The 57671-nt window shown below is 38.1% G+C and carries 49 protein-coding genes, 1 other RNA gene and 3 pseudogenes; 15 read left to right on the top strand and 38 right to left on the bottom strand.

Annotated features, from left to right (window positions below):
- The first annotated feature begins 259 nt into the window (after window positions 1–259).
- From ACFX4I_RS19860 to ACFX4I_RS19845, 4 genes are all read left to right on the top strand, one after another.
- Entirely contained in the window at window positions 260–391 is a 132-nt protein-coding gene (locus tag ACFX4I_RS19860; RefSeq protein WP_377422544.1) for a hypothetical protein, read from the top strand.
- A gap of 1364 nt (window positions 392–1755) precedes the next feature.
- Window positions 1756–1992, top strand: coding sequence for a hypothetical protein (locus ACFX4I_RS19855; protein WP_230301113.1), 237 nt, complete (start codon window positions 1756–1758; stop codon window positions 1990–1992).
- A gap of 53 nt (window positions 1993–2045) precedes the next feature.
- Window positions 2046–2252, top strand: a complete 207-nt coding sequence (locus ACFX4I_RS19850; RefSeq protein ID WP_377422542.1) for a hypothetical protein — start codon at window positions 2046–2048, stop codon at window positions 2250–2252.
- Window positions 2253–2268: 16 nt separating this feature from the next.
- Window positions 2269–2970 (top strand): exosporium leader peptide, encoded by a 702-nt coding sequence (locus ACFX4I_RS19845; RefSeq protein WP_377422540.1) that lies wholly within the window; start codon window positions 2269–2271, stop codon window positions 2968–2970.
- A 452-nt stretch (window positions 2971–3422) separates the two neighbouring features.
- Here ACFX4I_RS19845 and ACFX4I_RS19840 read toward each other — a convergent pair whose 3' ends face one another.
- Window positions 3423–4064: a glycosyltransferase gene (locus ACFX4I_RS19840; RefSeq protein ID WP_377422538.1), complete on the bottom strand. Its 642-nt coding sequence runs from the start codon at window positions 4062–4064 to the stop codon at window positions 3423–3425.
- Window positions 4065–4814: 750 nt separating this feature from the next.
- Between ACFX4I_RS19840 and ACFX4I_RS19835 the strand changes: the two genes are divergently transcribed.
- Complete coding sequence (locus ACFX4I_RS19835; RefSeq protein WP_230301109.1) at window positions 4815–5846, top strand: acyltransferase; 1032 nt, start codon at window positions 4815–4817, stop codon at window positions 5844–5846.
- Between the two features lie 94 nt (window positions 5847–5940).
- On the opposite strand, the gene ACFX4I_RS19830 is transcribed toward ACFX4I_RS19835, so the two are convergent.
- Window positions 5941–6915 (bottom strand): bile acid:sodium symporter family protein, encoded by a 975-nt coding sequence (locus tag ACFX4I_RS19830; protein WP_253514406.1) that lies wholly within the window; start codon window positions 6913–6915, stop codon window positions 5941–5943.
- Window positions 6916–6919: 4 nt separating this feature from the next.
- The gene (locus ACFX4I_RS19825; protein ID WP_377422536.1) at window positions 6920–8308 is read right to left on the bottom strand and encodes an FAD-binding oxidoreductase; all 1389 of its coding nucleotides are present in this window, start codon (window positions 8306–8308) and stop codon (window positions 6920–6922) included.
- 525 nt (window positions 8309–8833) lie between these two features.
- On the opposite strand from ACFX4I_RS19825, the gene ACFX4I_RS19820 reads away from it, so the two are divergent.
- The gene (locus ACFX4I_RS19820; protein WP_377422534.1) at window positions 8834–9610 is read left to right on the top strand and encodes a FadR/GntR family transcriptional regulator; all 777 of its coding nucleotides are present in this window, start codon (window positions 8834–8836) and stop codon (window positions 9608–9610) included.
- Between the two features lie 195 nt (window positions 9611–9805).
- Here ACFX4I_RS19820 and ACFX4I_RS19815 read toward each other — a convergent pair whose 3' ends face one another.
- The gene (locus ACFX4I_RS19815; RefSeq protein ID WP_230301107.1) at window positions 9806–9985 is read right to left on the bottom strand and encodes a hypothetical protein; all 180 of its coding nucleotides are present in this window, start codon (window positions 9983–9985) and stop codon (window positions 9806–9808) included.
- A 396-nt stretch (window positions 9986–10381) separates the two neighbouring features.
- Between ACFX4I_RS19815 and ACFX4I_RS19810 the strand changes: the two genes are divergently transcribed.
- Window positions 10382–10753 (top strand): cyclic-phosphate processing receiver domain-containing protein, encoded by a 372-nt coding sequence (locus tag ACFX4I_RS19810; protein WP_377422532.1) that lies wholly within the window; start codon window positions 10382–10384, stop codon window positions 10751–10753.
- A gap of 384 nt (window positions 10754–11137) precedes the next feature.
- On the opposite strand, the gene ACFX4I_RS19805 is transcribed toward ACFX4I_RS19810, so the two are convergent.
- From ACFX4I_RS19805 to ACFX4I_RS19785, 5 genes are all read right to left on the bottom strand, one after another.
- Window positions 11138–12055 (bottom strand): DMT family transporter, encoded by a 918-nt coding sequence (locus tag ACFX4I_RS19805; protein ID WP_377422530.1) that lies wholly within the window; start codon window positions 12053–12055, stop codon window positions 11138–11140.
- Entirely contained in the window at window positions 12048–12743 is a 696-nt protein-coding gene (locus ACFX4I_RS19800) for a GntR family transcriptional regulator (protein WP_377422528.1), read from the bottom strand. Before ACFX4I_RS19800 ends, ACFX4I_RS19805 begins: the two co-directional genes overlap by 8 nt.
- Window positions 12744–13933: 1190 nt before the next feature.
- A complete protein-coding gene (locus ACFX4I_RS19795; protein WP_377422526.1) occupies window positions 13934–14746 on the bottom strand; it encodes a class I SAM-dependent methyltransferase in 813 nt (270 codons plus the stop codon).
- A gap of 206 nt (window positions 14747–14952) precedes the next feature.
- Complete coding sequence (locus ACFX4I_RS19790; protein ID WP_309518949.1) at window positions 14953–15408, bottom strand: HEAT repeat domain-containing protein; 456 nt, start codon at window positions 15406–15408, stop codon at window positions 14953–14955.
- A 326-nt stretch (window positions 15409–15734) separates the two neighbouring features.
- A complete protein-coding gene (locus ACFX4I_RS19785; protein WP_230301101.1) occupies window positions 15735–16562 on the bottom strand; it encodes a TrmB family transcriptional regulator in 828 nt (275 codons plus the stop codon).
- Between the two features lie 138 nt (window positions 16563–16700).
- Here ACFX4I_RS19785 and ACFX4I_RS19780 point away from each other — a divergent pair, with 138 nt between their 5' ends.
- On the top strand, window positions 16701–17330 hold the full coding sequence (locus ACFX4I_RS19780; RefSeq protein WP_377422524.1) for a homoserine/threonine efflux transporter: 630 nt from the start codon (window positions 16701–16703) through the stop codon (window positions 17328–17330).
- Window positions 17331–17552: 222 nt separating this feature from the next.
- Here the strand turns inward: ACFX4I_RS19780 and ACFX4I_RS19775 are convergent, their stop codons facing one another.
- Together ACFX4I_RS19775 and ACFX4I_RS19770 are read right to left on the bottom strand one after the other, a co-directional pair.
- Window positions 17553–18848: a (Fe-S)-binding protein gene (locus ACFX4I_RS19775; RefSeq protein ID WP_377422522.1), complete on the bottom strand. Its 1296-nt coding sequence runs from the start codon at window positions 18846–18848 to the stop codon at window positions 17553–17555.
- Window positions 18849–18880: 32 nt separating this feature from the next.
- On the bottom strand, window positions 18881–20287 hold the full coding sequence (locus ACFX4I_RS19770; RefSeq protein WP_377422520.1) for an FAD-binding oxidoreductase: 1407 nt from the start codon (window positions 20285–20287) through the stop codon (window positions 18881–18883).
- A gap of 112 nt (window positions 20288–20399) precedes the next feature.
- Here ACFX4I_RS19770 and ACFX4I_RS19765 point away from each other — a divergent pair, with 112 nt between their 5' ends.
- Window positions 20400–21041: a hypothetical protein gene (locus tag ACFX4I_RS19765; protein WP_377422518.1), complete on the top strand. Its 642-nt coding sequence runs from the start codon at window positions 20400–20402 to the stop codon at window positions 21039–21041.
- Between the two features lie 62 nt (window positions 21042–21103).
- On the opposite strand, the gene ACFX4I_RS19760 is transcribed toward ACFX4I_RS19765, so the two are convergent.
- From ACFX4I_RS19760 to ACFX4I_RS19715, 10 genes and pseudogenes are all read right to left on the bottom strand, one after another.
- Window positions 21104–21910: an ABC transporter permease gene (locus ACFX4I_RS19760; RefSeq protein ID WP_094246734.1), complete on the bottom strand. Its 807-nt coding sequence runs from the start codon at window positions 21908–21910 to the stop codon at window positions 21104–21106.
- Window positions 21910–22854, bottom strand: a complete 945-nt coding sequence (locus tag ACFX4I_RS19755; protein WP_230301096.1) for an ABC transporter permease — start codon at window positions 22852–22854, stop codon at window positions 21910–21912. The genes ACFX4I_RS19760 and ACFX4I_RS19755 overlap by 1 nt, the downstream gene beginning before the upstream one ends.
- Entirely contained in the window at window positions 22818–23951 is a 1134-nt protein-coding gene (locus ACFX4I_RS19750) for an ABC transporter ATP-binding protein (RefSeq protein WP_377422563.1), read from the bottom strand. Before ACFX4I_RS19750 ends, ACFX4I_RS19755 begins: the two co-directional genes overlap by 37 nt.
- A 46-nt stretch (window positions 23952–23997) precedes the next feature.
- Complete coding sequence (locus ACFX4I_RS19745) at window positions 23998–25098, bottom strand: ABC transporter substrate-binding protein (protein ID WP_377422516.1); 1101 nt, start codon at window positions 25096–25098, stop codon at window positions 23998–24000.
- 19 nt (window positions 25099–25117) lie between these two features.
- Window positions 25118–26125: a TAXI family TRAP transporter solute-binding subunit gene (locus ACFX4I_RS19740; RefSeq protein ID WP_230301094.1), complete on the bottom strand. Its 1008-nt coding sequence runs from the start codon at window positions 26123–26125 to the stop codon at window positions 25118–25120.
- Window positions 26126–26287: 162 nt separating this feature from the next.
- Window positions 26288–27664, bottom strand: a complete 1377-nt coding sequence (locus tag ACFX4I_RS19735) for a sigma-54-dependent transcriptional regulator (RefSeq protein WP_230301093.1) — start codon at window positions 27662–27664, stop codon at window positions 26288–26290.
- A gap of 24 nt (window positions 27665–27688) precedes the next feature.
- Window positions 27689–29569 carry a transporter substrate-binding domain-containing protein gene (locus tag ACFX4I_RS19730; RefSeq protein ID WP_377422561.1) on the bottom strand — a complete coding sequence of 627 codons (1881 nt, stop codon included), beginning with the start codon at window positions 29567–29569 and terminating at the stop codon, window positions 27689–27691.
- Between the two features lie 865 nt (window positions 29570–30434).
- The gene (locus ACFX4I_RS19725; RefSeq protein WP_230301092.1) at window positions 30435–31028 is read right to left on the bottom strand and encodes a YdeI/OmpD-associated family protein; all 594 of its coding nucleotides are present in this window, start codon (window positions 31026–31028) and stop codon (window positions 30435–30437) included.
- 82 nt (window positions 31029–31110) lie between these two features.
- On the bottom strand, window positions 31111–31503 hold the full coding sequence (locus tag ACFX4I_RS19720; RefSeq protein ID WP_377422559.1) for an SRPBCC family protein: 393 nt from the start codon (window positions 31501–31503) through the stop codon (window positions 31111–31113).
- Between the two features lie 93 nt (window positions 31504–31596).
- Window positions 31597–31830 (bottom strand): annotated as a pseudogene (locus tag ACFX4I_RS19715) (ArsR/SmtB family transcription factor); the annotation flags it as partial.
- A gap of 182 nt (window positions 31831–32012) precedes the next feature.
- Here ACFX4I_RS19715 and ACFX4I_RS19710 point away from each other — a divergent pair.
- Together ACFX4I_RS19710 and ACFX4I_RS19705 are read left to right on the top strand one after the other, a co-directional pair.
- Window positions 32013–32279: pseudogene (locus ACFX4I_RS19710) on the top strand (IS1595 family transposase); the annotation flags it as partial.
- A 556-nt stretch (window positions 32280–32835) separates the two neighbouring features.
- Window positions 32836–33235: pseudogene (locus ACFX4I_RS19705) on the top strand (recombinase family protein); the annotation flags it as partial.
- Window positions 33236–33598: 363 nt separating this feature from the next.
- Here ACFX4I_RS19705 and ACFX4I_RS19700 read toward each other — a convergent pair.
- The 3 genes from ACFX4I_RS19700 to ACFX4I_RS19690 all read right to left on the bottom strand — a co-directional run bounded on the left by ACFX4I_RS19700 (window position 33599) and on the right by ACFX4I_RS19690 (window position 35395).
- Complete coding sequence (locus tag ACFX4I_RS19700) at window positions 33599–34066, bottom strand: hypothetical protein (protein ID WP_377422513.1); 468 nt, start codon at window positions 34064–34066, stop codon at window positions 33599–33601.
- A gap of 237 nt (window positions 34067–34303) precedes the next feature.
- Entirely contained in the window at window positions 34304–34624 is a 321-nt protein-coding gene (locus ACFX4I_RS19695) for a hypothetical protein (RefSeq protein WP_283933011.1), read from the bottom strand.
- Window positions 34625–34969: 345 nt separating this feature from the next.
- Window positions 34970–35395: an OsmC family protein gene (locus ACFX4I_RS19690; protein WP_230301089.1), complete on the bottom strand. Its 426-nt coding sequence runs from the start codon at window positions 35393–35395 to the stop codon at window positions 34970–34972.
- A gap of 420 nt (window positions 35396–35815) precedes the next feature.
- Here ACFX4I_RS19690 and ACFX4I_RS19685 point away from each other — a divergent pair, with 420 nt between their 5' ends.
- On the top strand, window positions 35816–35968 hold the full coding sequence (locus ACFX4I_RS19685; RefSeq protein WP_377422511.1) for a hypothetical protein: 153 nt from the start codon (window positions 35816–35818) through the stop codon (window positions 35966–35968).
- A gap of 25 nt (window positions 35969–35993) precedes the next feature.
- On the opposite strand, the gene ACFX4I_RS19680 is transcribed toward ACFX4I_RS19685, so the two are convergent.
- The 3 genes from ACFX4I_RS19680 to nirB (ACFX4I_RS19670) all read right to left on the bottom strand — a co-directional run bounded on the left by ACFX4I_RS19680 (window position 35994) and on the right by nirB (ACFX4I_RS19670) (window position 40584).
- Window positions 35994–37613, bottom strand: coding sequence for a family 14 glycosylhydrolase (locus tag ACFX4I_RS19680; RefSeq protein ID WP_377422509.1), 1620 nt, complete (start codon window positions 37611–37613; stop codon window positions 35994–35996).
- Window positions 37614–37834: 221 nt separating this feature from the next.
- Complete coding sequence (gene nirD / locus ACFX4I_RS19675; RefSeq protein WP_230301087.1) at window positions 37835–38152, bottom strand: nitrite reductase small subunit NirD; 318 nt, start codon at window positions 38150–38152, stop codon at window positions 37835–37837.
- A gap of 17 nt (window positions 38153–38169) precedes the next feature.
- Window positions 38170–40584, bottom strand: coding sequence for a nitrite reductase large subunit NirB (nirB, locus tag ACFX4I_RS19670; RefSeq protein WP_377422507.1), 2415 nt, complete (start codon window positions 40582–40584; stop codon window positions 38170–38172).
- Window positions 40585–40779: 195 nt separating this feature from the next.
- Between nirB (ACFX4I_RS19670) and ACFX4I_RS19665 the strand changes: the two genes are divergently transcribed.
- On the top strand, window positions 40780–41115 hold the full coding sequence (locus tag ACFX4I_RS19665; protein ID WP_290369663.1) for a MerR family transcriptional regulator: 336 nt from the start codon (window positions 40780–40782) through the stop codon (window positions 41113–41115).
- 206 nt (window positions 41116–41321) lie between these two features.
- On the opposite strand, the gene cobA is transcribed toward ACFX4I_RS19665, so the two are convergent.
- The 4 genes from cobA to ACFX4I_RS19645 all read right to left on the bottom strand — a co-directional run bounded on the left by cobA (window position 41322) and on the right by ACFX4I_RS19645 (window position 48039).
- Window positions 41322–42092: a uroporphyrinogen-III C-methyltransferase gene (gene cobA, locus ACFX4I_RS19660; RefSeq protein WP_377422505.1), complete on the bottom strand. Its 771-nt coding sequence runs from the start codon at window positions 42090–42092 to the stop codon at window positions 41322–41324.
- Window positions 42093–42209: 117 nt separating this feature from the next.
- Window positions 42210–44360, bottom strand: a complete 2151-nt coding sequence (gene nasC / locus ACFX4I_RS19655; protein WP_377422503.1) for an assimilatory nitrate reductase catalytic subunit NasC — start codon at window positions 44358–44360, stop codon at window positions 42210–42212.
- Between the two features lie 98 nt (window positions 44361–44458).
- The gene (nirB, locus tag ACFX4I_RS19650) at window positions 44459–46780 is read right to left on the bottom strand and encodes a nitrite reductase large subunit NirB (RefSeq protein WP_377422501.1); all 2322 of its coding nucleotides are present in this window, start codon (window positions 46778–46780) and stop codon (window positions 44459–44461) included.
- Window positions 46781–46833: 53 nt separating this feature from the next.
- Window positions 46834–48039 carry a nitrate/nitrite transporter gene (locus ACFX4I_RS19645; RefSeq protein ID WP_377422499.1) on the bottom strand — a complete coding sequence of 402 codons (1206 nt, stop codon included), beginning with the start codon at window positions 48037–48039 and terminating at the stop codon, window positions 46834–46836.
- A gap of 733 nt (window positions 48040–48772) precedes the next feature.
- On the opposite strand from ACFX4I_RS19645, the gene ACFX4I_RS19640 reads away from it, so the two are divergent.
- Complete coding sequence (locus ACFX4I_RS19640; RefSeq protein ID WP_230301081.1) at window positions 48773–49315, top strand: ribonuclease H-like YkuK family protein; 543 nt, start codon at window positions 48773–48775, stop codon at window positions 49313–49315.
- 90 nt (window positions 49316–49405) lie between these two features.
- On the opposite strand, the gene ssrS is transcribed toward ACFX4I_RS19640, so the two are convergent.
- The 5 genes from ssrS to ACFX4I_RS19615 all read right to left on the bottom strand — a co-directional run bounded on the left by ssrS (window position 49406) and on the right by ACFX4I_RS19615 (window position 54622).
- Window positions 49406–49592, bottom strand: a non-coding RNA gene (gene ssrS / locus ACFX4I_RS19635) — 6S RNA.
- Between the two features lie 123 nt (window positions 49593–49715).
- Window positions 49716–51197 (bottom strand): UDP-N-acetylmuramoyl-L-alanyl-D-glutamate--2,6-diaminopimelate ligase, encoded by a 1482-nt coding sequence (locus tag ACFX4I_RS19630; protein ID WP_377422497.1) that lies wholly within the window; start codon window positions 51195–51197, stop codon window positions 49716–49718.
- 228 nt (window positions 51198–51425) lie between these two features.
- Window positions 51426–52679, bottom strand: a complete 1254-nt coding sequence (locus ACFX4I_RS19625; protein WP_377422495.1) for an MFS transporter — start codon at window positions 52677–52679, stop codon at window positions 51426–51428.
- A 647-nt stretch (window positions 52680–53326) separates the two neighbouring features.
- Window positions 53327–54208, bottom strand: coding sequence for a mechanosensitive ion channel family protein (locus ACFX4I_RS19620; RefSeq protein WP_377422493.1), 882 nt, complete (start codon window positions 54206–54208; stop codon window positions 53327–53329).
- 21 nt (window positions 54209–54229) lie between these two features.
- A complete protein-coding gene (locus ACFX4I_RS19615; protein WP_230303364.1) occupies window positions 54230–54622 on the bottom strand; it encodes a sporulation protein in 393 nt (130 codons plus the stop codon).
- A 647-nt stretch (window positions 54623–55269) separates the two neighbouring features.
- Between ACFX4I_RS19615 and ACFX4I_RS19610 the strand changes: the two genes are divergently transcribed.
- On the top strand, window positions 55270–55803 hold the full coding sequence (locus ACFX4I_RS19610; RefSeq protein WP_230303363.1) for an IseA DL-endopeptidase inhibitor family protein: 534 nt from the start codon (window positions 55270–55272) through the stop codon (window positions 55801–55803).
- Window positions 55804–55979: 176 nt separating this feature from the next.
- Here the strand turns inward: ACFX4I_RS19610 and ACFX4I_RS19605 are convergent, their stop codons facing one another.
- Both ACFX4I_RS19605 and ACFX4I_RS19600 read right to left on the bottom strand, forming a co-directional pair.
- Window positions 55980–56969, bottom strand: coding sequence for an HAAS signaling domain-containing protein (locus tag ACFX4I_RS19605; RefSeq protein WP_377422491.1), 990 nt, complete (start codon window positions 56967–56969; stop codon window positions 55980–55982).
- Complete coding sequence (locus ACFX4I_RS19600; protein WP_230303361.1) at window positions 56956–57303, bottom strand: PadR family transcriptional regulator; 348 nt, start codon at window positions 57301–57303, stop codon at window positions 56956–56958. The genes ACFX4I_RS19605 and ACFX4I_RS19600 overlap by 14 nt, the downstream gene beginning before the upstream one ends.
- Between the last annotated feature and the right edge of the window lie 368 nt (window positions 57304–57671).

Below are 57671 nucleotides of genomic sequence, written 5' to 3'. Positions count from 1 at the left end.
AAAACCCTTAGAGTTGTTATAAGGGGAAATATATTAATATAACTTTTTAGAAGTGTTAACCCGTGATTTTTTTCATATTGCCATATATTTTATATATCAGAATAATAAAATTGGTAAATAAGGTTAGTTAGCATAATGTTTTGATAACTATAGAATGTGATAGGGGGGAATCGTTTATTACTTCATAACAACAACAGAAGTTTTATCCGAATTCTTTGTATCGAGAAATGCTGAATTGGTTCAGGTAGGAGTAGTTATGATGTCAATGACTTCTTATGGCAACGGAATGCCAAATAGACATGTATTATTCTGTAATGCGAATGGACGGAAAAAGGAAGAAAGTGAAGGTGCCACCGGTTTTTACAAGAAGGGAAAACATAATATAGATTAGAATTGATATGAGCTAAGTATAGTAAATAATAAGTGCACTAAAGTGATTAATCGTAAACATAACAAAATAGCCAAAAACAAAAATATTAGCAATTAAATTAACAGATAAATTACGATTGAGAATAAAAATCAGAAATTTAATTAACATTTAAGAATTAAATATTATGGGACTTAGCAAAATATACAGCCAATAATTAATCCCAATATAAAATTGAAGATCAATCATTTTTATTTACTTAAAGTATTAGTTAACAATGAGTAATTGGATAAAAAGATAACAATATATAATTGTAGTGGATAAATTTAAAAATTTACCTTTCATCTCACTAAGTTAAGTATTCTTAAGATATGAGATAAAATTAACAATAAAAATACGACTTCCTATAATATATATTATGTAAACTAGAATTGAAATAATGATAGTGCCAATCTGTTGTCTTTCAATATGACTAATATCATAAATGTGTTGTCTATCTCATCTCTAGGGTTATTGCTCTTACTTTTCCGGCAATCAACACAACGATACCCTTTTTATACATACTGGACATATCCACAATTAATTTAATTTTTTTATTAACAGCTTCATTACTTATTTCATATAGATTATTTAGATTATTGTGATTGATTCTAAATTCTCTGTTAAGACATTCTTCCTAAAATTCTTTATCTAATTGATAAATATCCTTGTTAGTATATATTCGCTTATTATTTGCTTTTCGTTATTCCCGAATTACAACATATGCTGAATCTAAACTTTTTTCAAATATACTCCAGGGTGATTCATATTCAGAAATCACTTGTTGTTCCAAACGCATTGGGACTCGACAATATTTCTTTTTATGAAAATCATATTACTCAGAAGTAACAATCCATTGTTCGAAATTCACTTCGAAGACTTGAAAGTTTAGGCTACACGGTTACATTGGCACAACCGGAAGCTTCTTAATTCAGTTTTATAACCAATCCGATTCCATAAATAAGACGCTCTCCCCTTTTACAAATGAGCTGCGTCTTATTCAGTATTGCCTTTTTCCCATAACTGCAGAAGTTAATTTTCATGGTAGTTCAACAAGCACATTCCCCTCAGGTGTATATAGGTTTTTTTATGTTCGGTATATACATAACGTTGATAATATTCTAGCTCCTTCTTTAAAACGCCGCCTTGCCCAACGATATTCAGCTATCTTTCATAATAGTACGTCCTCTATATAACTTTAAATAAAGCCTGATTTAAAAATCAAACTTAAAAATCCAACCCTTTTTTTTATATCGGCATATATAGTGTAGAAAGGAGTGATTAACTTGTCCGATCACGTATCGATATTATAAAAAAAAGTACAATTGTTGCAAAAAATGTCTTGAAGAATGCAAAGAATCACACTGCGGAAAACGAGGACCTCAAGGACCAGGGGGTGCTTTGGCTTATGGATCATTGTACAATCCGTCTGGGAATTTTGTCATATAGATTTTGATTTATTAAATACAATCCCGAATCCGGAAACAAATGAAATCACTGTCTCTCTTAGTGGTGTCTATGAAAAAAGTGCCGACCTTGTTGTTATTACTAATGAACTTGAAACTGCCTTATTCACGATTAACTGAAGTGTCATAGGGCCCATTCCAGGTTCCTCTTTCGAAATCGTAACAGGATTGACATGCCAAAGTTAAATGCAGGAGAAAACTTGTTTGTGTTTATTCAAAATGTGAGTGGAAGTGTTTCTTATAGATCTCCGTCACTTACTGTAAAACGTATAGGACCCCTTGTATCCTCTGGTAAAGAGGAAATAGAAACTATTAAAGCAGAAAGAGAAGCGGAAAAAGTAGAAAAAAAAAGCTTCATTGCTCGACTTTTCGGAAAGTGAACAATGAAGGAAAAGGGTGAGTAAAATAGAAAAGCCAATTCAAGGTCGTAGATTTGTTGACACGACCTATAAGTGTAATAACGATGATATCCTTAATAAAAACGATCATTTCCATAATAAAAACGATCATAAAAAATGTAAGGATTGTGAACAAGGTCCTCGAGGACCTCAAGGACCTCAAGGATTTCAAGGACTTCCAGGACCTCCAGGACCTCAAGGACCAGGGGGTGCTTTGGCTTATGGATCATTGTACGATCCGTCTGGGAATTTTGTCACAGTGTCTACGGTAAATCCCCCTACTCTGGGGCAGAAGGTTGTTTTCACAACTCCTGGGCCGTTATTAGAAACAGCTCCTTTTCCTCCTGGTCTTGGACCTTATACTGATATTGAGGTTCTGACTGATGGGGTATATGAGATTAGCATGGATTTAACAGCTAGACTAATAAATGCTTCTAACTTAACGTTTAATACCGAAGTGCAGTTCAGGTTATTCATCAATGACACAACCCCAGTTCTTGAAAGTACTTTTGAATCCTTTAATCGAATTACAGGCGGTCCAGGCGGGCAACCATCGCAAGTTGAAACTAGAAACACGATAGGAAGAACAATCCAACTTCAATTATCCGCTAATGATAGGCTAAGTATTAGAGTTATTACTGCATCTGCCAATGTAACATATAGGTATCCCTCATTAGTAGTCACAAAAATCGCCAACTAGCTGCCAAATTCAGTGAATAGGAGCAAGAAGAGCCCCAACCTAAATGTTGTGGGCTTTTTCCGTTTTATAACTTTTAGATGCTTAATGACGGTGGTGGTTTCGGTTACACAGGTAAATTAAGCGAAGTCTCATTCCTTCAACTAAAATGCCCCGTTTGTTCAATAAGCAACTTCTTCATATGATGTATAAATATTGCCTTGAACTGTTACTTCTGCGACCATTGAAAGTAAATAATATCGTCTCTCGTTTCTTCCGGCAACACTCGCGGAGGCGTTGTCCCCTATCCTCTACTCATTAAATTTGTAAAACACAAAGACAACGGTCTTGTGTCAAAAAATTAAAAAGTCAGCAGATTTGTGTCATTAATCTGCTGACTTCTGACTAAAATTGTATATTTGATAAGCGAATGAAAGAATCTCCAACAGAATGCTGGAGGATTCTTAAGATTATTTTTAAAACTTATCCGGAAACTGCTTTACAACTCCCGCAGAGATAGTATCCGCCATTAAGATTATATGTGCGACCCCTTCGTCAATTGAAACGATTCTTCCGTTCCAACTTTTTGCTAAGCTTGCAGATAAATCATTTGTCACTAATTTCAGATGCATATAAAGCAAATTTTTTAGATCTTCAATTTTCAAATTGGGGTTGGCGCCGCTAAGGAAGGCTGCTATTTCATCAGCATTTCTATACCATTCTTTGTTTAGCTGTTTCACCAAGACTTCATTTCCGCTTTTAGCCGCATCTACAATCTTACCCGCAATAACAATATGCTCCTTAAGCAAATCCGTAAGTTTGTTCCCGGCTTTCTCTCCGTATACTGGCTTTATAGCATTTCCAATATCCTCCTGATTTTTCAGAAGCCTAGCCAACACCTGTTTTTGATCCTCCGCTCCAGCTGTTGTTGCACTTGTAATATAATTACTTGTCCACAATACATGATCAATCCAAAGTTTCCTGAATTCATTTGCGAACTTTACCTCAGATTGACTGACACTTTGTACCTGCGGTTTAGCGTATGCACTGTTTGTTCCAGCCACCATGTTTATTAGAGGAAATAAAAAAATAAATCCCATCAACAATAATTTTTTCATAACACCATCTCCTTCCAATGTTTAAAAACACCTTTTTATTATTGATATATGTGATTTTAATATTCATAATAATGGTTCTACTTACCCTTTTGATCTGTAAATAGGACTTAGATGAACCCACATTGGCCAATGTAAGCTGTTTTATATAAGATTAGGCCATCTATCATAGTATTAATACAGGACACAACAACTTTGCAATTTGTGCTTAAAATATGATGAATTAATGTGTAAATTACTTGAAACTTCAAGAATGAGACGCCAAGAATTAGTGGATTTAATATGGGAGCAAGTTAATAGAGAAAGTAGAAAATAAGAATGCCTCCTCCCCTTCATCCCATTGTCTTACCAAGACTATTAAGCATTCTTTTAGAGGCAAAAATTAGATGTTTTTAATATCAGCAGGACTTATGGTCCAGCATGTGTGCAGTGCTTCAAGCAATGATAATTAAATATCAATTTGCAAGTTACAATCAGAAAGTCCCCCCATTTCCCTTAGTCAAAAGGCTTGATTACAGGGGTTTCTTCTGTAAGGGCCAAATTAACAAGAACATAGGCATTCAAATGATTACTATCTGTATAGTGAAGCTACTACTACAAACAGTCCACCCTCCTGAACGATTAGCTGTTCATTAATTAAGTCTTACAGTATCTTGTAATTGGAATCAGAAAGAGAAAAATAAATTTTTCTTTGGTGTACATAATATAGGGAATAACCAATGATAGTAAAAGTGTTATGAAAAGGGTGAACAAATGGAAAGAAATAACGCGATTGACTTTATTAAATTTTTTGCCATATTTTCTGTTGTAGTCATTCATGTATTCCCTAGGGATAGCCAAATTGGTCTATTTATTCTCGATAACTTCTCAAGGTTTGCGGTGCCATTCTTCTTTACTGCATCTGGTTATTTGTTCGGTCAAAAGATGATCCATAAAAGGGATTCCTTTGATTATTTTAAAAGGTATATTATAAAAATCTTGAAACTGTATTTGTGCTGGCTCTTCTTTTATATGATGTATGATGTTCTAATTCTTTATAAAGATGCTGCCGATGTACCAAAGGAATTTGCGCAATACATTAATCATTTTTCTTTTCTTGACCTTATATATTACGGAACTGGGACTAGCGGATACCAATTGTGGTTTTTAACCGCATTAATTTGGAGCGTTATCATTCTATTCGGTTTTTTTAAGTTGAAAAAAGCAAGGCTTCTTTTACCCATTAGCCTAATATTCAACCTGTTAGGTCTTTTCGGCCAATCGTATTCGGTGTTCTATGATCTTCCTTTGAGTACACGGGATGCTTTATTCATTGGTCTTTTTTATACAACTTTGGGATTCTTCTTTGCGGATGATAAATTCTTTAAAAAGTCGGGAGCAATAACAGCAAAAACCAATTTATCATTAATTTTAATCTTCTTTATTATCCAAGTGGTAGAAGGATACTTATTAGAAAAGATATTATCGGGAAGTCATGGGGAATATTTTATTTCCACTATCTTTTTAACTGCATTTCTTTTTTTATTTGCATTAAATAATAAAACATTGGGGAAGGATTTGTTCATTACTAAAGTAGGAGGAAGAGCCCTAGGTATATACATTGTTCATGTAGTCTTCATCGATATTTTTGATTTAATTATTTCGGCACTAAGACTGGATCATATATCTGACAATCTTCTCCTAAAACTATTTGAGACACTCCTTATAATTACGATGTCATACATTTCTTATGACCTACTTCAATATTTCAAAAGGCGTTTAAGCGAATTGGTAAAAATCAGTTAGCGGAAGGTTAAAACCCTTACTTAGTGCTGGGATTTATAGATAACAAAAAAAACCCCTGCTGGGAGCATGGGATTTTTTTTCAAATACATATAAATTAAAGCTTGGTCTCCACCGGATGAACTATCGGTTCCTCTATACTGTCGCCAGCATGTTTTTTTGACCAGTAAGTCGCGAGAATTGGTCCCGATATGTTGTGCCATGCAGCAGCCAGGACGCTTGGAAGTGCTGCCAGCGGGCCGAAATGTGCAGTGGCAAGCGCAACACCTAACCCAGAGTTCTGCATGCCCACTTCAATCGAAATCGCTCTTCTATTCACTTCATCAAGTCCAAGCACTTTTGCTGCTAAGTAACCAAAAAGTAGCCCAAATCCGTTATGTAGCATCACGGCAGTAAAAATAAGGAACCCGGAAGCAGCAATGCTAGCTGCGTTGCCTGAGACTACTGCGCTTACAATAGTAATGATGGCTGCTACCGAAATAAGTGGTAAAACGGTCAAGCTTTTTTCAACTGCTACTGGGAAAAACCGCTTAATGGCCAATCCTAAAACAATCGGAAGAAGGATGACTTGTACAATGGACTTAAACATATCAAAAAAATCAACCGGCATCCATTGTCCTGCCAGCAAAAGCAGAAGCAGCGGTGTCATGATTGGAGCCAGTAAAGTTGATACCGAAGTCATAGCTATCGATAAAGGTACATTTCCTTTTGCAAGATATACCATCACGTTAGAGGCTGTTCCGCCTGGTACACAGCCAAGCAATACCAGACCTGCAGCTAATTCGGCTGGCAAATTCATGAGTTTAGCAATAAGAAATGCTACAGATGGCATAATGATAAACTGGGCGCAAACTCCAATTATCACGGGCAGTGGTTTAGTAATGATGATTTTAAAATCAACTGCCTTCAAAGTGAGCCCCATTCCAAACATGACAACGCCAAGCAATATTGTAATGAATCCCCCCAATCCCAAAAATGGAGCAGGAAAAATAAAAGCAATGACGGATATTAAGATAACCCAAACAGCAAAATATTTTCCGGCTACTGCGCTTAATGCTTCTAATACTTTCATTCCATCACACTCTTTCTAGCATTAATATTTTATTTGGATTTAATAAATTATCTGGATCAAGGGCTAATTTGATTTTTTCCATCACAAACAGTGAGTTCCCATGTTCTTTTTCCTGATATTTTTGTTTACCGACCCCAACACCATGTTCGCCAGTACATGTTCCCTTACGTTCTAGGGCATACAGGACAATTTGTTCATTTAGCTGTTCAGCTCTTTTAATCTCTTCTTGATTATTGTTATCAATCATTAAAAGTACGTGATAGTTCCCGTCGCCTACATGGCCGACGATCCCACCGGTAAGGCCCAGGAAATCAATAGCTTCCCTCGCATGGTGAATGGCACCGGACAGCTCTGAAATCGGAAGGCAGACATCAGTCACCATCAGTTTTTTCCCAGGATTGCCATGAATATATGCATAGGCAAGATTATGGCGAGCTTCCCATAGGCGGTTCCTGGCAGCATTATCTGTTTCAAATTCAATATCGAGACAATTATGTTCAGCTACTATTTCCTTAGTGAACTCTATGTCTTGCTTCAACCCGGCTTCATTGCCATGAAACTCCACAAATAGTGTAGGCGCTTCGTTATAGCTTGTGTCACTATAATGGTTAACCTGCTTCATTGAGGGTTCATCGACAAGTTCCACCCTTGCTATTGGAACACCTGACTGTAAAATGGATACAACAGCTTCCACTGCATGGGTCAATGTCGGAAATGATGCTCTTGCCGCCATAACGTGCTCAGGAATTCCATAAACTCTTAACATCAATTCCGTAAAGCAGCCAAGCGTTCCCTCTGATCCAACAAATAGGCCGTTTAGATGGTAGCCTGATGACGATTTAGCGGCCAAATTGCCAGTATGTATAATGGAACCATCTGCAAGTACCACTTCAAGATCACGGACTTGATCACGCATCACACCATATTTAACTGATGTCGTTCCACTGGCATTTGTTGCCGCCATTCCGCCAAGAGTAGCATCAGCTCCCGGGTCAACGGAAAAAAACAAACCGTATTTTTTCAATTCTTTGTTTAGTTGCGAACGCGTTACACCAGGCTGAACTTTTACGAGAAAATCGTTTTCACGCACTTCCAGGATTTTATTCATTAGTGAAAAATCAATAGTTATGCCATGGTTGTACGGTATGACATGTCCCTCGAGGCTTGATCCCAACCCAAAAGGAACCATCGGAATTTTGTACTTTTTTGCCAATTTCACAACTTCACTGACTTGCTGTGCTGTTTCCGGAAATACAACAATATCAGGAAGACTTACAGCATGATAGGATTCATCTCTGGCATGCAATTCTCTTACTGTCTGGTTTTCCGTTACTTGACTTTCCGAAAGGATTTGCTTTAAATCGTTGATTAAATTTACACTAGCCGCTTCCATCTATTCTCCTTCTTTCTGTTTTAACATCTGTTTTTGTCATATCAAAAACTTTGGTCGTACCTATACAAAGATTTAGTTTCTTCTTCTTTTCTTCAACTGTAGTATCAAGAGATGGTTTCCCCCTCCTTAATAGCTTTATATGATTCCGCTTCCATTTATCGGATAATTGGTCTAACCAATTTTCATTATACTAAATTTTTTGACTTTTTCAACAATTTTCCGTTTTATACTTTTATCCATAAAAAATGCTTATTTATCAATGTTTCTTGCTAATTTTCCATCCCTACAACAAAACCCAAATGACTTTAATATTCATGTGAACGTAATTTAATTGAATTTAGACCCTATATTTTTACAATATTGGTCTAACCAATTGAAAATCAGATTTTTTCAACCGTTACCTATTTTAATTTTAATAGTGCGGATTATCCCCTTGCTTCATAAATGAATGCTTGTTAGAATGATTTCACTAATGGTCGTACCAGCATGTTGTTAGGGTTGTCATGGAAGGATGTGAAGAAAGTAATGGAATCAATACCAGTTAAATCTCCCAAAGTGTACGAAATCATCTTCAATCAAATTAAGGAATCTTTTATTAGCGGTGACTTGAAACCTGGAGATAAATTACCGCCTGAACGCGAATTATCCAACCGTTTTAAAGTGAGTCGAACATCAATCAGGGAAGCCCTTCGAGTATTGGAGATTAACGGAGTCATTGAGATTAGACCAGGAGATGGAACATTTATCAGACAATCTGATGTCCAATCACTGATCGAACAGCTAACCACCTCAATCATCAAGGCTGAGGACAACATGGTCTATGAAATGCTTGAAGTCCGTCGAGTAATTGAAACGGAGTGTGCTTTTCTTGCTGCGCAGAGAGCAAGCTCTCTTGATTTACATAATATCCTTAAAGCTCTAGAAGAAATGGCACGTTCGGAACATGATGAAGAATTAGGCTTGCGAGCAGATCTGCTTTTTCACCATAGTATTGCACAAGCCACAAATAATTCCATATATGCTGGATTGGTTCATACTCTAAGTGACCAAATGAAAAATACGATTCGTGCCACCAGACGGCATCGTTTCGCAAAACCAGGTCATTTTCAAGAAACGCTTCAAGAACATAAAGAAATCTACTATTCCATCGTATTAAAGGACGCGGACAAAGCCAAGCAACTAATGAATGCCCATATCATTCGCATTAGAGAGCAAATGGCTGCGGCTACACTTGAAAGCATTGGAGAAGAAGCAAAAATAAATGAAAAAGACCAGCCTCACAATGCTGTAGGTGAAAAATAAAGTTCCGCTTGCAATATGATTAACCCAATATGGAATTACACCTCTAAAATTATCAACTAAGTGATTTTTTAACCTTGGCCTATTAATTGACACCACTTTGCCCAATAAAAAAGCGCCTTTCTCAGAGGGCGCTTAGCTGGTTATTTATAGGTGAAAAATTGATTCCCTTTGTATATAAGACAGTAAATGCTGTTTTTACCCTTTTGATATAGTGCAGGAATCAACGTTACATTCTTTTAGAGCATTATCAATCAATGAAAGCTGATCATTAATCATTGATAAGTAGAAAATATGATAGTCATTTATTTGTTCCTTTAACTCCAACAGCAGCGTTTTGTCCCTTAGTACAAGGTAAATCTCTTCTGGATGTAACATATCACTTCTCCTTTTAGTTAAGATATTACCTTTTACCCTAATTATTACAATTATTAACTTTTAAGCGGAGGTTTTGTACCAATTTCACAAGGGATATTTAGAGGGAGTTACTAAACTGTCCGAAGACAATACGCTAGTTAATAAAAACATGCAACTTAGTTTCATATGGGGGTGGCTCAGTAACAGTTCCTCCTGTTAATAAAGACCCATCAGTTGAAGAAGCACAACGATAAGTATAAAGAATATTTATTAAAAAAGGCTGTCGTATAGTAGCCATTAACGTCGAATATGTCCCCTTCTTACATTGTTGTGATAGACTTAAGATATAAAACCATAATTTCTTGGGGTTTTTTGACTTTTATTAATCACACTTGTATAAGGGGAGGAGTATAAGAAATGAAAAAAATCAGCGTTTTTCTGGATGACTATCGGAAAGCTCCCGATGGCTATGTGTTAGTCGAGACAATTGACGAATGTATAGAGCTATTGCAAAACTATGATATTGAACACCTCTCTTTGGACCATGATTTATTAAATAAAACTAGGAATGGTTTTATGCTTGTTCAAAAGATGGTCAATGAAAAACTTTTTGCTAACCGCATTACTATTCACTCTGCCAATTCAGTTGGCGGTAAAGCAATGTATAACTGTTTAAAGCAAGCACAACGGAATTTAACAATGCCCCCTGCCATTATTGTTTCCTTACGCCCCCTGCCCCTCAAATTTTTCCCGGCAAAGGTTCTGCAACATTATATAGATATAAGGTAAGCTCTTCTCAATTACATTTCATAATGGCTATTACTGACACAGACTTGAAAGGCCCGTTAGAATATTGATAGGTGCTTTTGAGCCGTATTGCGGAAACGATTCTGTTTGCTTTAAATCAACCTGAAGATGTTACCGTTAATGAGTTAATTGTAAGACCATCTCGACAACACCATGTAAAAGTTGGTAGAAAAGCATTTCTGAAAATCAATGTCTTTTTTAATGATTAAATGCATGCGTAATACTCCTAAAATACAAAAAAAGCAATTCACATGTAGTGTAATTGCTTTTTTTAATGTATGTTCGAGCTTCATGGTAGTTTATAAGTTTATATGTTTAATAATCTACTGCAGAGATTCCATTATTTTGCCTGGTTTACAACTGACATTACTTGTCTTTTACGATTGATAAAATCGTAATGGTGCTTATAATGCAGAGTGTGCCGAGCCACTCGGCAAAACCGAACGTTACATTCAGCCAGAAAACGGATATTAAGGTTGCGGATAATGGCTCAACCGAGGCTAATAAACTTACCTCTGAAGCCGAAATGAATTTTGTACTTTCCAAATAAAAATAAAAAGCAATGATCGTACCGAAAATGATGATGAATAAAACCGCTGAAAATGAAGATAACGTCCAATTGCCTTCAAATGCCCATGGAGGATGAATCATGCTAAAGCATATGCCTCCAATCAACATGCCCCATCCCACAACAATCATTGAACCCCATCTTGAGAGGAGTTTATAAGGCTGCAATGTATAGAATGCCAATGCAAAGGCTGATGTTATTCCCCAAAATACTGCCCACCCGGAAATGGAAAGTGTACGTATGCTTCCTCCCGTCACAAGCAAAAAAGTGCCTAAAATCGCTATGATTACAGCTACACTCACAGTAATGCTTGGAAAACGTTTGGAACGAATGGCTAAATAACAAGTGATCAGGGCCGGTGCCAAGTATTGAAGGACTGTAGCAGTGGCTGCGTTGCCATGTTCAATTGCTGCAAAGTATGTGTATTGAACAGCGAGCATCCCCAGAATGGCAAAAAGGATAATTTGAAGCGCATCTTTTTTAGTTTTCCAAATCTCAAAAACTTGCAGTCTTTCATTCTTATAAGCGACCCCCAATAAGATGATTCCAGAAAGCAACAAGCGTACAACAGTAAGCCACTCAGGACTGAAACCTTGCTTTTGAAAAAGATATTGAGCTGCAGTTCCTGATACTCCCCATAACGCAGCACCAGTCAATACTAGTGCAATCCCTTTATTTCTTGAAGGTGATATAGCAACTAAAGTATCATTACTCATTTTTTTCTTCCCCAATTTTTACACGTTCCGAATGGGCTTGAATTCTATAGTAACTTTCTTTCCAATTTTTTTCTATCACCTTAAGCACCATAGTGAGATTTCCATTCCTTAATGCCTGTATGATCTGATCATGCTCATCAACCGAAAGATGAACATCACTTACCTGATTGAAATAAAACAGTTCCATTCGTATAAGTTTTTGTTTGAGTCCTGATAGAATCCGCTTTAATTCATCATTTGTAGAAAGATTGATGTAAATGGAGTGAAAGTCATCATCTTTCTGAACGGCCACTATTTGATTTCCCTCGTCGATTGCTTTTTTCACTTCATGATTGATGGCTTCCATCTCAATTAGGTGTTTTTCTTCAATGAAATCAAAAGCCTGTTCCATAGCCAACTTTTCCAGTGTCCAAACAATGGAATATATGTTTAATACCCCTTCTAATTGAATAGGGGAAACAATAGTTGAACGGCTAGGCTTGGTCTCTACAAATCCCTCATCCTCAAGCCTTAAAAGTGCTTCTCTAATAGGGGTTCTGCTTACTCCCAATTGTTCGGCTAATTCTTTGTCTCGTAATTGTTGGCCTGGCTTTAGGATTCCCTGTACAATCCAATCCCGCAAAATCATGTATGCTTCTTCACGTACAGAAGTACGTTTAATTTTTTGTGATGAATTTGAATGTACCAATGGCCTTACCTCCTTGAAATACCAATATATAATATGCAATATATCACATATTTTCTGCCGTTGAAATAGAAATAAGAAAATTTTACCGCTGTATTTTTTATTGATTTCATAATTGCTCCACCACATGGCGTAAGTCATCCCATCATTAAAAAGTAATTGGAGGTCATGATCTATTTTGGAAAGCGGAAAACTTCAAACCTTCAGTTATTTTCTAAAGTATGAACAGTATAAGAAACTTAACTCATTCTTTACACAATAATATGTTAAATAAAACTTAAATCTTTCCCTCCATTGTCCAATACGATTCCTTTTGCACATTCTCCCTGACAATAATTGATCGGAAACCCCTCCCACCTATCAAACATGATAAACCGTTGAGTAAAATATTTTTTACGCAAAATCCATCTTCATCAGAATGCGAGGCGATTTATTGCTAGGATAATATTTCCTGAAATACAGTCGACTGTATTTTTGTATTCGTTTGAATTAACTATTGGGTGGTGGAATTATTTGCAGCGTTAACAATCTTATGTTGACTGTCGACTTTATGGTGAAACAAGGCGAATATCGGTGAAGGGGCTTTTATAAACGTAGATCATTTAAAACAAGTGACAAATTCAATAGATGCTCATGAAAAACACATTGGCTGTTGCTATGTATATTCCCTCTCGTTAATACATGGCAGCAAACGGGAATGTTCCCATTGCACTTTGGCAAGTGTCTCAACTATTCAGCTGGATTTTCCGTTCCGCACTAAGTAAGGGGAAAAGCAAAAAAATATCGGAGAATTTGAGGGGATTCCTTCCTTTAGGATAGATCATTTCCAAATACCAGACGACTTTAGTTCTTACCTTGCAGCAAAATTCTGATTGCGTATTCCATACAAATTGTTTCGAATATTTTCAAAAAAATGTCTTGAAAATGTCTTGGTGCTTACCGCACTCATTACAGGAATATTCTATTTCTAATGCATCTTCAGTTACTGTATGAACTGTCTCTTTTTTACAAGTTTCACAAAATCTCTTTTCTGATATTTCTTTCATGTATCATTCACGCTCCTTTTTCTATCATTGTTTTGTAGCCTTGTTAATATTATTTTGCGAATATCCTTCAGAAAAAATACCTTTTTCCTGAAGGACCTTAAAAAGAAGATAATGAATTCAGAGAAAATGGTACTTGAATTGTTAATTTCACTTCGGATTCCAATACATCAAAGCTGCATGAAACGGATATTCGTATTCGAAAACTCCTTCTTTTTCCACCACATATTTATTAAGGATCGTTTTTACTACATCATAGGAAAAATGTTCATCGAGAATTTTTGTTGTATTATCGCGAATCATTTCTTCATAGGTGGAATAGATTTTTTTACTTTTCAATTTAACGATCTTACAGTCCGCCAGTATTCCAAGTTGATACAAAACATTCAAGATGTGTATGTAATCCCGCTTTCTTAAATTGATCGTGTATCCTCGTTGCTTCAATTCCATATAATGAGGTTTTTCTGGTCCGGTTGTCATACCTACTATCACTAACCGGGCTGCAGACTCATTCATTTTTAATAAGGTTTGACCGATTTCTGTCATACGGTAATAACAATTAAAACCAAATACTACATCATATCTGTCTCTTTTGGTATCACTTTCCCACTTATCATGAATAAATTCCATGTTTTTAAAACCTTTTTCGTTCGCCTGGGATTCCAAAAAACTGATAATGCTTTTGGAACTATCTATACAAGTTAACTTCCTGACTTCTTTTGCAATATCGAATGTATAATTGCCCCATCCAGGGCCGATTTCCAATACATGATCATCCTGTTTTAATAATGCCAATAACTCTTGCTGCACAGGTTTTGCATAAGGATCGGCTTTATGTTGTTTTTTCCCTTCCACCATGGAAGACCAAAAAGCTTCTTCTGCTGCATCATCTTTTAGCCTGTTAGGTATCTTCCCTGTATGATCTGCCATTGCCTGTTTCCAAAGTTCAATATAATCAGTCATCTTTTCTCCCCTGAATTCGTATGTATTTATCGGTTTTCACCGTAGTTTGGTGTGGCATATTATCGTTTGATTCCAAATTGAATATGTAGCCATCAGCCAAATACTTCCTCTTTTAAACATATTATCATACGCCAGCTAAAGCTATTGTTTTACACATAAGAATAAGGAGCAAAAACTTTGCTCCTTATTTTTTAGTTGATGAACTTTTATCTTTTCGTTAAAGCAGACCATGTATTTTCTAACCACTTATCAAAGTCTGCTCCTTTTTCACCCTCATAGGTATCATATATATCCATTCTCATCTTCTGGAGTTTTTCTTTGAATTCAGTATATGTGTGATTTTCTGGTAAACTCTTCTTGATCCTGACTAAGATTTTGGTCAACCCTTTAACCAATTCGCCCTTTTTCCTTGCTGGCAATTGGACATCTTCGCCTAATCTTTTCAATTGACGGTAGGCGGCCTCTTGAACTTTATATACAGAATCACTATTCATGATATGTGTGAGAATGTCGATCACTTGTTTATTTTTTGACTGTCCTAATTCTTCGATCGCATCTAAACGTTCTCTCCAATTAGATTTGCGATTGGCAGATTTTTTTAGTTCCTCATAGTTGGCAGGTAACTCGATACCTTTTGTTTCTTTATTATTCAAATGAATCATTTCTCCTTCTGTCTTTATGTAATCCGGATATAAAAATGTTAATCCGATACTACAATAATCCCATTACCAAGAATGGTTTATTCCATTCTTCATTATACCCGTTTCCATATTTTAATGTAGTTATATTTCTTAATCATCTGCTGTATCTTCAATCAGTCGGGTGCCTGGGGCGATGCTTTGCTTCTAAAAACTTACCTGCACCCATGCTCAATTAGAAACTTTATCTTTAAAAGGCATAAATCCTGCCTGGATTCATGCCCCTATTGTTGACAATAATGTACACTTTCATATTATGTTGTAAAAAAACAGACAATTATAGCACAAATCTAGTCCACATAGTGTTTTTTATAATCTGGATGGATAGAAAATTTTTTACGTAAATTGGCGAGGTTTACACCAAAGCTTTCTTCTAAAAGTTCTCTATGTTTCTCCATGATTTCCATGAGATACAAATCATGAATCATGACTTCTGTAATGGGCATTACCAAACCTACATGCATGGTCCATGCTGCACGGCTATCTTTACCAAGCGAGACAATACCTGCTACTACTTCTGAATCATCTCCACTAATAACAAGCCATCGTCCACCATACTCTTCTGTAATTTCATGACCCATATAATGGAGGTAAACATTTGCAAAATCACAGACGATTTCCCCATAGGCAATAATTGTTACATTGACTCCTTTACTTGCTGCCTGTCTTAGTTCAGACTCTAATTCTTCGAATTCTTCTTCCCAAATCTCTAAGAGTATTCTTTTTTTTGCAGATAATATACAAGCTTTTACCTTATCGAGTATTTCATTGCGACCCATAATATTCCAGATGTTTTCACGATCATTTGCAGAACGTTCAAACTCCGCTAATGATTTTTCTGCCAGTTCAAAATTTTCTTCTGCTTTCATGCGACGGTTTTTTATTAGCTCCCTTGCAGGAACGGGAGTATACTGTGGTGTGTTTCCAGGACTAACCAGAATATCTCCTCTTATTGCGAGACTGTCCAGTATTTCATATATTCTTGAACGTGGTACACCGGAGTTTTTTGCAACTGCATAGCCTGTTAACGGCGATTCTTCCAATAAGGCAAGATATGCTTTCGCTTCATATTCGGTAAAATTTAGATTTTTTAATGTGTCTAAAATGTTTTCTTTCATAAACCCTCCACACAACCGTAGTTGCTACCTTTGTAACTAATATTTTAGCAAAATCTGTTGACGATTTCCATTTTCATCTAATATACTTACATAAGTAGTTACTTTAGTAACCACTATTGAAAGGGAGGGAGAAATAGTATGGATAGCTTACTTACATACATATCAATAGTTGCAATGATGGTTGTTATGCCTGGAGCAGATACAATGCTCTTAGTGAAAAACACGCTTAGCTATGGTCCAAAAGCCGGACGTTATACCGTTCTCGGAATGGCAACGGGACTTTCTTTTTGGACGCTTATTGCTATTCTTGGACTATCTGTTGTCATTGCAAAGTCTGTGATTCTGTTCAGTACAATCAAATATTTGGGAGCCGCCTACTTAATTTATTTAGGGATAAAAAGTTTTTTTGCTAAAAGCGTTTTTTCCTTAAAAGAAATTCAAGCACAAGCAAATACACCTACGAAGTATTCAAGCCGGCATAATAAAGATTCCTTTATGCAAGCATTACTTAATAATATTCTTAATCCCAAGACCGTTTTAGTTTATATAACAATCATGCCTCAATTTATCAATTTGAACGGAAATGTAAACCAGCAATTGATTATATTAGCCTTCATCTTAACCTTACTTGCTGTATTGTGGTTTCTTTTTCTTGTTTATCTAATTGATTACGCAAAAAAATGGATGAACAACTCTAAATTCCAGAAAGCATTCCAAAAATCAACTGGTTTAATTTTAATAGGTTTTGGCATAAAAACAGGAATTTAAGTTCATTTACTAACACATTTAATTTGATTCTATCCGTTCAGAAAATTGAACGGTTTTTTTTCATATGTATTTACATGCAATTAATCTAAAAAGAGTTTTTCCTCATTCATTAAGTTCCCTAACATGGTCATTAATTAATTGAAAAATAAAAACGTCAGTATTTTCCCATAAGTGCGAAAATACTGACGAGTAATATCTTATGAAGTTTCTATTTTCTTTTTATCAATCCAAGCCGCAAGCCTTGGCAAGTATTTCAACAAGGTGCATACTTTTCATTTGTTTTGCCGCTCCCTCCCTTTGGATGCCAATGCTCATTTGCATTTGGCATCCAGGGTTAACCGTAACTATGGTTGTTGCTTTCGTTTCTTTAAGGTTTTTCATTTTCTCATCAAGAATTTTCATGGATTCATCAAAGTGGAGAAGATTGTAAATGCCTCCAGATGCACAGCAACGGTCAAACCCTTCCATTTCGACATAGGAAACTCCTGGTATGGATTGCAATAATAAACGAGGTTCCTTTTGGACCTTTTGTACATTGCGTAAATGACATGAATCTTGATAGGAAACGATGCCTTGCCATCCTTCAGTGAAGGGTAGCGGCCCCAATTGATGAAGAATTTGACTGATATCTTTTGATTTTTCCGAGAAAGCCCTTGCCGCCGCAGCCCATTCTTGATCCTCTGCCAATAGATGTCCATATTCAAGAAGCGAAGCACCGCAGCCTCCTGCGTTATTTACGATTACATCAGCATCCGTTTGCATGAAGGCTTGGATATTCCTCTTTGCCAATGCTTTCGCTTGTTTTGTTTCACCTTGATGGGAATGCAGAGCACCGCAGCAATTCTGATTTTCAGGGAGAATGACTTCACAACCTGCTAAGGTGAGCAGCTCAATGGTAAGGCGATTTATTCGTGACATCATGGAATCCATGATACACCCAGCAAAAAATGCCACTTTTATTTTCGTTTCCCCTTTGGCCGGCATTATCGTACCTGTCCGGATTCGTTTGGAGGACGACTCGATGGCTGGAAGTGCTTGTTCTAAATGTGCAAGGGCTGGGGAAACCTTTTGCAGCACATTCGATGAACGGATAAGCTTGGATAATCCTGTTTTTTGATAGAACTGTACTGCACTTCCGATCCTGTTCATTCGTTTTGGATATGGAAAAAGATGAACCAATGCCAGTTTTTTGATCTTGTTCATTTTATTTTTTTGGTTGGTTGACGGGGAGTTTTCAATGGCTTCTTTTGCCGCTTCCAGTATATGTCCGTATGGCACACCGACAGGACATGCGGTTTCACAGGCACGGCAGCCTAAACATAGGTCGATCGGTTCAGCTAAATCTTTTTGGAAATCTATTTTCCCTTCCGCTGCCATTTTCACCAGATTGATTCGACCGCGTGGAGAGGCGGATTCCACTCCCATTGATTCATATGTAGGACAAGCTGGTAAACAGTAACCGCATTTTACGCATTGGTTTGTCCAATCATAGGCATCTGAATATAACTTATGGGCCATTGCATTTGTCTCGTTCGGTTTGACGGGTAGATTCATGTAACCAACACGACCCTTGTCTGGCCTTTATCAGGAAAAATCTTTCCTGGATTCAGGATATTATTGGGATCCCATGCTTCTTTAATTTTTTTCATCATATTCACCCCTGTTATTCCTAGTTCCATTTCCATATAAGGTGACTTTAAAGTACCGATACCATGTTCCCCGGAAAGTGTCCCGCCTAGTTCGATTGCGGCTTCAAAAATTTCACTGACTGCAAGCTCCACTTTTTTCATTTCCGTAATATTTCGTTTATCGGTAATGATGTTCGGATGTAAATTGCCATCCCCTGCATGGCCGAATACAACCAAGTTCAACCCGTATTTCTCCCGGATATTGTTTAATCTCTCCATCATCGCCGGTATTTGACTGCGTGGAACGGTCGCGTCTTCAGAAATTTTTGTAGGACCCATTTGTGTAATGGCCGGGGAAACAGATTTACGCGCACTCCAAATAGTTTGGCGTTCTTCCTCTGTCTCCGCTATCTTGACGTAGGATGCACCCTCCGCCTTGCATATATCGGCGCATTTATTGATTTCTTCCTCAATCGCCAATGGGTGACCATCTATTTCTATGATTAGAATGGCTTCTGCCTGTAGAGGCAATCCTGAAGGCCGATAGCTTTCGACAGCACGGATACACGCGTTATCCATCAGTTCCAGGGCAGATGGTAGAATCCCTGACGATAAAATGCTGGTAATGGCATGGCCAGAGTCTATCAAATGATTGAAGTGGGCGACAAATGTTTGTTTAGATTGAGGTTTTGGTATTAAGCGGATGATTGCCTCAGTAACAATGCCCAAGGTACCTTCCGATCCTACGATCAATCGGGTCAAATCATACCCTGTTACATTTTTTACGGTCTTTCCGCCAGTACGAATGATTTCTCCCGTCGGAGTGACCACCTCCAGGCCTATCACATATTCTTTTGTCGTTCCGTATTTCAATCCCTTGGGTCCGCTGGAGTTTTCTAATAGATTCCCGCCTATAGTGGCAACATTGGAACTGCTTGGATCCGGCGGATAGAACAAGCCGGCTTCTTCAGCCTTTTTATGGATATTTGCCGTAATCACACCTGGAGAGACAATGGCAAGCATATTTTCCCGATCAATGATCAATTTATCCCGTAAAAGGGTCATATCAAGAACCATCCCTCCTTTAACAGGTAATGGGCCTCCACTTAGTGAAGTTCCAGATCCTCTAGGGTAAACAGGTATCCTGTGCGTATTGGCTAATTTAATCACTTTACTGATTTCCTCCGCATTTTTTGGCTGTATAACGATTTCAGGTAAATATTCCCCAAAAGAAGCGTCATAGCTATAACAATACCTTTCTGCCAAATCAAGGTACATTCTGTCATCTGGAATTACCTGCCTAAGGTCGTCCAGGGCTTTTTTCTCCATGCTCCTCACTTCCTTTCTTATTAGTAAATTGGAAAAGAATAATTTGTATGTAATATAATGGCATTTTATGATTCTGCTAGATATAATGATGAAAGAAAAAGGAGGTTTTTTTTTGAAAATCGCACTGATTCACGCAACCACAACTGCACTACAACCAATTGAAGTGGCCTTTCAGACTGTTGCCCCAAACATTGAACTCCTTCATTTCATGGACACAGGTCTTCTTGCCTTGATGGAAAAGAGCGGCAAGTTGACTCCGGAAATCATTCGCCGCTTTTCTGCATTAGTGAATTTAGCCTATGATTCCGACGTTTCATGCATCCAGCTTACTTGCTCTGCTTTTAATGACATCACTTCCATTTTACAACCTTTATACCCTGTAAAGTTATTTCGTTCAGATGAGGCCATGCTTGATGAAGCGCTTTGCTATGCTAGCATCGGCTTGGTTTCAACCGTAAAAGAAACGCCGATCGCCCTTCAAAATTACTTATTAAATAAGAATCCGGACTGTATGATCGAGTCATTGGTGGATCCCGGGATCATCCATTTATTATCACAAGGAAAAAGAAAGGAACATGACGATCGGGTTAAAAAGATGGTGGAACAATTGGATGGAAAGACAGAAGTGATTTTGCTTTCACAATATAGTATGGAACATATCGCAAAGCAGGTTAATCCCTCTGTCCCTGTCCTAACGGCTCCACTCTTGGCCGCTAAAAGGTGTTTGGCTCATTTGAATGGAACGTTTGGATGAGTTTTCTTCGTAATATCAGAACTTAGCATGCATGATCGTTTATCACATCATTCATCTCGTTTTTAACCGTTAGTATGATGGGAACCACCAAAAACTTTTCCGACACCTTGAATTTTTTCAAGTATGACGATTAGAAGGACTGATATGAAAATAACCACGCTTGACACGGATGCAACGATTGGATTGTAGGCATCCTGCATTTGCGAGAATATTTCGATCGGCAGCGTTCTCATTTCCGGTGATACCATAAAGAGAGAGACCGTTACATTATCAAATGATGTCAAAAATGCGAATAGTCCCCCTGAGATGGCCGCGGATCCAATTAGTGGCAGTGTCACTTTCATGAATACTGTTAGTGGATTCGCTCCAAGTATGGCTGCGGCCCGTTCGAGATTATAATCAAATCCACTTAAACCTGTTAATACGAGCCGCATAACATATGGTATACAAATGACGATATGGGCAATTAAAAATCCTGTAGACGTACCGGCAAGCATCATTGGTGTAAAGTACATTAAAAGTGCAATCCCCAATACTAATTGCGGCACACTTAATGGAGAAGTTAAAAGGGCCGTAATATACGATTTTCCAGGTATATCATACTTTGCGATGCCAAGGGCACCCAAAGTTCCGAATATGACGGAGAAAAGGGCAGCCAATGCTGCGAACTTCGCACTGTTCAAAAAGGCTTCCAAAAATTCAGGACGCTCCAAGATCTTGGCATACCATTGCAGTGAGAAGCCTTCAGCCGGAAAACTTGGATAATTGGCACTTGTAAAAGAAGCGGGAATAACGACAATGAGCGGTATCAAGATATAGATAATTGCCAACACGGCTACGGCAATCCGAAGGCCGCCAAACGTTTTCATCATCGGAATACCTCCTTGAATTTCCCTTTTTCAAACACTCTGGTAAAGACGGCCACTGATATGACAGTGGTTGCTAATAGAATATAAGAAAGAGCAGATCCGAATGTCCAATGCAGCAAGTTATTTATTTGATCATAGATGACAACAGGCATCACGGGCACATTGGCTCCCCCCATTAGTGCAGGCGTAACATAAGCACTCATTGATAAACTGAATACGAGAATGCAGCCAGATACGATACCAGGGATACTTAACGGCAATGTAATCGAAAAGAACCTTCTGAATGGGCTTGCCCCAAGTATTGCTCCTGCCTTGTCCAGAGAAGGATCAATATTATATAAACTGGCAACGATGGATAAGATCATGAAAGGAAGATATGCATTGGATAGCCCAATCACAACTCCGATTTCCGAAAACAATAGTTTCAATGGTGCATCTATTATGCCAAGTGCCATCAAGGTTTGATTAATCGTTCCGTTAGGCAATAGCAAAAGGTACCAGCCAAAATTACGGACAACTATACTTACCAAGAGCGGTGACACGATCAAGAGAGTGATATACCCTCTGATCCGCGCTGAACTTTTGGCCATCGTCAAAGCTACCGGATATCCAAGAAATAAAGCAACCAAGACCGAATATAAACTGATTTTCACTGTCAGCCATAAAGAAGATAAGTAATAGCTATCGGTAAATAATTGTGTATAGTTTTTAAGGCTATAAACTGCTTCAGCTCCTCCAAGATTATCTGTTGATATGAAGCTTAAATATAAAATGTATAACATCGGTATGACAAAGAAACCAAATATGAAAAGCAGAATCGGCGTTAATAGGAGTAATCCCGGCACCCAGACTTTCCTTTTCTTGATTTTAGGTTCCTTTTGCGGTTCAATAGGATTCGTTTCCTGTTCTATTTCTTGACTAGCATAACTTCTGATGGGCTCCATCCAATCAACACCTCACTTCCATTTTGCCATGATGAATCGAAAGCGGAAGTCAATACTTGAATACTTTTCCCATGTAATAGAACATTGATTTCCCAAGAGGTACCAAGATAGTTAATTTGGCTGATCTTAGCATGTTGGAAATCCAGTAGAGAGGTAGATTTTTCATCAAGAGAAACAATTTGCAGTTTTTCTGGTCTAATATAAAGCTTCACCTCATCACCGGTTTTCAAATCACTATCATTTCCCATGATGTTGTTTGCATCGACATGAGTGATATCAGGCCCTATCTTGACTGAAACTTTCCGCTTATCCACAGCAAACACATTCCCTTCAAAACAATTCGATTTCCCGATGAATTGAAACACGAATTCAGTCTTGGGATGATTGTAAATCTCTGTCGGAGTACTGATTTGTTCAATTTTCCCTGCATTCATGACCACGACTCGATCAGACATGGAAAGAGCTTCTTCTTGATCATGGGTCACAAAAATGGTCGTTACGCCAATCTCCTTTTGTAAGCGCTTTATCTCAGCCCTGAGTTCATGGCGCAACTTTGCATCAAGGTTTGAAAGCGGTTCGTCAAGCAAAAGGAGCTCTGGTTCAACTACAAGTGCTCTGGAAATCGCAACACGCTGACGCTGACCTCCTGATAATTCCCTTGGATATCGATTCTCCAATCCTGACATTTTCACTAATTCAAGCGCTTTACTTATCTTCTTTTTTTGCTCAGCTTTACTAACTTTTCGAAGTTTCAAGCCAAAACTGAGATTTTCATAGACTGTCATATGAGGAAAAAGCGAATAAGTTTGAAAAACCATTCCTAAATCTCGCTTATAAGGCGGGACCTTCGTCACATTATGGCCTTTAATATGGACCTCACCCCGATCTGCATCGAGGAACCCTGCAATTAAGTTCAAGGTTGTGGACTTTCCGCACCCTGAAGGCCCAAGAAGAGTAAGTAACTCTCCTTGTTTCACCTCCAGATCAATGCCATTCAGGACCACATTCGCTCCAAATTGTTTAAACGCGCCTTTTATCTCTACATCATTTTTGTTTGACCCAAACCCCTGAACTGCCTCCAGGTGTTGACTATTCATTTCCACATCTTTTTTTAATACTTCCATATGATCAACACGCTCCTTTTCATTTGAGTTTTTTCCCTAATTCAGGAGTAACCTCTTTCGCCCATCTGTCTGACACCTCGGCGCGGATTTCGGCAAACTTGGCGAAATCAGGTTTGAATGTTTTATCACTTGCTTTAAGGCCGATTGACTCTTCATATTTCTCTGGAATTTTCATTCCTTCTACCGTCGGATAAAATCCTTTTTCGGAAATTAATGCTTGCGCTTCTTCACTGATTACATAGTTGATGAATTCAAGGGCTTCTTTGCTATTAGGCGTATTTTTCACGAGACCAGCACTAAAAGCTTGAAGCGGTACACCTTCTTTAGGTACGGCCATCTTAATGGGAATACCTGAAACGGCTAGTTCACCTATGGAATAACTTCCCATGACCGTTACGTCAGCAGCTCCTTGTTGGACAGCTGGCATCATTTGCGTTGAGTTTTTATAAAAGGTATTGGAATAAGCTGCAAGATCTTTTGCTTTTTCAAGACCTGGTTCCATGTCTTCCGTACTGCCGCCATTTGAAATCGCCAGACCATTAAGGGTATTGAAACCCCAGTCATTCGTAATATCTGAAAAAGCCGTTTTGCCCGCGTAATCAGGTGATACAAGATCATTCCATGATTCAATTGATTTTAACCCTTTCTTTTTAAAGGTTTCCGTATTATAAGCTGGTGCAATGACTAAACCGAATGCTGGCGCGGCAGCCTTTTCAACCGGAATGAAACGTGGATCCACCGATTTCATATTGGGAACATTGGACTCATCAATTGGTACGATCAGTTCCTTCTCCTTAGCGCGAATTACATCAACCGGTACAAAAAGGGCAACATCTATTTGCGGAGCATTCTTCTGTAATTCCACTTTGGATAGGATTTCACCTGATAAACCGGAAATATAATTGACAGTGATTCCCGTTTCTTCTTTGAACTTTGGTGCGATCACATCTCTGATGGCACTTTCAATGACACCGCCATTACCGGCAATCGTTATTTTTTTCTCTCCTTTTTCACCTGCGCTCGTTTGGACGGATTCCCCCGGTTTTTGCGGAGTTGGATTACCACATCCCGTAAGAGCGATCAATACTATTATTGATAAAAGACTCAGTAGTTTTTTCATAGTCATTACCTCCCGTTTTTCATTGATCTCCAATAATTCCTTGTTCGTTAAAATAATTCATCGCCCCTGGATGAAAATCAAGTGGAACTTGTTTAGTTGCTTCATTTATTGAAATATCAGAAGCAGCTGGATGTGCATGCTGTAGTTCAGGCAGATGTTCATATAATGTTTTCACAAGACTGTATGCATGAGGGTCAGACATTTCCTTGTAGGTTACCAGGACATTTTTAATTGAAATCGTTTGGACATTTTTTTTCATTCCCCCGTATGTATCTCTGGGAATTTCATCATGAGTATAAACTCCATATTGTTTTTGAAGACGTTCAATGATGTCTCCCGGGATTGGAATAAAAGATAGTTCGGTCTGCTTGGATATGAAAGCGATTTCATTATTCGGAATTCCCGAAGAAAAGAAAGCTGCATCAATGGTACCATTTCGTAATGCTTCTGCAGATTGAGAAAAAGAAAGATAGGATAAATTCAATTGATCAGTCGGTAAATCAGATTCTAGCAGTATCCGCTCTGCAATAAGCCTTGTACCGCTTCCTGCCGTTCCCACACTAATGCGTTTACCAACTAAATCTTCTAAGGAATCAATATCATTTTGTTTAGTAGTAACTATTTGTACATAATTGGAATATAGGGCCGTTAAAGCTCTTAACTTGGATTTATCCGTTTCAGGCAAATCCAGTACATCCACTGTGGTAAAACCAATTTCTGCACGATGGCGGCTAACCAATTCAGTATTTTCGATGGAAGCATGGGTTACCTGGGTACCTGACACAGTTCCATTATATTTTTCATACATATTTGATAATCTTTGTCCTAATGAAAAATAAACTCCAGTCATATCTCCAGTTCCAATGATTAGCATCCTATTATTTAAGTCCTGTCCTTCAGAAGTTAGTTGACTCTGAATCAAGGTAGAAGCAGGTTTAGATATTTCCTGCTGCTCATTCATAAAAGAACATCCTGTCATGAAACAAAATAACAAAGCGACTTTTATAAAGAGTGCTCCATTCTTCATTGTGGCCCTCCTTTCTTATTGTATTTAGATGCAAATACCATGCCAAGTCGATTTTCTGCTTTAAAACGCAAATCTTGCCGATTTATTGCATGATATACAAGTATAAATCGGCAAATTTTGCCGGTTATCCAGAAAAAAATGCCGATTAACACGAGGAGCCTTTTATTCTCCTTTTGAAATGAGCTTGATTTTATCACGAAGGCTTCTTTCAGAAATTTTTAGGATTTGAGCTGTTTTTTGCCGATGGTTTTTACAGTATTGAAGAGTGGCCGTTATGACTTTTTCTTCTATCTCTTTCATGGATATGCCAATAGGGATTTTGAAACTATTAAAATCGTCGTCATTTCCATCCGGCTGGAGAATGAACTTCTGTTCTTGAACATATTGCGGCAAGTCGGTATCCTCCATTTTTTTCGAGTTTGATAGGGCGACAGCATATTCTATGATGTTACCAAGCTCACGGACATTCCCAGGGTAATGATAATCAAGTAAAATCCGACGTGCGGCTGCCGAGAACGTCTTATCTTCACGATTCATATCCTTAGCATGCTTTTTTATAAAATAATCCATAAGGATCGGTAAATCTTCTTTTCTATCTCTTAGAGGCGGCATCGATATGGGAATGACATTTAGCCTGAAATACAAATCCTCCCTAAATTCCCCTTCCATCACCATTTGTTCCAAGTTTTTATTGGCTGCACTTATAATACGGACATCCAATGAGATTTTTGCATTGGACCCCAGAGGCGTCACTTCCCGTTCCTGTAATACTCGTAATAATTTTGCTTGAAGAGGAAGGGGCATTTCACTGATTTCATCCAGAAAAAGGATGCCTCCATTAGCAGCAACGAATTTCCCTTCCTTCCTCTGAGTTGCACCGGAAAATGCACCTCTCTCATAACCGAACAATTCAGATTCCAGTAGCATCTCAGGAATAGCTGCACAATTGACAATCTGCATTGGATTGTTTTTCCTTCTTCCTAGCGTATGGATGTTTCGGGCTACAAGCTCCTTTCCAGTACCACTTTCACCCGTGATAAGAACACTGGAGTCAATATCTTTCACTCTTTCGATCATTGAGAAAATACGCTGCATCGCCTTGCTGTTACCAAGGAAGTTACCAAATCCCTTTTGAATCTCCAATTCTTCATGTAATGTCTCCAATTGATTGGACATCTGTTTGAATTCGGCTGCCCTCATCAAGAGCAAAGAAAGTTCTTCTATATTAATTGGCTTTTCAATATAGTAGTAGGCCCCCTTTTTTATGGCCTCGATAGAAGTTTCAATGGATGAATAGGCAGTCATCATGATGACTGTTACGTTAGGTGCTATTTGTTTGATTTTCTGCAGGACATCAAGTCCACTTTTATTTCCTATTCTCAAATCAAGTAACACAATATCAAAAGGCTGATTGTCGATCTTCCGAAGCCCCTCATCCGGGTCAGTAGTTGTCACGACCTTATAAGAATCTTCCAATGCAAAGCTAAGAGCGGTGCAAATAGCAGGTTCATCATCAATCACCAATACATGCATTTTCATATTACTCCTCCTCTTTCCAGGCTTCTATTCGATATATAAAGGTAGTGAAATGGTGAATTTCGTACCTGAATTAGGATAACTTTTCACATGGATATCTCCGTTATTTTCTTTAATTAACCTATACGATAACGTTAGTCCCAAACCGACGCCCTTTTCTTTATTTGTGAAAAAAGGCTCGAAAATATGGTTCATTTCCTCCTGTTTCATCCCTTTTCCCGTATCGGATATGGTAATCCGCCCTGTCTTTTCGTTCTCTTTATCAATGGTGATTTTAATGGTCTTTTCCTTTGTTTCTTCAACGGCATGAATCGAATTCAACACCAAGTTAAGAAGTACTTGTTGAATTTGTTGTAAATCTATATAAAAAATAAGGTCCTCCTCAATCGTCTGCTCGAAATTTATTTGTTTTTTTTCCATTGTCACCTTATGAAAAGCAAGTAATGAAATAAGTTCATGAGCGTGGCAATTTGTAATATTTGGCGGACGCGGACGTGCATACTCAATTAAATCGGTAACAATCGCATTCAAACGGTTAACTTCAGTAGGCAAGTGCTCCATTAGAACTTGTCGGAATTGAGGATTATCATATTTACTCGGAAGTAAATCAATGAATGTTTTAATCGATGTCAAAGGATTCCTTATTTCATGTGCGACACCTGCAACTAGTTGACCAAGAGCGTGCAGCTTTTCTTGTGTGACCAATTTCTTCTCCAATGTTTTCTTTTCTGTCTCATCATTCATGGAAAGTAAGTATCCGGTTTGTATATCTTCAGAATTGAACATCTTATGCATCGAATATGAAATCATCTTCTGTTCATTTTCCTCATCAAATACCAAGATCCGAAAAGAACCCGTACGATTATTCTCATTTTGTTCTTGATGTAAAGCTCCCAAATTCCTCATTAATTGTGAATGATTCATAAAATTCAGAATCATTTCCTTGGAAATGTTAAGAATGTCTGATGCCTTTGCATTGCAGCTGGTAATCATGAAATCGAGATCGAATGTTATGATTCCATTATTGATATTGTTTAAGATTTGATCTTTGAATGCTTCAGCATTAGCAATGTTTTGCCGTTGTTTCTCTAAATCCTTATTTAATAAATGTAATTTCAACGTCTGGTTATGAACGGATTTTTTTAACTTTTGATTCCATATGTAAATGATTAGAAGGACAAAGGCTACGGCAGTTAGGGTTGTGATCAACCAAAATATGAATTGCTCCAGCCTGGCAATTTTTTGATTGGATTGTGGCATGACCCATTTATCGATTATCCCATTGATATTTCGGTTGGCTTTAAGTTCTGTGAGTGTATTATCCATCATGAAAAGAAGCGATTGATCCCCTTTTTTCACTGCAATCGTATAATCCGCTGGTTCAATGACTTCATCAAGAATGATGTAATTCTTTTCTTGGCGGAACTTTTTCAAATAGAAATCTGCAGTCCATTTGTTTCCGATGAATACATCTGCACGGTTGTTCAATAATGTTAAAATACCCGAGTATTGATTCGAAACGGTCGTTAAATTTGTATTCCTCATATTGAGAAATGTACTGATTACAGGAGTGTTTTGGTCAAGGACAACATGTGAATCACGTAAATCCGTTAACGTATGAATATCCTGTTTCCTTTTACTAGGAATGATTATTGATTGGGACATTGTAAAATAGGATTGAGTGAAATCAAGTTGGTGATCTTTTTCGGTATTATAGGTACTTCCAACAATAGCATCAATTGTTCCATTACTTAAAGCTTTTTCGGCTTCTTCCATCCTCATCGGAATATATTTGAAATCTACGCCATTATATTTTGCTATTTCCTCCATTAAATCAATATTGATGCCTGTCAGTTCACCAGCTTCATTTTCAAATGAAAATGGAGGAAGAGCACTTTCCCCAGCAATTATAAATGTTTTTTGTTCAGCAAAAACAGTGGGAGTCCAAAACGTTTGAACAAAGATTATAAAGCAAAATATACTTAGTTTAAACAGTTGCTTTTTAATTAAGAGCCCTCCTTCTACGTCAAAATCCTTGCAGTCAGTATTCCTCGGCTAAAAACATCATGATAATATACTTCTCCAATTAGGACTTGAACCCTTTAAATTCTTAGTATAATCCGACACAATCTAACAATAACCTACAATAAGGTATGTGATTCTATCAAACGAGATAAATATAAACCCAGCAACCTTTTCCGGGTGTTGAGGTAGGAATAGACTTCTTATTTTTATGAAATTAGAAAAAGATCCAGTTTACCTAAAAAGGAGCCAGTTGATTTCAGAAATCGGCTTTTTCCATTTGCCGTAAAGCTTGAAGATGATAAGTCAAGTAGGCAATGGTGGCATTTGCATTTTTCAGCCATTTTCCTAAATCGAAATTCCAGAATGAAATGTCCGATTTCTCAGTATTAAAATGGAGAAATTGGGCTTTTTTGTTACTCCGTAAAAGCGCCCTATAATGGATTAACACAATATTTTTATTAGGCGGTTTTGTTGAAAGGTCATTACTTAAACCTTATAAACACCCGTTAGTTCAAAAAAGCGTACCTTTCAGCAAAAGCCGAAGGGTACACTTTTTTTGTGTTTCTTTCTTTTCTTAGGTGGAATGCGTAAGCCTATTACACGGTAGTTTTCTTATACTCTCCGGATCACTATGGTGTCCATTTTAGATTATTTGCTTGAGTGATTACTGCGATCCAAAAAAGGGGTCGGATGAACGCAAAGTGAGGTAATATCTTAAATTTGATTAATTTATTTTCTCAACGATATACTATTCTTTTAATCCCTTTCCATCGAGAATTTTCTGCATACATTTTTCAACTCTTGACTCTCGAGTTTTTGATTGTTTGGGTTGAGAAAAATGAAGAATGTATGCTCTTTGCCGTCCCGGGGTCAATGCTTCAAAAGCATTTTTCAAAGCTGGGATTTCATCGAATTTATTTTGAAGTTCTTCTGGAACTATGAATTCTGTATTATTTTTAAAATTCACTTCCAAACCGGCTTTTTCAACTTCAATGGCTTCATGGATATAGGCTTTCAGAATGGTTTCCGTTGCAACTATTTCTTGAACATTGGTGAACCGAATCTGGCGCGCCCCCTGTACATTCTCCGTTTGTTGGATTAGAATCCCATGGGCATCCTGTAACAAGGCACCTTTGTGAAATAGAAGCGCACAATATTCTTTAAATCCATGGATTAAAACTATGTTTTTTTTCTCAAACGTGTAACAGGGATGCATCCATTTAAATTCTTCGGTCAGGTCACAGTCAAGAACGATATTTCTCAACGTCTCATATTCTTCCTGCCACTTTTTAGCTTTACCTAAAAATTCATCAACCTTAGGATTCATTTTACTATTTGTCATCACGGAACACTCCTCTTTCCGAGCAGTTTGCTTTTTCCTATACGTTACCTAAATACTAAAAAACAGGTTCAAAAGTTTGGTCTTACATTTCCCCTAACACTTTTTTAAGATCTTCGCCCATTTTCGCCCAACCATATTTCGCACCATTGAACGCTTGATCTTCTTTTTCGAATCCTGTTTGATCAAGATGTAAGTAAGTTGTTCCATCCTCGTGCTTTAATGTCCATGTGACTGTAGTATTTATCCCACCACCTACCCAAGTGTAAGATAACTTATAAGGCTCCTCCACTTCAAGAACTTCGGAATCAATTATTAAATTCCACTGTTCATTCCGAAACTGAAATTTATGTCCAACGACAGGTTTAATATCATTAGCCATTACCCACTTCGTAAGAGTATTTGCATCCGTTAAGGCTAGCCATACCTTCTCAATCGGGCTCTTAAAATTAAATTCTTTTGATACTGTTAAATTCATTTTTGGTTCCTCCTGTAATATTTGGTTTAAAAGTAAGATTCTTTCACTCCAGAATCTCCTGTAAAACGATACCCACTCCTCAATTTCTCTCAACGGAGCAGCATTAAGCCGATAACGCGTTTCCCTGCCGACCTTTCTGCTTATTACGAGACCAGTCTCTTTAAGGATTGCCAAATGCTTTGAAACCGCAGTACGGCCCATTTCAAAATGAACGGTTAACTCATTGAGTGGCAATTCTTCCACGTCCGCCAACAAACTTATCAATTTACGTCTTGTTGGGTCAGCGATGGCTACATAAATATCACGATCTTGACTTTTCTCGTTCATAATCACCCCCCCTTTAATTGGACACCGATTGGTGTCTTTTATTATATGACACTAATTGGTGTCCTGTCAATTTTATTATTGACAGGAGCGTATTTGTTTTATTCTCCTATCATCAAGTATATAGGTTCCTTCTTTAATTATTTGTTTAATAGATTGGTTATGTTTAATAAATCTGTTGATAAAAATCTACCTATTCAGGTGTTCTTGGTAGAGGAAGAATCGTCAAAACTCAATTAGAAAATGCTATCGGCAATAAATTGTCGTCGGACAATACACTTTGCACCGATGCTTGGATGGCATTTTCTACCTATGCAAGAAACAAAGGGTTGGAACACTACCGTTTTAAATCAGGCGGTGCAGAACGTGTAAGTGGGATTTATCATATCCAAAATGTTAATAATTATCACAGTCGTTTGAAAGGTTGGATACAACGATTTTATGGTGTAGCAGGAATTCAATATCAGTTATAGATACTTAACTAACCGATACGCTGTTACTGAAATCCAGAATGAAAAGCAGTTTCAGGAGATTTTCCCTTTCTATATTACTCTTGGTAGTGGGAATGATTTAGTTTTATGGTCCACAAACAAAGATGTATTTAGTGTAGAACAAAGAGAATGGAAAGGAAATTGGGAAGGGAAAATTGCGGGAACAGTAGTGGTTAAAGTAGAAGTCGATACAAGTATTTTTTGGATTGGCTATGATGGAGATTACATTTCGGTTATCTCAAATCAATCGAATTTCTCAACATATGAAAAAATAATCAAGACTTTTCCCGATTTTGTAGTTCCAAAGCTTTGTGAGTACGAGTAATTTTAAAAAGTAAAATGATTATGAGACCCCTGATAAGAGAAAGTCTCATTTATTTGACTAAAAAACAACAATATTATTTAACACAGCCAATAGATTAAGCTTCGAACTTATTAAATCCTTTTACAACTAAGCTGCCCCATTAGTAAAAGTACATTTCTTTATAAACTTAAATAGCCAATATTGTTAGTTGCCATTTTTGAAATTAAATATGCTCGTGTTTCGGCAAAAAATCAAAATCCAGAACGGCAGCTTATTAACCGGCCTCAATATCAGGGGATACTCTTAATCATTCGCGAAGGCGATTTGTTATTTCTAAATTCACTAGACAGATTGGGTATAGATTATGATGGTATCATTCGAGTATGGAAGTACATTACTAGAGATTTGAACGCAGATATTGTGGTACTTGAAAAAGAGACACTTTTTGATAGTAGGAAATCCAGAGGTATGGGTGATACTGAAAAATTATTGGAGGACCAAGTTTAACTCTGCTTTAATATGTGGCTGAGCAAGAACGTAAAAAAATAAGCAAACGACAGGCTGAAGAATTAAAGCGGCAAAGAATAACGGCGTTAGATTCGGACGACGTAAGTAATATGGAAATCACCGATCAAATTTTACAAACAATAAAAAAGTTCCAGCTTGTTTTGAGAAATCCGCTCCCTTTCCGCCGTTAGGCTGCCAAGTCTCCTCACTGCAAGTAACTGTGGAGTCTGGGCTGGACATTTATTCGGCTGGAGTGTCGCAAAATTCTTCATTCCAGAGATTTTTCATCATATAAAACAGTAAAAATACATGAAGGATAATCAAGTACTCCTGCAGTTTTTTTATTTAAATAACATTCCAGTTGATTGGAGCGGTGTTCGAGACTCCTGCTTAGAAAAGCGTGTCCAAGGGGGAATCTAAGGCGCAAAGAGGGACGCGGGCAGGCCGCCCGCGTAATATCCTCAATATGTTAAACTATTTTTGAAATTTCAAGGCTTTTTAACATTTGCCGTAACGCTCCAAGATGATAAGCCGAGTGGGCAATGGTCGCATTTACATTTGTCAGCCATTTTCCTAAATCGATTGTATCAATTTCTTCGAAAAGAGTTACATATTCATTATGTAATCCCTCCCTGATTTCCCCCCATTTCACCTCATCAACAGTAGCAATGGTCCAGCTTGCGTCCCAATCTTTTTCAAAGTCTGCACCACTGATCATTGTTCGGATTACCCATAAATAATACCGAATGTGGTCTGAGTGAGCAGCAATGGTTGATCCATTTATGGAACGTGAAGCGTCTTCTGCGGTTAAACCATCAAGTGTCCCAAAAATCCCTGTATTCGGTCTTGAATTAGTATAATAGCTCCCATCATTTTCCGGTCCTTCAAACGTTTCTTTCAAAAGCGTTTTTATCGAACTTGCCAACGTCTCGCTCATCTCAATTCCCCCCAAGTGTTTTAATCGACTTCATTACTTTATAATACACTAAGACAAATTAATAATCGTTTATCTTTTGTTAAATTAATCCAAAATATTGCATTTAAAGAAATCAGTTATGAACCTAATTGGTTTTGAAGCTGCTTTTAACGTGATGAAAAAATAAAAAGGCCATTCCTTAAATAAAAAGGAACGGCCTTAATGATTTATCTGTCTGAAAATGCTAAGTCTAAAGTTTTAGTAGCTTTTCAAACGCTCCTCCAGGGAAACAATTCTAAACTTTAACTCCTGATTAGTGTCTAAGCCCCCTATTACAATTTGATTATCTTCCGTAATGGTGACATATCTGAAGGTTTCTTCTTCGTTGATCTTTATTTTTGTCTCCAATGTAGTTTCCATTTTTGCAAAAACTTGATCTGTGTATGTAAGAGGAAGAAGATCATCCAATCCTTCTTCAGGGCTGCCGAGCCACTTAAACATGAAATCTTTCAATGAATATTGTTCAATCATCGATAAATGATCTTTAAAAATCAATTTGTCAATTGTTATCTCTTTCAACTTAACCACTCCTCAATTGTATCTAAAGTTTATATGGATACACTCCTAACATCAAGGGCATTCCAATGACAAACGATTACAGTTTGATTACTTGCTGACTAAATAATCCCTTTCCTTCCGGAAAATGGAGTTCCGTTACCTGGAAAGCAAATTGTAGGATGATTTTTTCTTAAGAATACGGCTTGGATTAAGAATTATTTTCTGGGGTTTATAAATGATTATCCATGAAACAAGGATGTTCATTTCTGCCGAAAACAGCCTCCATTTGCTTAGAAAATGAAGGCTGTTTTTCTTATATGGATGTAATACAACTTTCTGTTAAATGATAGTCCCTTAACTAAAACATTATAAGCCTTGTTTTCCTTTAACGCCATTTATCGAATAGCTGATTTTAATGTTGGCATTTAATGAGTGATATACTGAACAGTACGTATTTTTGGATAATTGAATCGCACGGACCACTTTATCTTCAGGCAGATCGCCCTCCAATAAATAGTGGATTTGAAAGTCGGTAAACCGCTTAGGGTGATTTTCTGATCGTGCCCCTTCTATTTCTATTTGAAAGGCCTTTGTTTCAAATCGCATCTTATTTAAAATCATTACAATATCAATGCCTGTGCACCCGGCAAGAGAATGCAAAAGTAACTCAGTGGGTCTTGCTCCGCTATTTTTTCCTCCTGCATCTTCGGCAGCATCCATCTTTATTTCATGTCCCGACGGAGTTGTGCCAGAAAAGGCCATTTCCCCTGTCCATGTAATCATTGTCTTCATTTATTTCAATTCCTCCCTTTCTTGTTGTTTAGTTTAAAAATAGTCCACTTGTTTATTTAATGTAAGTACAGATTTTTTAAGTCTTAAAGTAATATTACGGTCATTACACAAATTTACAGAAAATTGGCTTAAGGATTTGTAATATGATCCTTACTTGTGATGACTTTCCATTCCTTATATTCTTCCCACAAGTCCTACTTAGTTAGTCATACTGCAAAATTTGAATGTTGCCTTCAGCACTCACTTTCCGCAGGAGTCTCGAACCACCGCACCAATCAACTATGTTGTTTTAAAAATTCAGATAGAAACCCTTTTGTCGACAAAAGGAAGTTCGGAATGCTCTCACAACCATGATTCTAAAGGGTAACTTAATTATCCTTCTTGTTTTTTACTTCTTAATATGGATGAAACCTCAAAAGATTGAAGAAATTTGCGACAATCTTGCCGAATAACTGGCTAGCCGAGACACCACAGACGCTTGCTTTGATGAGGCTTGGCAGACAGTCGGCGGAAAGGGAGCCGGTTTCTGAAATCACCTGGAATGTTTTTTTGAGGTTAAAATTTGAACGATAAATCCCTCATTGCCCTATATATCCAACTACCATGAAGTTTTATAGTTTCCTTCTCCATTCAAAGGAGTTTTATAACTATTATTTTCACCATCTTGCCAAGTAATATTGCCATTTTCATCTTTCAGGACGAACTTGAATTCGTAGTATCGATTTGCGGCTAAACGGAATGTTCCACTCCAGCTGCCTTCTGTGCTTTGAGTGAGTTTATATTCGTAATCTTCAGGATTCCATCTGCCGATTTCTCCTCTATCCCCAATTAAGTAAACTCCCTTTGTGGAAGGTACATTTTCAACTGTGAATGTAACTGGAATCGACTTACCTTCCAATTTATCAGCCATCATCCTGAACTCATTTGTTGGATTTCCTTCATCGTCGAATAAATAGGACATCCTTAGCAAGGTAAATCCCTCAAAACCATGGTTAAAAACCATTTCTGCTATATTGTCAAAGCCTCTTTCATTATTGATTAACGGGAGTGCGTTTTCCCCGTTTAAAGAAATTCCTTTTTCATTAGTTAAAGAGGCAATATGGGTCACCAACGTTTTTGGAGCGCTATAGGATGGAGCAGTATGTGCTTCTTGATCTCCCATTTCCAAACAGGTGAACGTGAGGGCCATATTCGATTTCTTAAATTGATTCAATAATTTGGAGTAGTTATAGTAGCCGGCACTATACTCTGCTGAATGCGGCAGTACTGGATCATTCATTTTCCAATGGACTCCTGAGATCTTAGCTCCAATTGGCACGCCAAAGACTTCATCAAAATGTTTATGGGCGAATTTGGAGATTTTTGCAAGATGCTTTTCGAGTGCTCCTTGATACCACTGCATAAAGTCGTATCCAAATTGTGTATCGATTGCTCCGCCCCTGGTGAAAAATTCATCCCCGTTCCCTGGCGGCTGTATCTCATTCCAGTTTTTATACGTTTTGCCCCAAGCAGCATTTAATTTTTTTATCGTTGAATATTTTTCTCTCATGGTAAGCCTGAAATCCCGTTTTGCTCCTTCTGTGTAAACTTGAAGCTGTCCCCTTTCAGGATAATCCCAGCCATCAGCTTTTTGGTATGAGGGATATCTAAGTTCCCCAGCGGGTCCTGCACTTAAATATATTTTAGCTATTAGATCCTTCTGATCAGCAAAGTTCTTTGCAAATGATTTGTACAATTCGTTGTATTGATCAGCTGTACCTTCCCACCAAGGAGCAAGTACTTCCTTATTCCAGAAACCACTTTCACTCTTGAATGCCATGTTATCTAGAGTGTCCTTATTCCAGAGCCAACTCGGGATTGGGTAGTTACAATCGTCCCCCACATTACCGCCGCATTGATGTGTAGACAAAATGGGCACCCATTTTAAACCGGAAGCTTTCACTGTTTCCCCATATTTTTTATAATAAGTCCAATCAAACTGATTATCTTTTTTACTCTCGACTAATCCCCACCAGATATCTGTCGTAATTGCATAAACTCCATTTTCCTTCAACTGGGTCAGCTCTGCTTCAAATGCCTCCCAATCTGTTATTTCACCCAATGGGGCCATTACATAAAGCTTGTAATCTGGTTTTACTTCTGCTTTTCCAGGTGAAGTACTTGATAAAGGAACAAAATACAGCATAAAGGTAAAAACGCCAACAGATAATTTGTTCATAAGAACGCCAACCTTTCCCCCATAACTTTTTTCATTTGTTTTTCATTGAAGTCGCTTACATTCTTTGCGTCGTTTTTATAAAGGCACTCCTTTACTGAAAATTATATTTGTTTTGGAAATATTTATCAATTATTTCGACATGGTAATTTAGTTCATATCTCCTGAAAGAAAAAATGGATAGTCCCATAAGAGACTATCCAGAGCGCGGGTTATCTACATTTTTATAAAACAATATAAACATTACCATCTTCTATTTCAACATTGAATGTCTTTACACAACCATTATCAGGTTTTTGGACTTCTCCATTCTTGACACTGATTTTCCAGTCATGCATCGGGCAAAAGACGTGATCACCACTCACAATGCCTTCCACCAGAACTCCACCTTTATGTGGACAACGATTTTCAATAGCTCGGAATTCACCATTTGCTAAATGAAAAAGAGCAATTTCATGAGAGCCTATGGTTACTGTTTTCCCTAGGTTTTTTGGCATCTCATCTACTGTTGAAACTTTTATCTTTTGAAGAGTTTTCCCCATGTAGGCTTCCCCCATATTCATTTATTTGATATAGCTGGAATTTTCACTTTTTGAAATAAACCGGTTTGGATCGCATTGCTCTCAATGATTTCTTTCCAAGGTTCTTGCAATACGGATAAGGCCTCATCTAAACGTTGATTAAGCTCAATCCTTTTTTGCTTATCGCCAATAATAGTCTTAATGGTATCGAACCCTACACGCTCAACCCAGACAGACGTTCTTTCTAAATAATTGGCAGTCTCCCGATAATGTTGAAGGTATGCACCTGCAATTTCAATTACCTCATCACTTGTTTTCACTTTGCATAATAATTCAGCAGCTCTTAAATGGGTTCCACCGTTGCCGCCAATATAAATTTCCCATGCACCGTCTACACCGACAACACCAAGATCTTTGATACCGGATTCAGCACAATTACGAGGACATGCCGACACGGCCATCTTAACCTTATGCGGTGTGCCTACACGTTCAAATTTCTTCTCCAGGGCAATGCCCAGCCCAATTGAATCTTGGGTGCCAAAGCGGCAAAAGTTTTCACCGACACATGTTTTCACAGTTCGGAGGGTTTTTCCATAAGCATATCCGGAAGGCATATCCAGGTCGGCCCATACACCTGGAAGGTCTTCTTTTTCAACACCGAACATATCTATTCTTTGCCCGCCTGTAACCTTAAGTAACTTAACATTATACTTATCGGCAACATTTGCTATTTTCCGTAATTGATCGGGATTAGTGACGCCCCCATACATTCTTGGCACAACGGAAAATGTACCATCCTTTTGAATATTTGCATGTAGTCTTTCATTGACATAGCGGGATTCTTTTTCGTCCTCATATTCAACAGGATGAATCATGCCTAAGTAATAGTTCAGTGCCGGTTTACACTTCGAGCATCCATCACTTGTATTCCAGCCGAGAACATTCATGACTTCTCGAGTATGGGTCAGGTTTTTTTCGCGTATTTCAGCAACAACCTCATCCCTGGATAAAGTGGTGCACGTGCATATGGATTCCTTCTGGTTTGACTCACTGAAATCATCGCCCAATGTCAGCTCGAGAATATCACCGACTAATGGCTTGCATCCCCCGCACGATCTCGAAGCATTTGTGCAGCCTTTTACTTCCTCAATACTTGTTAACCCTTTAGATTCGATAGCCGTCACAATATCGCCCTTCGTTACACCATTACAACCACAGACGATTTCTTCATGTGACATCGAAGTGACAAGACTGACACTGGGTTCACTTGTTCCAACATTTAAATAATCGGAAACGTCGGCATTTTTATTGATCATGCTCAATAGGTTATTGCTTTCCTTTGTATCCCCGAATAATACCGCACCAGAAATTTTCCCATTTCGAATCATTACTTTTTTGTAAGTACCATTCCATTCATTAAATTCCTTGATTGATTTAGCTTGTTCATCCTCGAAAATTTCCCCAGCCGAAAATACATCAACACCAGATACTTTTAACTTAGTAGACAGCACTGAACCCTCGTAAGCTTTCCCTTCTAGCCCGCAAATCCTTTTGGCTAATACTTTGCCCTGTTCATAAAGGGGAGCGACCAAACCGTAAACCATCTCACGGTGTTCCGCACATTCACCAACCGCATAAATATTCGGGATTCCAGTCTCCATATAATCGTCCACGATAATTCCTCGATTGACAGGGATGCCGCAATTTTGGGCCATTTGAACATTGGGTTTAATCCCAACTGCCATGACCACTAAATCGGCGCTGATTTCCTCGCCATCACTAAAGCGTAATCCTTTAACATCAATTTCACCTAAAACCTCCTGAGTCTGTTTCCCAAGATAAAAGTTCATTCCCTGGCTTTCAAGTTCCCTTTGCAGCATTTTTCCAGCTGTTGGATCTAACTGCCTATCCATCAAATATTCCGAAAGGTGAATAACATCTACCTGCATACCTAGATTCAAAAGACCCCTGGCAGCTTCAAGACCCAGTAATCCTCCACCAATGACTGCAGCTTTTTTATTGTTTTTCGAATATTCAATCATTTTTTCGCAATCTTCAATATTTCGAAAGGCTGTCACTCCTTTTTTATCAACACCCTTTATCGGTAGAATGAAAGGAATGGATCCGGTAGCTAAAATTAATTGATCGTATTCGACTTCTCGACTTGTGTCTGAGTATATGATTTGCTTTGCTGTGTCGATGTTCGTGACCGTTTCATCTGAAAAAAGTGTAATATTATTTTCTTTGTACCAGTTCCAATCATTTATGGTAATATCATCTATCGTCGTAGCCCCTTGCAATACATTCGATAGTTGGATTCGATCATAATTCGGATGTGGCTCACTTCCGAAGACAGTCACCTCAAACCTTTCTGGTTGAATTTTCAAAATTTCTTCTATACATCTTACTCCAGCCATACCATTCCCAATTAGCGCCAATTTCTGCTTAGCCATGTTTTGTCCTCCGATAAGATTTTTTTGAAAGGATTATGTGTTTGATTATAGGTGAGGTCACTATTTATAACAACAAGTGTGTTATATAATCTTACATGTTTTTTGAAAATTAATGTTTAATGTTAGTTTTTATTACAAATATTCAGAAAATTAGGATATAATATCCTTATTGATCTAGCATAAATCAAAAATGAGGTGATTTTCATCGTCCAGCAAAAAGAATCTTATATAGACAGAAAAGTAATTTCCATAGGAGTGGTCAGAGAATTAACGGGACTATCCGATAGACAAATTCGGTATTATGAAGAAAGAAAACTCGTTTTTCCCGAAAGGTCTAAGGGTGGTAACCGAAAATACTCTTTTTCCGACGTCAAGGCATTGGTGGAAATCGCCGATAAAATAGAGGATGGAGTGCAAACCAATGAAATTAGACAGGAAAAATTAAAAGAAAACAGGAAAATTGAACAGGAAAAAATGCGCAAAAAAATGCTGCAGGGCCAATTAAATGCACATTTTGGCTTACGTAAATGATTTTTGCCAAGCAACCGGAATTATTAACCGATTCAACAAGTACTATAATTTCCATATTTCAGACTTCGAATAAACAGGTCACAATTTCACTTTGCACTCTGCACTTTTAAAATAGCTGTTAACATTGTAAAACTGGACATGATGACTTTCATGTCCAGTTTTACATTTTATTTACAGTAAAAGTTATCTAACTAATCATTCCTTTTCTAGGCGAACTCCTTATTTTTTGTCTTCTCTGAAAACCATGTTAATTTCGCGGATAAATTAACAACTTCTCCTATTACAATCATGGCAGGATTGGCAACCTGCTCTCTCTTAACAATCGCCACTATTGTATCGATTGTTCCTGTAAAAGTTCGTTGAAAACCTGTCGTTCCTTGTTCGATGACAGCAATAGCAGTTTCAGGCTTCTTACCGCAGGAGCATAATTGTTTACAGATATATGGAAGGTTTTTAATACCCATATAAATAGCAATGGTATCAACACCATGTGCCAAATGATGCCAGTTGATGTTATCAGGCTTGCCTGTCACGCTGTGTCCTGTGACAATTGCAAAGGAACTCCCCCATTCCCTGTGAGTCACTGGAATTCCAGCATAAGCTGGTGCAGCGATTCCGGATGTAATTCCAGGAACTATTTCAAATTGAATTCCGTGCTTAACTAGCACTTCTGCTTCCTCGCCGCCTCGTCCAAAGATGAAAGGGTCTCCCCCTTTTAGACGAACAATCGTTTTTCCTTCTATTGATTTACTAATTAACAATTGATGAATGTCCTCTTGAGAGACACAATGTTTACCAGGCGCTTTACCGCAATAAATGTATTCAGCTTCAGGTTTACCGTATAAAAGCAATTCACGATTAACCAATCGATCATACAAGATGATATCCGCTACTGCGAGGCATTTGGTTGCCTTGACAGTAATTAAGTCCGGATCACCTGGTCCAGCACCAACAATATAGACCTTACCTTTTTTCATCCGTTTTCCCCTTTTGTTGTTAGTCATGTAAAATCCATTTGATATGGATTGCTGTGTGGTTAGGCTTACTCTTAATGAACCTAAAAAAGTTATGATGAAAGGGAAGAAAACCTCCCTTTAATTAGACGTTAACTCTACTATAGGATGTACTTTTACAGCACTGACTTTAAAGCCAGGCATTTTGCATGCGGGATCTAAATCCTGTGAAACGAGGAGATTGACATTTTGTGAGTCTGCCCAATGAAAAGGAACGAATATAGTATCATGGCGAATGGTTGCTGACCATTTGCTTCTTACAACAATACTTCCGCGCCTTGATTCAATTTTCACCAAATTATTGTCTGGAATATGATATTTCTTGGCTGTTTCCGGATGGATTTCCATATATGATTCAAAATTTCTTGCGGCTAATGATGAGCTTTTTCTCGTTTGTACTCCTGTTAAATAGTGTGACATGATTCTTCCTGTTGTTAAATAAAGCGGAAATTCCGTACATGGCTTTTCTTTTGGAACATGAGGCACGTTATTAACCACAACCATGGCCGCCTTTCCGTCCGGGTGGGCAAAAGACGATTCGAATAACCTTTTTGTCCCTTTATGGTCAATGGATGGACATGGCCACAAAATGCCTCCTTCTTTTCTTAAGCGATCATACGTTATACCATAATAATCGGCGGTTCCCCCGCGGCTTGCCACTCTTAGTTCTTCAAATATCTCATTTGCAGATTGAAAGGGAAAATGCTCCCCTTTCCCAAGAGCTTTAGCTATATCACAAATGATTTGCCAATCATGCTTCGCTTCCCCAGGTGATGAAAAACTTGCTTCCCGCAACGTTACCCGTCCTTCCAAATTCGTCATCGTTCCTTCATCCTCTAAATAAGACGAAGTAGGTAAAATCAAATCAGCTAATCTAGCAGTTTCAGAAACGAACATATCTACTGCGACAAGAAACTTCAATTTTTTCAAAGCCTTTTTGACAAAGTTAGCATTGGGATTTGAAACAATTGGATTGGAACACATTAAAAACATGCCGGTAATTTCACCTTCATTTATCTTCTCTATCATTTCGTATGCCGATACACCTTTACGCGGCAAATCAGCCTCATCAATTCCCCATATACTTGCAATATGTAATCTATGTTCCTCATTTTCAATCATGCGATACCCCGGCAGCTGGTCTGCCTTTTGGCCATGCTCCCTTGCTCCCTGCCCATTTCCCTGTCCGGTGATAGCTCCATAACCCGAATTCACTTTTCCGATTTTCCCTGTAACAATAAGAATATTAAGAAAATTACGGACAGCAGCCGAACCATCTGTTTGCTGCTCAACTCCCCTTGCTGTAAAAATCATTCCTGATTCTTCTTTCCCGAACATGGCAGCCGCTTTTTGGATTTGTTCACTTGGAACCCCTGTCATTTCTGCAATTTCCTCCAACTCTAAAGATGTGACATACTCTTTAACTTCTTTATAGCCATTTGCACGTTCCCGGATAAACGCTTCATCAATAAGATCCTCTTCAATGATCACTTTCAATAATCCGTTTGCCAAGGCGGCATCCATCCCAGGTTTCACCTTTAGATGTAAGTCGGCCATTTTCGTTGTTGCGGTTTCCCGGGGATCTACAGCAATGATATATGCCCCATTTTGTTTCGCTTGCTCAAAGTACGGCATGATTGTCGGCTGGCATTCCGCAATATTCGTACCCGCCAAGATTATGCACTTTGTGAACGGAACCTCTGATAAGCTGTTGGTCAGGCCCCTGTCGATACCAAATGTTTGGCTGGCTGCCGAAGCAGCTGCAGACATGCACAAACGGCCATTATAATCTATATACTTTGTTTTTAAAGCCACCCTTGCAAACTTCCCAAGCAAATAGGCTTCTTCATTTGAAATGGATGCACTCCCATAAACAGATAATGCATTTACACCATCTTCTGCTTGTATTTTAGTGAAATTCTCCTTAATGTGGCTTAATGCTTCCTCCCATGATATTCGAACAAATTCCCCATTTTTTTTCAATAATGGGTATTTAATTCGATCTTTATGCAAAGCATGTTGATGTGCATTCATTCCTTTAATGCATAAGCGCCCCTCAGAGGTTGGATTATCTTTTCCAATCGTCATATACTTTTTTCTTGTTACTATTGTTTGTTCCAGCAGCTGCATCTTACATTGCATGCTGCAAAATGGACATTGTGTATCATATCGTTTCTCTGATTGGACCTCTTGTTGCTTCGTGCGGAAATACTTTAATAATAATTCGGTCAAGGCTCCTCACCCTTTACTCATGGATTTCTATAGAAACAATTACCCGTTAGTTTTAGACGTGCATCAAAAGGTACTTTCCACTTCGTTCATTCTCTGACCTATGCCATTTCCAATCTTTGAGATAGTTGCTGACTAAGTTCATTATCAAACAATACTTCTCTAACATGAATTAACCCCACTCGTTCAATCCATTGCCAAGTCCGTTCTAAGTAATTGGCTGTTTCCCGATAATATTGAATAAAGCCGATGATGATCTCAATTGCTTCTTCATTTGTCCCAGCTACACATAGCAGTTCACCTGCACGTGCATCACGCCCGCTGCTTCCGCCCACATATATTTCCCAGCCCCTGTCAATGCCCATGACACCTATATCTTTCGTTGTTGATCCTGCACCGTTATGCATACAAGCGGATATGCCCATCTTTATACGGTATGGTGTAGATACTTGCTCCAATCTTTTTTCCAAATCTACAGCAAGTAATAGGGATTGCTGTTTATCACAAGAGCAAACATGTTCACCGATACATGTTTTGACGTTTTGAACGGTGTTACCATATTTCGAACTTAACGGCATATCTAAATCAGCCCACACACCTGGGAGATCTTCTTTTTTCACCCCCATTAAATGAATCCTTTGTTCACTTGTTATCGCAACCTGGGATATTTCATATTTATCGGCAACATTAGCAATTTTTCGCAAGTCATTTGCATTCGTCATCCCGCCGTACATTTGCGGGATAACTGAGTATCGGTTATCACTTTGAACTGTTGCATTCTTTTTTTCGTTTATGAAAAGAGTTTGCTGTCTGATCTCGTACTCTGGATGAATCATCCCTAAATAATAGCTCAATGCAGGCCTGCAAGTTGAACAACCTTTTGTATTTTCCCATTCAAGAGCATCCATCGCTTCTTGGACAGTCGATACGTCTTGGAGCTGCATTTTATACACAACTTCATCTTCCGTTAATTTCGTACATGAGCAAAATGCAGTTTGTTTCTCATCCTGAGTAGTAAGATTACTTTGAATATAGGTCAAAAGCTCGGTCACTGCCGGCTTACATCCGCCGCAAGAACCGGAAGCATTTGTGCATTGTTTAACTTGTTCCACTGTCGTTAACCCCTTATTTTGAACCGCTTCAATGATTCCCCCCTTTGAAACAGCATTACAATGGCAAATGATTTCATGATTTGCCATCGAAGCGATTAATCCCTCAGCCGTATTTGGTGACTGGAACATTGAACGCCTTTCCTCTGACGATACTTCTTGCCGCTTTACAATCATATCGAGTAATCGTGAGCTGTTGTTTGTATCTCCATAAAGCACAGCACCTATGATTTTTCTTCCTTGAAAAACCAACTTTTTATAAACACTATCCAATTCATCAAAAGTTGTGATGGATTTCGTTGTTTCGTCACCAAGGAAATCACCAACAGAAAATAGCTCAACTCCTGATATTTTCAACTGGGTCGAAAGGACCGAGCCTTGGTATCCGCTGCATTTCATCTCACAAATATGCTTTGCCAGCACTTCACCTTGTTCGTATAGAGGTTTAACAAGCCCATAAACCATGCCTTGATGTTCAGCACATTCACCAACCGCATAAATATCTGGGATGCTGGTTTCTAAATAGTCATTTACAATAATCGCACGATTTGTATCAATTCCGCTTTCTTTGGCCAACTGAATATTCGGCCTGACTCCCGCAGCCATAACGACCAAATCTGCATCCAGCTCCGTTCCATCTTTAAAACGGACGCGCTCTACACGCTCGTTACCGATTAACTCCTGTGTTTCCTTTTTTAAAAGAAAGTTCATTCCCTGGTTTTCCAACTCTTTTTGCAGTAAAAGTGATGCCGTTGAATCGAGCTGCCTTTCCATTAAATAGTCAGCGATATGAACGACATGCACTTCCATACCAAGGTTTAACAGCCCTCTCGCTGCTTCCAAACCTAACAAACCGCCTCCGATGACGACTGCTTTTTTATGTTTGCGTGAAGTTTCAATCATCTTTTGGCAATCTTCAATCGTCCGAAATGCAATGACGCCTTCTTTATCTACACCTGTGACAGGAAGAATGAACGGGACAGAACCTGTGGCAATTATCAGCTTATCGTAGTAAACTTCCCGTTCTTTGTCTGTTTTTATTTTCCTAGTCTCTTTATCGATTTTTATGACCGTTTCACCTGTGAACAATTGGATATTATTCTCCGTATACCAGTTTCGATCATTTATCGTAATATCTTCAAAAGAGGTGTTGCCTTGAAGCACAGTCGACAATAAGATTCGGTTATAGTTAACGTGCGGTTCACTTCCGAAAATAGTAATCTCAAAGGCAGTCGGATCCTTACTAATGATGGATTCAACACAACGTAATCCTGCCATTCCGTTCCCTACTAAGATCAGTTTTTGTTTATACATTTTATCCCCCCAAAAACAAGTGCTGTAAAAAGCCAAACAAAGTAAACAAAGTTCTAGATCTTAACCGAATTCTTTCCGAGTACCCACGTTTTTCTCCATGAAAGCTGAGCTAGGCCCAGGATAAGCAAAGCCACGATTCCAACTGCGGAAAATACTAAAAATCCTGTAGCATATGTGCCAGTGATCTGTTTCAACGTACCTAGTATGTTTGGAACCAAGAATCCGCCAACACCTCCGGCAGCTCCCACAATCCCTGTGATAAAACCTATTTCTTTAGAAAATCGCTGTGGAACTAACTGAAAGACAGCTCCGTTGCCCATACCGAGAAATAGCATTCCGATGAACAGAAGGATTGTAACGACAGTAAGAGAATAAAGAAAACTAATCCCAAACATACATATAGTGAGTCCAATAAATAGAAACATAAGCAGTTTAACTCCACCTATTTTATCTGCAATAAATCCTCCGACGGGACGAAAGAAACTTCCGGCGATGACACATAATGTAACGAATTCCCCCGCCCTTATTCGTGTTAACCCATACTCATCAACAAAAAAGATGCTTAAAAAGCTAGTGAACCCGACAAAGCCCCCAAAAGTCACACTGTAAAGAATACAGAAATACCAAGTGTCCGTTATTTTAAATACGTTGAAATATTCCTTGAGCGGTTTTGCAGGCGGTTGAGATGGTGCGTCTTTTGCGATTAAAATATAAATGACGAACACGATGGTTAAAGGAATCAAAGCTAATCCCATAACATTATGCCAGCCGAGAGATTCTGCAATACGCGGTCCAAACAATGTCGCAAAAAGAGTTCCGCTGTTACCGGCTCCCGCAATGCCCATCGCAAGACCCTGCAAATGCGGGGGATACCAACGACTAGCCATAGGAAGTGCTGCAGCAAAACTTGCACCTGCCACTCCGAGCAAAATCCCAATTAAATAGAGCTCGGCTAAACTATCTCCGAATAACCATCCCCAAAAAAGCGGAATCATCGTAACTAGCATCCCGCCGATTGCTGTTTTCCGCGGGCCGATGCGATCAGTCAAAAAACCAAGGACGATTCGAAAAAACGAACCTCCCAAAATCGGAATAGCTACAATCAAGCCTTTTTCAGCTGGGGAAAGTCCGAAATCCTTTGTAATATAGACACCAAGTGCACCTAATAATACCCAAATCATAAAACTGATATCAAAATAAAGGAATGAAGCTAATAATGACGGAGCATGACCGCTTTTTTTCAATTCAGATATTTTCATTTTTCATCTCTCCAATACTTTATTAGTTGAATATTCGTTTATTTTACTCTTATAAAAGCAAGATTTCTTTGTTTATGTAAGAAAACATCACACACTTTTTTTGTAAGTTATTAAATGTGAATACTTTAAAGGAGTTATTGGTCCAAATTTAATAATTTCATTTCCTTTTTCTTGTATAAAATGAATGATATTGTGGTTTACTTAGGTGATGTAAAGTTTAACTTTTGAGTTATGGAAGGGGATATACCAAAGCCAGTAAGCTTTTTCGTAATATTCTCCATACAAAAAAAGAGAAGCCTAATGCTTTAGCTTCACTTCCAGACTGTAGACCATGATTGAGTTTGTTTACAGTTTTATTTTTCCGTTAATTTCCATTCCAGGCACTCGCTTTCCGCGGGCTGTCCGGTAGCCTCCTCGGCGCCATTGCGCCTGCGGGCCTCACTCCGACGAACTTCCCCCGCAGGAGTCTCGTACCTACTATTCCAATCAACTTTGTTTTAACATTAAGATAGAACTCCTTTTGCCAACAGTCTTTTTTGTATAAAATAGAAGAATTAAAACATGAGGTGATATTTATTCAGCGAGAACAACTTTAAAATGATGACTGCATTTTCTATAGGTTGCGGGTTCTACCCACCGCACGAAACAAGGACCTCCTTCATATGATGTGTTATGAGCGGCATGAGATAATTAATAATTTGATTATATCCGGGGAAAGGTTGGGTGCTATAATATGAGGAAATATCCATTTCATAACATTCCATTTCAAAACCTTCAGAAAAAAGACATGTCATTTGAAGAGGTATTTGTTCATATTGTTGAGTTCATGAAATCAAATCCTTCCGGTGACTATCGATTGATGGTCGGTACCGATTCGCAAGTACATAAAAAACATACGGTTTTCATTACAGGCATCGTGATACGGCAGGTCGGAAATGGTGTATGGGGTTGTATAAGAAAAGTGATGATTCCTAGAAGAATGCTGCATTTACATGAACGAATTTCCCAAGAACTGTCGTTAACAGAGGAGATCGTATCCATGTTTACGGAAGAAAGAAAAAATCAGTTAATCGATATTGTACTGCCTGCCGTATATCAAGGGGCAACGTTCACAATGGAAGGGCACATTGATATCGGGATTGGAAAGCGGAACAAAACCAGTGAGTTTGTAAAAGAAATGGTAGCTAGGATGGAATCCATGGGCGTGGAACCGAAAATCAAACCCAATGCTTTCGTCGCTTCAAGTTATGCCAACCGGTATACAAAGCAAGAGTGATGTCTCCAAAACAGATAACCGGTACATACAATTCCGATCGAAAAACAGCAAAAAACCGGCCTCAGAATGAGACCGGCTTAACATTTAAAGATATAAGCCGCCATTGCCGTATTCAGTAAGAAAGTTTTAAACCACCACTCCTCAAAGTGGGTGTTTGCAGAAAAAATCCTGTTGTCCAAGTCAGTGACGAGGCATAACATTCCTGTTTCAATATAAAACTCCCTATTACAGCTTAAAGGTTAAAACTTTATTATCATTACGAACAGTGCAGCTTGTATTGTTATAATACCTGAATTCCTCATAAGTTACAATGTTAATAATCACCATATAAATCGCCTATGGCGGCCGAAGGGAAAAGACGCCGTATTAGTCCTTTATAAAAGCATTCGTTAGACTCAAACTATTGATCAAAATAACCGATAAAATCCCCATGGTCTTTATTTTGCAGATATAGTACCGTTTCTTTGTCAGAAATAGTAGGCAGTCCGAAATTTTGTTCATACCTCTCAATTCCTTTTCCTGTAATGATAATCCAATCCCCTTCCTTTCCTGCTTGCACCGCCTCCTGTATAGCAAGTGTCCGATCTGGAATAACCTTCCCATTTCCAGCAGAGTAATCGCTTTGGAGTTTATTTAGTGACGATTCCATCTCCTCTATTCCCTCCGAATTCAGATCATCCATCGTCAAAATCGAAACATCACTATGTTCCGATGATAGTGTAACCATTTCAGCCCTTTTGGTTGTATCTCGTCCACCTCGGAAACCAAAGATATGATAAATCTTTTTGGCCCCGCATTCTTTGGCAGTTTGAAGCATATGTTGAATGGCATCTGCAGTGTGTGCATAATCAATGACTATTGTTGGTCCAAATTCTTTCTTATACATTTCAAATCTTCCTGGCACACCGGAAAATCGTTTCAGTGAAGTGAGGATTTCCTCTTTTGAAATTGGAAACATCTTCGCTACGGAATACGCAGCTGTTGCGTTATATAAATTATGAAGTCCAGGTAAAGGTAACTCAATTTTCACAAAGTCATGATTCTCATTCAATAAAATAAAGGGGGATATTGCAGTATTATAATTGGTGATGATTAAATCGCAGCGATTGGATTTTCCAAATACAAAGGCACTGACATTCTTCTCACGCAAGTATTCTTGTAGTTTTTCTCCCCAGAAATCATCCCCATTGATAATCGCAAGACCATTCGGTTTCAATTTTTCAAAAAGCAGTAATTTTGCCAGGAAATAATCCTCCATCGTACCGTGGAAGTCGAGATGGTCATGATACAAATTCGTGAAGACACAGAAATCAAATTCGATTCCTTCTAAACGGTATTGAGCTAATCCATGAGAAGACACTTCCATTATGACAACCATGTCCTGACTGGCTGCCAGCAAGGAATTCAGTTCCATGGTACCAGGAGTCGTATTATGGGAATCGACTTTGTTTCCGTTGATAATATGCTGTATCGTACCAATGACGGAACAGGTAACCCCATTCTCTTCTAATATTTGCTGAAGCATATAGCTAGTTGTGGTTTTTCCATTTGTGCCCGTAATTCCTATCATAATTTTTTGATTGCTGGGATCTCCATAAAACCTTTTGGCGATTAGACCTAATGCTTTTCGGCTGTTCTCTACTCGTAAATAAGGAACTTCCAATCCCTTAATATCGCGATTGCCAATCACAGCAGCTGCCCCTAAATGAATTGCATCTTTAATGTAATTATGGCCATCGGAATTATATCCGGTTACGGCAACAAAAAGGTATCCCTTTTTAATTTCTTTAGAGTTATCGGTTACACCTGTGATGGATATATGTTCAATGTCCTTCGGCAAATCCCCGTTTATTGCTTCTTTCAATATGTCTTTAAGGATCATTAACTTTTCTCCTTTTTCATGTAAGCTATTCACCTGACTTTTGAAAATAAATGCATAAGTACCAATAAGCCCATTTTTAGTATTTACCAGTACTCTAAAAATAATTGTCAATCCAGATTTTGTTAGTTGTAACAACAGTCAGAAGTAATAAAGAAAGAAAAGCAGCCAAAATTGGCTGCTTTTCTTATGGCTAAAGCTGTTTTTAGGTGTTGGTACACTGCAAGATAATCACGATTGAATTTCCAGGGGTTTTGTTTCGGCCTTTTGATTGTACAATGGCAAAATGAAAAACATCCCTAGAATAAAAAAGAAAGCGGCTGTTTCAAATATGGCGACGAGTGAAAATTGCTCTTTCAGTACGCCTGCTGCACTCATGGTCAACACCATCGATCCAGTGAATAACGGGCTTAAGATTCCATTGACCCTTCCGATGAACTCGCCTTCGGTCCTCTGTAATATCAATGTATTGATCCCGATTTGAATACAAGGCAGCATTAGCCCATTAAAGAACTCGGCTGTAAGTGTAATCCAAAGATTTGTTGAGAGCCCCATTACCGCTAATCCAATGGCATTCACAAGCATTCCGAAAGCTAATAATCTTTGAGGTGCCACCTTTTTAGCAAATATCATCACTCCGGCTCCACCTAAAATCATGCCAAACCCATTCACCATAAATAACCATTGCAGATTTTCCTTAGGCAGTTCCAGTTGTTCTGTAACAAGGAATATAGAGAGCGGCTGAATGAAACCCAGTCCGAGCCCGGCTGCCAAAAAACATAAACCAAGCAAACTTAGTTCCTTTTTTCGCAACACATACCTCACTCCGCTTTTCATTTCTTGCCATATCGTTGTTTTTGCAGTCTCTTCATTCAGTTCACGATCTTTTGGAAGAAAGGCGAGTGCACCAGCTGAAAGTAAAAACGCCAGGCCAGTAATCGCAATCGAAATGTTTATCCCGAATGATTGGAAGGCGAATGTACCGAGAATCGGACCTAAAACCATAAATACTGCAAAGACGGTCTGATAAACAGACATCCCTGTCTGAATTTGACTTTCTGGCAAATGCATCTTAAATAGCTTCATGCCTGATGGCTGAGAAAACTGAGAAAGTATCGCTGAAATCAAAGTTGCGAAGAATACCATTTTCCAACTGCCGAAGATAAGCGAGATAAGGACAGCAAAAACGGATATTGCACTTAATATATCACACCAAACCATTGTTTTTTTCGGACTCCAGCGATCAGCAAACGTCCCTCCAATAAATGAAAAAATAAAAATGGGAGCGAATTCCGCTACTGATATCATGGAAACGGCAAAGGCATCCCCGTTTGTCTTTTCCATGACGAATAACAAAACTGCAAAATTCCGTACCCATATTCCTATTTGCAAAAACAAGCCTGAAAAGATAATGGCCCGGAATACACGATTTTTAAATATGTTAGGTTCCTTATTACTCAATGTTACGGATGTGTTTTTCCCCAATATAAAAAACCCCCTGTAAGATATCTGGACAGGAGGCAGTACAATACAATTAACAGAGCAAAATATCCCTAATGGACGGAACACAATGATCTTTGTTTGTATTTTAATGTACAGACTAATCCTATCCAGAAAAAAGTTCGTATTTAGCACGCATTTTTTTCTTGAAGAATAGGATTAAATGATCATTGTTCCAAGGTCACCCTTCCATTTTATGCTAATTTTATAATAATCTATTTAATCTGATAAATCAAGGTGAAATCCATAAAAATAACCCATTTTTTTGGGCAGGGTTGTTCGACGTATTGTATAAAAAATGGACTTCCTTTAAAAGAAAGCCCCAGACTGTAGACAAACTCGAAGAATAGCGAGTTTGCCTGCGGTTTTTTATTAAAAAACGTTCCATTTGATTTCAGAAATCCGTCCGTTCCCTTTCAGCTGACTGTCTGCCAAGCCCTCTAGCCGTAAACGCGCCGAGGGCGGACCGCCCGCGGAAAGCGAGTACCCTAAGTTCCAATCAACGTTCAAATACTTCCTTTAAAAAAGTATTTGAATATCCATAAGTTAACAAGAACTGCCGCTAGTTAGCTTTCTGCCCTATCGTCTCCATCATTTTTCCGGCATCACCTCAAACAATTGTGATTCTTCTTTCAGTTCTCCAATATACGTTCATGATTAGGATTGCCTTGAACAAGCAAATGGGCAGATGGCATTATAATTTGATGTTCATGTAAAGCAGTCATCATTTCAAACCTCACACTTCTCGCTGTTTCAAAGTAATGTTCAGGATTAACAAGTCCCACTAAGCATAGTTCATACCCAACATATTTAAGATTCGGATTTAAATCCGTGATGCCAATATATCTAAAATCCTCTTCAGGTGTACCATCCTCTAGCCTTAGAAGTGTTTCACCATACTTCTCATTGCAGATATGGCATATATCTTCCAACAGCCGTTTTACCTTTTCAGGATTTTCTTGGTAACTTACTGTAATGCGTTCAATGATTCGCATTCTCCCTTTATTAAAATTTTGAATCGTCCTGATTTCACTGTGTGGGATTGTCAGTAATTTTCCTGACCATTCCCTGATTTGCATGAACCGGATACCGATTTCCTCAATCGTCCCAGAACTTGTCCCATTGAAAGTCACAAAATTCCCCACTCGGAATTCATTATCTGAAAGCCTTACGAATCCCAATAAGATATCCTTAAGCATTTGCTGAGCGGCAAATCCGATAACGACCCCTAAAATTCCAGCTCCAGCTAAAATTCCTTTTAGGTCTATAAACTGTCCAATCAAATAAATAAGGAAAAGCGCGGAAATGCCGTACCTAAGAGAAGAACGGGTAACCCCCTGTATCGTTTTTTCGACTTCTTCCTCAAAAAAATTGGACCTTTTAAAGAACCATTCAACCATTTTATTCAAAATAAAATAAACCGCCAATAACAGTAAAGCTAATATAAAAAGCCTCAATAATAAAAATTCTTCCAAATAATCCATAGCAAGCTCAGTAAATTTCAAGATATTCATGTTCCCACCTTCATTTCCACTTTATTCAGAATCGATTAAAATCCAGTCATCATCCTTGCCTATTATCCCTTTATCCAGTATTAGTCTCGTTTTAAGGCGATAGGAAACCCCTCGCTTATAAGGTTCCTTCAATATAGGCAGACAAAAGTTAAAAGGGATTTCATTGCTTTCCCCTGAATTTATCTCTCTTGAAGACAAAATGGTGCTCGTTTTAAGGATTTCGTCCATTCCAGTAGAATGAGTATCCATAATTAAATCACATTCGATCCTCCTTATTCTTTGCGCAAGGGTACCACCCTTAATCAAGAAATATCCATTTATGCATTCACCAGATTTATACGTGTTTTTCGGAAGGATTAAATCTATTTGTGCTGAACCTATCCCTAAAAGTAACAAAGATTTTCTAAGTATCAAAGAATACACTCCAATTATATATTTATTTGTAATTCTACTATCCCTATATATTTATACATTTCCTTAAGGGCTGCATTATCCTGCACAAAAAAACCTTTACCATTTTGGTAAAGGTTAACTAAAAATAAATAGACCTTTACCAATAGGTAAGGTCTGGCTAACAACAATATGCTGCCAACAACACCGAGAGCAAAGAGCCCCGTAATGACGACATTGTTGTAAAAGCTACTCCCCTTTAGAGAATGTATTCAAGTATATAATTTATAATACGGTAGGATTAGAAAGTTTGTCAAACCTTTATATTTTATTATTTTCGGGCTCTGTCCAGGAAATTCGGGTTTTTTGTACATATCTTGATATTAATGAAAATATAATGAATTAACTTGTCCCGTGATTGCAAAAGAATTGGGTTTTAAATAGGCCAGTTGGTGGAATAAGTATGTAACAGCCAAGTCCTTACAAATGGATGAATTCTCCTTTCAAAAAGAATAAAGTGAACAAACTATGTATATATAAAATTTTATTTAAAAATTAACAAGATTTCTCTTTTACTTATGCCAATCTTGTTGTAATATAAATGTAACAATTGTAATATTAATTAAACTTTCGTTACATAAGTATCCTATTAGGGATTGGGGAGATAAAATATGAAAAAATTTTCAGGTGTGCTATTATCCATTATCATTTTATTTTTTACATTAAGTGGTCAGGTTACCGCAAAAACGACATCACAGAATTTGTCTGACGAAAATGCATTAAAGATAGCCGATAATGCCAGCAAACATTTTTGGAATGCTTTACATGGATACAAAACCCGTTCATGTTCACAAAAAACTTTCAATTATAAAGGGACAGAGTATTCATACCTTTGCCAAGAGTTTAATACAAAAGATAAATTGACTACCTACTTAGCAGAGACATTTACTAATAATGCAGTTGAAAAAGGGCTGAACAAATATAGTTACATTACCCATAAAGGGAAATTAGCCCGTCCAATCGGAGACGGCGACAGCATGTTAGAGTGGAGAAAAGCAAAAATTAAATTGGTCTATCAAAAAACTAACGTTAGATCCTACAATTTAACTGTACCTACAGTCGAAGGTGACTCAGTAAAAAGAACAGTTACCTTTTATAAGTCCGGATCCACTTGGAAAGTTAATCAGTTCGATGCAGTTCAATAAAAAAATGGTTTAAATGTAACGCCTCATATGCTGTATAGTTAGTTAAAAACTATATTTCATATGAGGTGTTTTTCTGTTTTCCATTGTAGTTTGAGAAATAATCTTACAGACTTGTAACAGCTCACTTTTCACTTCAGGGAACTTTCAAACAAAAAAACACAGCTAGATGCTGTGCCTTAACGGGTTTTTACATTACGGAAGCCTTGATAGGAATCGTAGACGGCAAAAAAGATGGAGATGAGTATCAGACCCCAGTAAATCGAGGTTTTCCATTCATCGGTTGAAAATAGTGTTCTTTGGTACGCAATGAATTCCGGGTTCAATAAATCAGGATTACTGATGATGATGATGAAAGTCAGAGAGGATAACAGCTGGTATATGGCATGAAATAAAGCTAGTTTCACGGTCCATCGCCTTAAAAATAATTTATAAATCGCCAAGAGCACCCCAATGATGACGACGCATGATACCAGCAGCCAATAGGAATTCAAGACTTCTTGATTGAAAGAAGGTGTCACGAAAATGAGACTGTCATTTCTTTTTTCATAGACTCCTAAGAGGCTTGCTGCATTGAAATATAGGGCCGCGAAGACAGAAAGACCTAACAAACTCGCAAAAATCTCGATCATAGGAACCGCTTTTTTCTTTGAAATGTTCGGAATATCTTTTAGGTTTTCCGGTGTCCATGGTTTCAAATCTTTTGTTAAAGGCGACTGGTCTTTTGAAGTATCCACGCGTTCTAAAATGGCAAATGAAATCGTTAACCAGAAAAACACTTGGATACCTGTACTGACGATACCCGCAATCCCTTTCCCGATTATTATCAAAATTGCGTCCACAACCGTATTCCCCATATCCCGAAAAGGGTTATCCCCTACTAATCCGATCAGTGAAATGACTGCAGCAATTGGTAAAATCATTTTCAACAGACAGATATAAACATCAAAATAACGTGGTCCAATCAGATGCATCGGCCGATCGCGATAACGACTTGCCAGTGTAACCGGATCTCCTAATTTTAAAAGGACGGCTTTCACGTCTTGCTCCGTATGATCCACCGGAAGCATATCTTCGATTGTAGATTGAAGCTCAAGCGCAATATCCTCCCGGTTTTTTTCTGGCAGCCTGCGGGTCACTTCCTGAATATAAAGTTCAATCAGCTCCATCTTCTCCCTCTCCTTTTAATAATATATAAAGCTCTTGAGAAGTTTTTTCCCATTCTTCCTTTAACTGAGTGAAGATTTCTCCCCCATAATCGCTTAAAGAATAGTACTTGCGAGGTCTACTTTCAGAAGTATCCCAGCTGCTGGTGACCAATTCTTGTTTTTCCAGGCGGCGAAGCAAAGGATATAAAGTACTTTGATCAATGGTAATTCCCGACTTCTCTAAAAGCTGGACAAGCGAGTACCCATACTGAGGGGTTTTGAGCTGACTTAGAACAGCTAACGTCAAAGTGCCTCTGCGCAGCTCAGTGGTTAATGAATTCAGTAAAGTGCTCATCCAATCACCTCTTCTCTATACTATGTGACGTACACCATACCTTATACTATGCACCATACACTATTTTAGTTCTTATAACACCATAAAAATGAAAATAGATTCTATTTAAAGCATAAAAAAGAGAAGCGTTTCACGCCTCTCCGTTTTTCCTTTATTATTATCACACAAGAATGACCCATAATATCATCGTCGTGATAATGGGGCTACTCCTTGTATTTGGTTGCCATCGTTTGAGATTTGTAGGCATCCGTCACATTCAATTGCTGGCAAAACTTACTGAACATCATTACATAATCGACCGATGTTCTCGACTTCAACAACGACCTCATCCCCCGACTTGATCGGGCAGCTGCCAGATGGTGAACCCG

Origin of the sequence: Peribacillus sp. YIM B13472, assembly GCF_042788005.1 — a bacterium.
Taxonomy (GTDB): domain Bacteria; phylum Bacillota; class Bacilli; order Bacillales; family DSM-1321; genus Peribacillus; species Peribacillus simplex_E.
Note: the sequence above shows the minus strand (reverse complement) of the source record. Positions and strands in the feature narration are given on the sequence as shown.

What these genes read in the sequence shown, in the direction of transcription:
- ACFX4I_RS19860 (WP_377422544.1), top strand. Translation starts at nt 260, where the DNA reads ATGTCAATGACTTCTTATGGCAACGGAATGCCAAATAGACATGTATTA.
- ACFX4I_RS19855 (WP_230301113.1), top strand. Translation starts at nt 1,756, where the DNA reads ATGCAAAGAATCACACTGCGGAAAACGAGGACCTCAAGGACCAGGGGG.
- ACFX4I_RS19850 (WP_377422542.1), top strand. Translation starts at nt 2,046, where the DNA reads ATGCCAAAGTTAAATGCAGGAGAAAACTTGTTTGTGTTTATTCAAAAT.
- ACFX4I_RS19840 (WP_377422538.1), bottom strand. Translation starts at nt 4,064, where the DNA reads ATGAAAAAATTATTGTTGATGGGATTTATTTTTTTATTTCCTCTAATA.
- ACFX4I_RS19835 (WP_230301109.1), top strand. Translation starts at nt 4,815, where the DNA reads ATGGAAAGAAATAACGCGATTGACTTTATTAAATTTTTTGCCATATTT.
- ACFX4I_RS19830 (WP_253514406.1), bottom strand. Translation starts at nt 6,915, where the DNA reads ATGAAAGTATTAGAAGCATTAAGCGCAGTAGCCGGAAAATATTTTGCT.
- ACFX4I_RS19825 (WP_377422536.1), bottom strand. Translation starts at nt 8,308, where the DNA reads ATGGAAGCGGCTAGTGTAAATTTAATCAACGATTTAAAGCAAATCCTT.
- ACFX4I_RS19820 (WP_377422534.1), top strand. Translation starts at nt 8,834, where the DNA reads ATGGAATCAATACCAGTTAAATCTCCCAAAGTGTACGAAATCATCTTC.
- ACFX4I_RS19815 (WP_230301107.1), bottom strand. Translation starts at nt 9,985, where the DNA reads ATGTTACATCCAGAAGAGATTTACCTTGTACTAAGGGACAAAACGCTG.
- ACFX4I_RS19810 (WP_377422532.1), top strand. Translation starts at nt 10,382, where the DNA reads ATGAAAAAAATCAGCGTTTTTCTGGATGACTATCGGAAAGCTCCCGAT.
- ACFX4I_RS19805 (WP_377422530.1), bottom strand. Translation starts at nt 12,055, where the DNA reads ATGAGTAATGATACTTTAGTTGCTATATCACCTTCAAGAAATAAAGGG.
- ACFX4I_RS19795 (WP_377422526.1), bottom strand. Translation starts at nt 14,746, where the DNA reads ATGACTGATTATATTGAACTTTGGAAACAGGCAATGGCAGATCATACA.
- ACFX4I_RS19790 (WP_309518949.1), bottom strand. Translation starts at nt 15,408, where the DNA reads ATGATTCATTTGAATAATAAAGAAACAAAAGGTATCGAGTTACCTGCC.
- ACFX4I_RS19785 (WP_230301101.1), bottom strand. Translation starts at nt 16,562, where the DNA reads ATGAAAGAAAACATTTTAGACACATTAAAAAATCTAAATTTTACCGAA.
- ACFX4I_RS19780 (WP_377422524.1), top strand. Translation starts at nt 16,701, where the DNA reads ATGGATAGCTTACTTACATACATATCAATAGTTGCAATGATGGTTGTT.
- ACFX4I_RS19775 (WP_377422522.1), bottom strand. Translation starts at nt 18,848, where the DNA reads ATGGCCCATAAGTTATATTCAGATGCCTATGATTGGACAAACCAATGC.
- ACFX4I_RS19770 (WP_377422520.1), bottom strand. Translation starts at nt 20,287, where the DNA reads ATGGAGAAAAAAGCCCTGGACGACCTTAGGCAGGTAATTCCAGATGAC.
- ACFX4I_RS19760 (WP_094246734.1), bottom strand. Translation starts at nt 21,910, where the DNA reads ATGAAAACGTTTGGCGGCCTTCGGATTGCCGTAGCCGTGTTGGCAATT.
- ACFX4I_RS19755 (WP_230301096.1), bottom strand. Translation starts at nt 22,854, where the DNA reads ATGGAGCCCATCAGAAGTTATGCTAGTCAAGAAATAGAACAGGAAACG.
- ACFX4I_RS19750 (WP_377422563.1), bottom strand. Translation starts at nt 23,951, where the DNA reads ATGAATAGTCAACACCTGGAGGCAGTTCAGGGGTTTGGGTCAAACAAA.
- ACFX4I_RS19745 (WP_377422516.1), bottom strand. Translation starts at nt 25,098, where the DNA reads ATGAAAAAACTACTGAGTCTTTTATCAATAATAGTATTGATCGCTCTT.
- ACFX4I_RS19740 (WP_230301094.1), bottom strand. Translation starts at nt 26,125, where the DNA reads ATGAAGAATGGAGCACTCTTTATAAAAGTCGCTTTGTTATTTTGTTTC.
- ACFX4I_RS19735 (WP_230301093.1), bottom strand. Translation starts at nt 27,664, where the DNA reads ATGAAAATGCATGTATTGGTGATTGATGATGAACCTGCTATTTGCACC.
- ACFX4I_RS19725 (WP_230301092.1), bottom strand. Translation starts at nt 31,028, where the DNA reads ATGACAAATAGTAAAATGAATCCTAAGGTTGATGAATTTTTAGGTAAA.
- ACFX4I_RS19720 (WP_377422559.1), bottom strand. Translation starts at nt 31,503, where the DNA reads ATGAATTTAACAGTATCAAAAGAATTTAATTTTAAGAGCCCGATTGAG.
- ACFX4I_RS19700 (WP_377422513.1), bottom strand. Translation starts at nt 34,066, where the DNA reads ATGAGCGAGACGTTGGCAAGTTCGATAAAAACGCTTTTGAAAGAAACG.
- ACFX4I_RS19690 (WP_230301089.1), bottom strand. Translation starts at nt 35,395, where the DNA reads ATGAAGACAATGATTACATGGACAGGGGAAATGGCCTTTTCTGGCACA.
- ACFX4I_RS19680 (WP_377422509.1), bottom strand. Translation starts at nt 37,613, where the DNA reads ATGAACAAATTATCTGTTGGCGTTTTTACCTTTATGCTGTATTTTGTT.
- nirD (WP_230301087.1), bottom strand. Translation starts at nt 38,152, where the DNA reads ATGGGGAAAACTCTTCAAAAGATAAAAGTTTCAACAGTAGATGAGATG.
- nirB (WP_377422507.1), bottom strand. Translation starts at nt 40,584, where the DNA reads ATGGCTAAGCAGAAATTGGCGCTAATTGGGAATGGTATGGCTGGAGTA.
- cobA (WP_377422505.1), bottom strand. Translation starts at nt 42,092, where the DNA reads ATGAAAAAAGGTAAGGTCTATATTGTTGGTGCTGGACCAGGTGATCCG.
- nirB (WP_377422501.1), bottom strand. Translation starts at nt 46,780, where the DNA reads ATGTATAAACAAAAACTGATCTTAGTAGGGAACGGAATGGCAGGATTA.
- ACFX4I_RS19645 (WP_377422499.1), bottom strand. Translation starts at nt 48,039, where the DNA reads ATGAAAATATCTGAATTGAAAAAAAGCGGTCATGCTCCGTCATTATTA.
- ACFX4I_RS19640 (WP_230301081.1), top strand. Translation starts at nt 48,773, where the DNA reads ATGAGGAAATATCCATTTCATAACATTCCATTTCAAAACCTTCAGAAA.
- ACFX4I_RS19630 (WP_377422497.1), bottom strand. Translation starts at nt 51,197, where the DNA reads ATGATCCTTAAAGACATATTGAAAGAAGCAATAAACGGGGATTTGCCG.
- ACFX4I_RS19620 (WP_377422493.1), bottom strand. Translation starts at nt 54,208, where the DNA reads ATGAATATCTTGAAATTTACTGAGCTTGCTATGGATTATTTGGAAGAA.
- ACFX4I_RS19610 (WP_230303363.1), top strand. Translation starts at nt 55,270, where the DNA reads ATGAAAAAATTTTCAGGTGTGCTATTATCCATTATCATTTTATTTTTT.
- ACFX4I_RS19605 (WP_377422491.1), bottom strand. Translation starts at nt 56,969, where the DNA reads ATGGAGCTGATTGAACTTTATATTCAGGAAGTGACCCGCAGGCTGCCA.
- ACFX4I_RS19600 (WP_230303361.1), bottom strand. Translation starts at nt 57,303, where the DNA reads ATGAGCACTTTACTGAATTCATTAACCACTGAGCTGCGCAGAGGCACT.